Origin of the sequence: Planococcus sp. APC 3900 (assembly GCF_030407735.1) — a bacterium.
Classification (GTDB): Bacteria; Bacillota; Bacilli; order Bacillales_A; family Planococcaceae; genus Planococcus; species Planococcus notacanthi.
In genome coordinates, this window is sequence record NZ_JASDCT010000003.1 from 230,687 (window position 1) to 288,357 (window position 57,671).

The 57,671-nt window shown below is 45.9% G+C and carries 61 protein-coding genes and 2 riboswitches (1 of these 63 cut by a window edge); of the genes, 7 read left to right on the top strand and 54 right to left on the bottom strand.

Features of this window, described 5'->3' with window-relative positions:
• Positions 1-310: 310 nt before the first annotated feature.
• The 7 genes from QMA04_RS07980 to QMA04_RS08010 all read right to left on the bottom strand — a co-directional run bounded on the left by QMA04_RS07980 (position 311) and on the right by QMA04_RS08010 (position 9,346).
• Entirely contained in the window at positions 311-1,294 is a 984-nt protein-coding gene (locus QMA04_RS07980) for an alpha-ketoacid dehydrogenase subunit beta (RefSeq protein WP_191715829.1), read from the bottom strand.
• Entirely contained in the window at positions 1,294-2,298 is a 1,005-nt protein-coding gene (locus QMA04_RS07985) for a thiamine pyrophosphate-dependent dehydrogenase E1 component subunit alpha (RefSeq protein ID WP_191715830.1), read from the bottom strand. The genes QMA04_RS07980 and QMA04_RS07985 overlap by 1 nt, the downstream gene beginning before the upstream one ends.
• Positions 2,299-2,312: 14 nt before the next feature.
• Complete coding sequence (lpdA, locus tag QMA04_RS07990; RefSeq protein ID WP_290184999.1) at positions 2,313-3,740, bottom strand: dihydrolipoyl dehydrogenase; 1,428 nt, start codon at positions 3,738-3,740, stop codon at positions 2,313-2,315.
• A 71-nt stretch (positions 3,741-3,811) separates the two neighbouring features.
• Positions 3,812-4,894, bottom strand: coding sequence for a butyrate kinase (buk, locus tag QMA04_RS07995; protein WP_290185001.1), 1,083 nt, complete (start codon positions 4,892-4,894; stop codon positions 3,812-3,814).
• A gap of 244 nt (positions 4,895-5,138) precedes the next feature.
• Positions 5,139-6,233, bottom strand: coding sequence for a Leu/Phe/Val dehydrogenase (locus QMA04_RS08000; RefSeq protein WP_191715833.1), 1,095 nt, complete (start codon positions 6,231-6,233; stop codon positions 5,139-5,141).
• A gap of 25 nt (positions 6,234-6,258) precedes the next feature.
• A complete protein-coding gene (gene yqiS, locus QMA04_RS08005) occupies positions 6,259-7,167 on the bottom strand; it encodes a phosphate butyryltransferase (RefSeq protein ID WP_290185003.1) in 909 nt (302 codons plus the stop codon).
• Between the two features lie 133 nt (positions 7,168-7,300).
• A complete protein-coding gene (locus QMA04_RS08010; protein WP_290185005.1) occupies positions 7,301-9,346 on the bottom strand; it encodes a sigma-54 interaction domain-containing protein in 2,046 nt (681 codons plus the stop codon).
• A 124-nt stretch (positions 9,347-9,470) separates the two neighbouring features.
• On the opposite strand from QMA04_RS08010, the gene QMA04_RS08015 reads away from it, so the two are divergent.
• A complete protein-coding gene (locus QMA04_RS08015) occupies positions 9,471-9,704 on the top strand; it encodes a DUF2627 domain-containing protein (protein WP_191716060.1) in 234 nt (77 codons plus the stop codon).
• Positions 9,705-9,715: 11 nt separating this feature from the next.
• On the opposite strand, the gene QMA04_RS08020 is transcribed toward QMA04_RS08015, so the two are convergent.
• The 21 genes from QMA04_RS08020 to QMA04_RS08120 all read right to left on the bottom strand — a co-directional run bounded on the left by QMA04_RS08020 (position 9,716) and on the right by QMA04_RS08120 (position 30,088).
• Positions 9,716-10,441 (bottom strand): glycerophosphodiester phosphodiesterase, encoded by a 726-nt coding sequence (locus QMA04_RS08020; protein WP_203339854.1) that lies wholly within the window; start codon positions 10,439-10,441, stop codon positions 9,716-9,718.
• Between the two features lie 238 nt (positions 10,442-10,679).
• A complete protein-coding gene (locus QMA04_RS08025; protein WP_290185008.1) occupies positions 10,680-11,189 on the bottom strand; it encodes a DUF6241 domain-containing protein in 510 nt (169 codons plus the stop codon).
• Positions 11,190-11,388: 199 nt separating this feature from the next.
• Positions 11,389-11,523, bottom strand: a complete 135-nt coding sequence (locus QMA04_RS08030; RefSeq protein ID WP_255548253.1) for a hypothetical protein — start codon at positions 11,521-11,523, stop codon at positions 11,389-11,391.
• Positions 11,524-11,760: 237 nt separating this feature from the next.
• Entirely contained in the window at positions 11,761-12,534 is a 774-nt protein-coding gene (spo0A, locus tag QMA04_RS08035; RefSeq protein WP_290185012.1) for a sporulation transcription factor Spo0A, read from the bottom strand.
• 83 nt (positions 12,535-12,617) lie between these two features.
• A complete protein-coding gene (gene recN / locus QMA04_RS08040) occupies positions 12,618-14,315 on the bottom strand; it encodes a DNA repair protein RecN (RefSeq protein WP_290185013.1) in 1,698 nt (565 codons plus the stop codon).
• Between the two features lie 16 nt (positions 14,316-14,331).
• Positions 14,332-14,781 carry a transcriptional regulator AhrC/ArgR gene (ahrC, locus tag QMA04_RS08045; protein ID WP_142827854.1) on the bottom strand — a complete coding sequence of 150 codons (450 nt, stop codon included), beginning with the start codon at positions 14,779-14,781 and terminating at the stop codon, positions 14,332-14,334.
• A gap of 96 nt (positions 14,782-14,877) precedes the next feature.
• The gene (locus QMA04_RS08050; RefSeq protein ID WP_191715840.1) at positions 14,878-15,699 is read right to left on the bottom strand and encodes a TlyA family RNA methyltransferase; all 822 of its coding nucleotides are present in this window, start codon (positions 15,697-15,699) and stop codon (positions 14,878-14,880) included.
• Positions 15,696-17,600: a 1-deoxy-D-xylulose-5-phosphate synthase gene (gene dxs, locus QMA04_RS08055; RefSeq protein WP_290185252.1), complete on the bottom strand. Its 1,905-nt coding sequence runs from the start codon at positions 17,598-17,600 to the stop codon at positions 15,696-15,698. Before dxs ends, QMA04_RS08050 begins: the two co-directional genes overlap by 4 nt.
• 95 nt (positions 17,601-17,695) lie before the next feature.
• Entirely contained in the window at positions 17,696-18,577 is an 882-nt protein-coding gene (locus QMA04_RS08060; protein WP_191715841.1) for a polyprenyl synthetase family protein, read from the bottom strand.
• Positions 18,574-18,810, bottom strand: a complete 237-nt coding sequence (gene xseB, locus QMA04_RS08065; RefSeq protein ID WP_142827851.1) for an exodeoxyribonuclease VII small subunit — start codon at positions 18,808-18,810, stop codon at positions 18,574-18,576. The genes QMA04_RS08060 and xseB overlap by 4 nt, the downstream gene beginning before the upstream one ends.
• Positions 18,811-18,814: 4 nt before the next feature.
• Positions 18,815-20,164: an exodeoxyribonuclease VII large subunit gene (gene xseA, locus QMA04_RS08070; RefSeq protein ID WP_290185018.1), complete on the bottom strand. Its 1,350-nt coding sequence runs from the start codon at positions 20,162-20,164 to the stop codon at positions 18,815-18,817.
• Positions 20,165-20,242: 78 nt separating this feature from the next.
• The gene (gene folD / locus QMA04_RS08075; RefSeq protein ID WP_290185020.1) at positions 20,243-21,109 is read right to left on the bottom strand and encodes a bifunctional methylenetetrahydrofolate dehydrogenase/methenyltetrahydrofolate cyclohydrolase FolD; all 867 of its coding nucleotides are present in this window, start codon (positions 21,107-21,109) and stop codon (positions 20,243-20,245) included.
• Positions 21,110-21,123: 14 nt separating this feature from the next.
• Complete coding sequence (gene nusB / locus QMA04_RS08080) at positions 21,124-21,513, bottom strand: transcription antitermination factor NusB (RefSeq protein WP_191715844.1); 390 nt, start codon at positions 21,511-21,513, stop codon at positions 21,124-21,126.
• 207 nt (positions 21,514-21,720) lie between these two features.
• Positions 21,721-22,116 carry an Asp23/Gls24 family envelope stress response protein gene (locus tag QMA04_RS08085; protein ID WP_191715845.1) on the bottom strand — a complete coding sequence of 132 codons (396 nt, stop codon included), beginning with the start codon at positions 22,114-22,116 and terminating at the stop codon, positions 21,721-21,723.
• A gap of 15 nt (positions 22,117-22,131) precedes the next feature.
• The gene (gene accC / locus QMA04_RS08090) at positions 22,132-23,481 is read right to left on the bottom strand and encodes an acetyl-CoA carboxylase biotin carboxylase subunit (protein ID WP_191716062.1); all 1,350 of its coding nucleotides are present in this window, start codon (positions 23,479-23,481) and stop codon (positions 22,132-22,134) included.
• Positions 23,482-23,507: 26 nt separating this feature from the next.
• Positions 23,508-24,014, bottom strand: a complete 507-nt coding sequence (gene accB, locus QMA04_RS08095) for an acetyl-CoA carboxylase biotin carboxyl carrier protein (protein ID WP_191715846.1) — start codon at positions 24,012-24,014, stop codon at positions 23,508-23,510.
• A 127-nt stretch (positions 24,015-24,141) separates the two neighbouring features.
• Positions 24,142-24,702, bottom strand: a complete 561-nt coding sequence (efp, locus tag QMA04_RS08100) for an elongation factor P (protein WP_191715847.1) — start codon at positions 24,700-24,702, stop codon at positions 24,142-24,144.
• A 17-nt stretch (positions 24,703-24,719) separates the two neighbouring features.
• A complete protein-coding gene (locus QMA04_RS08105) occupies positions 24,720-25,787 on the bottom strand; it encodes a M24 family metallopeptidase (RefSeq protein WP_284700308.1) in 1,068 nt (355 codons plus the stop codon).
• Positions 25,784-26,224: a type II 3-dehydroquinate dehydratase gene (gene aroQ / locus QMA04_RS08110; protein WP_191715848.1), complete on the bottom strand. Its 441-nt coding sequence runs from the start codon at positions 26,222-26,224 to the stop codon at positions 25,784-25,786. Before aroQ ends, QMA04_RS08105 begins: the two co-directional genes overlap by 4 nt.
• A gap of 281 nt (positions 26,225-26,505) precedes the next feature.
• Positions 26,506-29,064, bottom strand: coding sequence for a vitamin B12-dependent ribonucleotide reductase (locus tag QMA04_RS08115; RefSeq protein ID WP_203339848.1), 2,559 nt, complete (start codon positions 29,062-29,064; stop codon positions 26,506-26,508).
• 187 nt (positions 29,065-29,251) lie between these two features.
• Positions 29,252-30,088 (bottom strand): lipoate--protein ligase family protein, encoded by an 837-nt coding sequence (locus tag QMA04_RS08120; protein WP_290185025.1) that lies wholly within the window; start codon positions 30,086-30,088, stop codon positions 29,252-29,254.
• A gap of 99 nt (positions 30,089-30,187) precedes the next feature.
• Here QMA04_RS08120 and QMA04_RS08125 point away from each other — a divergent pair, with 99 nt between their 5' ends.
• Positions 30,188-30,571: a rhodanese-like domain-containing protein gene (locus QMA04_RS08125; protein ID WP_203339846.1), complete on the top strand. Its 384-nt coding sequence runs from the start codon at positions 30,188-30,190 to the stop codon at positions 30,569-30,571.
• 298 nt (positions 30,572-30,869) lie between these two features.
• Here QMA04_RS08125 and gcvPB read toward each other — a convergent pair whose 3' ends face one another.
• The 10 genes from gcvPB to comGA form a co-directional block, all read right to left on the bottom strand.
• A complete protein-coding gene (gcvPB, locus tag QMA04_RS08130; protein ID WP_191715852.1) occupies positions 30,870-32,333 on the bottom strand; it encodes an aminomethyl-transferring glycine dehydrogenase subunit GcvPB in 1,464 nt (487 codons plus the stop codon).
• A complete protein-coding gene (gene gcvPA / locus QMA04_RS08135; protein ID WP_191715853.1) occupies positions 32,326-33,693 on the bottom strand; it encodes an aminomethyl-transferring glycine dehydrogenase subunit GcvPA in 1,368 nt (455 codons plus the stop codon). Before gcvPA ends, gcvPB begins: the two co-directional genes overlap by 8 nt.
• Before the next feature lie 27 nt (positions 33,694-33,720).
• A complete protein-coding gene (gene gcvT / locus QMA04_RS08140; RefSeq protein ID WP_290185027.1) occupies positions 33,721-34,821 on the bottom strand; it encodes a glycine cleavage system aminomethyltransferase GcvT in 1,101 nt (366 codons plus the stop codon).
• Positions 34,822-34,911: 90 nt separating this feature from the next.
• Positions 34,912-34,988: riboswitch (glycine riboswitch) on the bottom strand.
• Between the two features lies 1 nt (position 34,989).
• A riboswitch (glycine riboswitch) is annotated at positions 34,990-35,081 on the bottom strand.
• Between the two features lie 142 nt (positions 35,082-35,223).
• The gene (locus QMA04_RS08145) at positions 35,224-35,736 is read right to left on the bottom strand and encodes a shikimate kinase (protein ID WP_191715855.1); all 513 of its coding nucleotides are present in this window, start codon (positions 35,734-35,736) and stop codon (positions 35,224-35,226) included.
• Positions 35,737-35,942: 206 nt separating this feature from the next.
• Positions 35,943-36,380 carry a competence type IV pilus minor pilin ComGF gene (gene comGF, locus QMA04_RS08150; protein WP_191715856.1) on the bottom strand — a complete coding sequence of 146 codons (438 nt, stop codon included), beginning with the start codon at positions 36,378-36,380 and terminating at the stop codon, positions 35,943-35,945.
• A complete protein-coding gene (locus QMA04_RS08155) occupies positions 36,368-36,649 on the bottom strand; it encodes a hypothetical protein (protein WP_290185029.1) in 282 nt (93 codons plus the stop codon). The genes comGF and QMA04_RS08155 overlap by 13 nt, the downstream gene beginning before the upstream one ends.
• A gap of 7 nt (positions 36,650-36,656) precedes the next feature.
• A complete protein-coding gene (gene comGD / locus QMA04_RS08160; RefSeq protein ID WP_318247999.1) occupies positions 36,657-37,091 on the bottom strand; it encodes a competence type IV pilus minor pilin ComGD in 435 nt (144 codons plus the stop codon).
• Positions 37,082-37,399 (bottom strand): competence type IV pilus major pilin ComGC, encoded by a 318-nt coding sequence (gene comGC / locus QMA04_RS08165; protein ID WP_191715857.1) that lies wholly within the window; start codon positions 37,397-37,399, stop codon positions 37,082-37,084. Before comGC ends, comGD begins: the two co-directional genes overlap by 10 nt.
• Before the next feature lie 11 nt (positions 37,400-37,410).
• The gene (gene comGB, locus QMA04_RS08170) at positions 37,411-38,454 is read right to left on the bottom strand and encodes a competence type IV pilus assembly protein ComGB (RefSeq protein ID WP_290185030.1); all 1,044 of its coding nucleotides are present in this window, start codon (positions 38,452-38,454) and stop codon (positions 37,411-37,413) included.
• On the bottom strand, positions 38,423-39,451 hold the full coding sequence (gene comGA / locus QMA04_RS08175; RefSeq protein WP_290185032.1) for a competence type IV pilus ATPase ComGA: 1,029 nt from the start codon (positions 39,449-39,451) through the stop codon (positions 38,423-38,425). The genes comGB and comGA overlap by 32 nt, the downstream gene beginning before the upstream one ends.
• Before the next feature lie 316 nt (positions 39,452-39,767).
• Here comGA and QMA04_RS08180 point away from each other — a divergent pair, with 316 nt between their 5' ends.
• Positions 39,768-40,010 (top strand): DUF2626 domain-containing protein, encoded by a 243-nt coding sequence (locus QMA04_RS08180; protein ID WP_006830462.1) that lies wholly within the window; start codon positions 39,768-39,770, stop codon positions 40,008-40,010.
• A gap of 71 nt (positions 40,011-40,081) precedes the next feature.
• Here the strand turns inward: QMA04_RS08180 and QMA04_RS08185 are convergent, their stop codons facing one another.
• Positions 40,082-40,720 carry an MBL fold metallo-hydrolase gene (locus QMA04_RS08185; protein ID WP_290185035.1) on the bottom strand — a complete coding sequence of 213 codons (639 nt, stop codon included), beginning with the start codon at positions 40,718-40,720 and terminating at the stop codon, positions 40,082-40,084.
• A 150-nt stretch (positions 40,721-40,870) separates the two neighbouring features.
• Here QMA04_RS08185 and QMA04_RS08190 point away from each other — a divergent pair, with 150 nt between their 5' ends.
• Positions 40,871-41,053 carry a DUF2759 domain-containing protein gene (locus QMA04_RS08190; RefSeq protein ID WP_191715861.1) on the top strand — a complete coding sequence of 61 codons (183 nt, stop codon included), beginning with the start codon at positions 40,871-40,873 and terminating at the stop codon, positions 41,051-41,053.
• A 77-nt stretch (positions 41,054-41,130) separates the two neighbouring features.
• On the opposite strand, the gene QMA04_RS08195 is transcribed toward QMA04_RS08190, so the two are convergent.
• The 13 genes from QMA04_RS08195 to QMA04_RS08255 form a co-directional block, all read right to left on the bottom strand.
• Positions 41,131-43,035 (bottom strand): LTA synthase family protein, encoded by a 1,905-nt coding sequence (locus QMA04_RS08195; RefSeq protein ID WP_290185037.1) that lies wholly within the window; start codon positions 43,033-43,035, stop codon positions 41,131-41,133.
• A 143-nt stretch (positions 43,036-43,178) separates the two neighbouring features.
• Positions 43,179-43,376, bottom strand: a complete 198-nt coding sequence (locus QMA04_RS08200; RefSeq protein ID WP_191715863.1) for a YqgQ family protein — start codon at positions 43,374-43,376, stop codon at positions 43,179-43,181.
• Positions 43,373-43,948: a 5-formyltetrahydrofolate cyclo-ligase gene (locus QMA04_RS08205; protein WP_290185040.1), complete on the bottom strand. Its 576-nt coding sequence runs from the start codon at positions 43,946-43,948 to the stop codon at positions 43,373-43,375. Before QMA04_RS08205 ends, QMA04_RS08200 begins: the two co-directional genes overlap by 4 nt.
• 65 nt (positions 43,949-44,013) lie before the next feature.
• Positions 44,014-44,163 (bottom strand): 50S ribosomal protein L33, encoded by a 150-nt coding sequence (rpmG, locus tag QMA04_RS08210; protein ID WP_006830468.1) that lies wholly within the window; start codon positions 44,161-44,163, stop codon positions 44,014-44,016.
• 216 nt (positions 44,164-44,379) lie between these two features.
• A complete protein-coding gene (gene phoU / locus QMA04_RS08215) occupies positions 44,380-45,039 on the bottom strand; it encodes a phosphate signaling complex protein PhoU (protein WP_191715865.1) in 660 nt (219 codons plus the stop codon).
• A gap of 18 nt (positions 45,040-45,057) precedes the next feature.
• On the bottom strand, positions 45,058-45,870 hold the full coding sequence (gene pstB / locus QMA04_RS08220; RefSeq protein ID WP_483313715.1) for a phosphate ABC transporter ATP-binding protein PstB: 813 nt from the start codon (positions 45,868-45,870) through the stop codon (positions 45,058-45,060).
• Positions 45,871-45,898: 28 nt separating this feature from the next.
• Positions 45,899-46,777, bottom strand: a complete 879-nt coding sequence (pstA, locus tag QMA04_RS08225; protein ID WP_191715867.1) for a phosphate ABC transporter permease PstA — start codon at positions 46,775-46,777, stop codon at positions 45,899-45,901.
• 1 nt (position 46,778) lies between these two features.
• Positions 46,779-47,705, bottom strand: coding sequence for a phosphate ABC transporter permease subunit PstC (gene pstC / locus QMA04_RS08230; protein WP_191715868.1), 927 nt, complete (start codon positions 47,703-47,705; stop codon positions 46,779-46,781).
• A 75-nt stretch (positions 47,706-47,780) separates the two neighbouring features.
• Positions 47,781-48,752, bottom strand: a complete 972-nt coding sequence (locus QMA04_RS08235) for a PstS family phosphate ABC transporter substrate-binding protein (protein WP_290185044.1) — start codon at positions 48,750-48,752, stop codon at positions 47,781-47,783.
• A gap of 167 nt (positions 48,753-48,919) precedes the next feature.
• Entirely contained in the window at positions 48,920-51,097 is a 2,178-nt protein-coding gene (locus tag QMA04_RS08240; protein ID WP_290185046.1) for a peptidoglycan D,D-transpeptidase FtsI family protein, read from the bottom strand.
• A 112-nt stretch (positions 51,098-51,209) separates the two neighbouring features.
• Positions 51,210-51,818, bottom strand: coding sequence for a superoxide dismutase SodA (gene sodA, locus QMA04_RS08245; protein WP_191715871.1), 609 nt, complete (start codon positions 51,816-51,818; stop codon positions 51,210-51,212).
• 146 nt (positions 51,819-51,964) lie between these two features.
• Complete coding sequence (locus QMA04_RS08250; protein ID WP_191715872.1) at positions 51,965-52,444, bottom strand: DUF456 domain-containing protein; 480 nt, start codon at positions 52,442-52,444, stop codon at positions 51,965-51,967.
• Positions 52,445-52,891: 447 nt separating this feature from the next.
• Complete coding sequence (locus QMA04_RS08255; protein ID WP_191715873.1) at positions 52,892-54,523, bottom strand: Na/Pi cotransporter family protein; 1,632 nt, start codon at positions 54,521-54,523, stop codon at positions 52,892-52,894.
• 167 nt (positions 54,524-54,690) lie between these two features.
• On the opposite strand from QMA04_RS08255, the gene QMA04_RS08260 reads away from it, so the two are divergent.
• From QMA04_RS08260 to QMA04_RS08270, 3 genes are all read left to right on the top strand, one after another.
• Positions 54,691-55,215 carry a DUF1189 family protein gene (locus QMA04_RS08260; RefSeq protein ID WP_191715874.1) on the top strand — a complete coding sequence of 175 codons (525 nt, stop codon included), beginning with the start codon at positions 54,691-54,693 and terminating at the stop codon, positions 55,213-55,215.
• A gap of 177 nt (positions 55,216-55,392) precedes the next feature.
• Positions 55,393-56,520, top strand: a complete 1,128-nt coding sequence (gene ispG / locus QMA04_RS08265; protein ID WP_290185049.1) for a flavodoxin-dependent (E)-4-hydroxy-3-methylbut-2-enyl-diphosphate synthase — start codon at positions 55,393-55,395, stop codon at positions 56,518-56,520.
• A 13-nt stretch (positions 56,521-56,533) separates the two neighbouring features.
• The gene (locus QMA04_RS08270; RefSeq protein ID WP_290185051.1) at positions 56,534-57,124 is read left to right on the top strand and encodes a hypothetical protein; all 591 of its coding nucleotides are present in this window, start codon (positions 56,534-56,536) and stop codon (positions 57,122-57,124) included.
• A 45-nt stretch (positions 57,125-57,169) separates the two neighbouring features.
• On the opposite strand, the gene QMA04_RS08275 is transcribed toward QMA04_RS08270, so the two are convergent.
• Entirely contained in the window at positions 57,170-57,580 is a 411-nt protein-coding gene (locus QMA04_RS08275; RefSeq protein ID WP_191715876.1) for a Fur family transcriptional regulator, read from the bottom strand.
• Positions 57,577-57,671, bottom strand: partial view of a metal ABC transporter permease gene (locus tag QMA04_RS08280; RefSeq protein WP_191715877.1) — the 3' portion only. Its footprint extends 760 nt past the window's final position; 95 of the gene's 855 nt are visible here — the last part of the coding sequence; the start codon falls outside the window, past its right edge — the gene reads right to left on this strand; the stop codon is at positions 57,577-57,579. Before QMA04_RS08280 ends, QMA04_RS08275 begins: the two co-directional genes overlap by 4 nt.

Below are 57,671 nucleotides of genomic sequence, written 5' to 3' on the forward strand. Positions count from 1 at the left end.
TACTGTCCAGCTTCGGCACCCAGCCCCTCGAGTCGCTTCAGCCTTTCCAGACATGGCTGGAAAACGCCATGACCGGCAAGGCTTCCAGCGCTTGTCGCGGCCATACGGCTGCTTACGCTTTTCTTATTGTCCAGCTTCAGTGCCCAGATTCTAGGGTCATAAGCCAACCCAGCTGCGTGGCAAAGAACGCCACACTGCTGGTCTGTCTTATGCCTGTCGAGGGCCTGCAGGATGCAGGTCAGCTAACCGTTGCGACACGATGTCGCGCTTTTAGGTTAGCTTCTGTTGGCGGGCACTTACGCTTTTCGTTTTAAAACTCAGCTAATTCTCTCATTGCTTTTTCTACTTTGTCCGGATTGATCATGAAGAATTTCTCCATGGTTGGCGCATAAGCCATTGCCGGGATATCCGGCCCAGCAAGACGTTTGATTGGAGCGTCTAAGTCGAATAGGCAGTTTTCAGCAATGATTGCCGCTACTTCTCCGATGATGCTTCCTTCTTTATTGTCTTCTGTAACCAATAGCACTTTGCCGGTTTTCTTAGCGGCTTCGATGATGCCTTCTTTGTCCAACGGATAAATCGTGCGTAAGTCAAGGATATGTGCAGAGATGCCGTCTTCTGCCAAACGTTCGGCAGCCTGAAGCGCAAAGTGAACTGCTAAGCCGTAAGTGATGACAGTGATGTCTTCGCCTTCGCGTTTAACGTCCGCTTTGCCGATTTCAATGGTGTAGTCTTCTTCCGGCACTTCGCCTTTGATCAAGCGGTATGCCCGTTTGTGTTCGAAGAACATAACCGGATCTTCGTCGCGGATCGCTGCTTTCAAAAGGCCTTTTGCATCATATGGAGTGGAAGGAATGACAATTTTCAATCCAGGCTGGTTGGCGAAAATCGCTTCCACTGACTGGGAGTGGTAAAGAGCTCCGTGTACCCCTCCGCCAAAAGGTGCACGGAAGACGATTGGACATGACCAGTCGTTGTTCGAACGGTAACGGATGCGGGATGCTTCAGAAATGATTTGGTTGACAGCCGGCATAATGAAATCCGCAAATTGCATTTCTGCAATCGGCCGTAAGCCATACATTGCTGCGCCAATTCCAACACCGGCAATCGCCGATTCCGCAAGCGGTGTATCCAAGACGCGGTCTTCACCGAATTGGTCGTAGAGGCCTTGCGTCGCTTTAAAGACGCCGCCTTTTTTACCGACATCTTCTCCAAGAACAAAGACGTTTTCGTCACGTTCCATTTCTTCTTTCATGGCAAGCGTGATGGCATCAATATAAGACATAATAGCCATTATTCGTCTCCTCCTTCTTCGGCATAGACATATTTCATTGCATGTTCAGGTTCTGCATAAGGTGCATTTTCAGCGTAATCAGTCGCTTCATTGACTGTTACCATGATTCGGTCGTTGATGTCTTTTTCAAGCTCGTCGTCCATGATGCCATGCTCTTTCAAGTACGCTCCAAATGTCAGGATTGGATCCGTCGATTTTTGCGCAGCCAATTCGTCTGCTGAGCGGTATTGGCGATGGTCATCATCTGATGAGTGGGCGGTCATCCGCTCGGAAACGGTTTCGACCAAACTAGGGCCTTCGCCGCGGCGCGCACGGTCGGCAGCCTCTTTGACATGTTTGTATACTTCAATCGGGTCATTGCCGTCAATCGTCACACCTGGCATGCCATAACCGATTGCACGGTCCGAAACATTCTTGCTCGCCAATTGGCGTTCAACCGGCACCGAAATCGCATATTTATTGTTTTCGACCATGATGACGACCGGCAATTTATGGACACCGGCAAAGTTCATCCCTTCGTGGAAATCACCTTGGTTGGAAGAGCCTTCTCCGAGCGTCGTGAACGTAATAAAGTCTTTTTTCTTCATTTTTCCAGCTAAAGCTACGCCTACTGCGTGAGGCAATTGAGTCGTTACAGGCGAAGAACCGGTAATGATGCGGTTGCTCTTCTGCCCAAAATGGCCAGGCATTTGCCGTCCACCTGAATTCGGATCCTCCGCTTTGGCAAAAGCCGACAGCATCAAATCTTTTGGCGTCATGCCAAAATGCAGGACCACACCGATATCACGGTAATAAGGAGCGATATAGTCTTTTGAGTTGTCAAGAGCGAAGGCAGCACCCACTTGAGCCGCTTCCTGCCCCTGGCATGAAATCACAAAAGGAATTTTCCCGGCACGGTTCAAGAGCCACATGCGTTCATCTACACGGCGTGCCATTAACATCGTTTCGTACATTTTCAATAAATCATCATTTGTTAAACCGATTTCTTCATGTTTTGAAGCCATTGTTTTTTCCTCCTTCAACTATGGATTGCTTTTCCGTCAACGGCCAACGCCGCTTCTCCCATGACCTCTGAAAGAGTCGGGTGCGGGTGGATCGTATCCGCAATTTCCCACGGGGTCGCGTCCAGAACCATGGCCAGCCCTGCTTCAGAAATCATGTCTGTGACATGCGGGCCAATCATATGGACTCCCAGGATATCGTTCGTTTCTTTGTCGGCAATGATTTTGACAAATCCATCAGATTCGCCGTAGACCAATGCTTTACCGATCGCTTTGAAAGAAAACTTGCCGACTTTGACGTCATGCCCTTTTTCTTTTGCCTGATCTTCCGTAATTCCGACGCTTGCTGCTTCCGGATTGGAATAAATGCAGCGTGAAACCAAATCGTAATTGATGGCGTGCGGGTTGTTGCCTTTGATGTGTTCAATCGCTGTGATCCCTTCATGCGAAGCAACATGCGCCAATTGCAGCCCACCGATCACGTCACCGATTGCATAGATATGGGATTCTTTTGTTTGGAAAGATTTTTTCACTTGGATAAAGCCGTTTTCAATGATGATATCCGTGTTTTCGATACCGATATTTTCGACATTCGCCTGACGGCCGACAGAAACCAGCATTTTTTCAGCGGAAAAACTTTCGTTCTTGCCATTGATTTCTGCCTGGATCGTTACACCATTCTCACCTGTTTCCAATGTATCCGCCATCACTTTTGCACTTGTCGCAAACTTAATGCCTTTTTTCTTCAATAGCTTCAACATTTCTTTGGAGATATCTTTATCTTCCGTCGGGATGATCCGTTCTGCATATTCGATAACAGTTACATCAACGCCGAAATCATTGAGCATGGACGCCCATTCGATGCCGATGACACCACCGCCGACAATCAGGATTGATTTTGGCAGACTTTCCATTTTCAAAGCTTCGTCGGAACTCATGACGAATTCGCCATCAATTGTCAGCCCAGGCAATGTACGGGGGCGTGATCCGGTTGCAATGATGACATTGCTTGGAATCAGCATTTCATTTTCTTCTCCATTTTTCATTTCAACGGAAATGGTACCCGCGTTTGGAGAAAAAATGGATGGTCCAAGAATTCTGCCGATGCCTTCATAGACATCGATTTTCCCTTTTTTCATCAATCCCTGTACGCCTGCATGCAATTGATCGACAATTCCCTGCTTGCGCTGTTGGACACGTGCGAAATCCAGTGAAACTTCGCCGGTTTCAACACCAAAGTCAGCCGCATGATGTTTTGTTGTTGAATAGACTTCCGCACTGCGGAGCAATGCTTTACTTGGAATGCAGCCTTTATGTAAGCATGTGCCGCCCAGTTCGCCTTTTTCAACAATCGCTGTTTTTAAACCGAGTTGTGCCGACCGAATGGCCGCTACATAACCGCCGGTCCCGCCGCCTAGAATGACGACATCATAATTTTGAGCCATGATTTCTTCCTCCTTTATCCCACTTCGATCCACGGAAAATCAATTCCTGCTGATTGAAGTCTTTACTCTGGTTAAAATGAATAATGCTTGACCCGTTCTTCCCCATTCAATATGCGGACCGCTCCTTCAGCCAAAGCCTGAAGCTCATTTTCACCCGGCTGGATGTCCACATCGGCAATCCAGTTGACCCGTTCTGTGATTGCTTTAACAAAGCTTTCACCATGTGCAAGTTCCCCAGTCAAAATGATCGCATCTATTTGCCCTTTCAATACCGCGCTGGCAGCGCCGATTTCGCGGGCGATCTGATAGGCCATTGCCTGATAAACCAAATCCGCTTGAGAATCACCTTTTTTTATGCGTTGTTCAACTTTCACGACATCATTGGTATCCAGATAGGCCGTCAATCCACCTTGTCTGACCAACTTCAACATCATTTCCTGCCGGTTAAACTGTCCGGAAAAGCACAATTCCACTAAATCGCCTGCCGGTACGGCCCCTGCCCGTTCAGGACTGAATGGACCATCGCCATGCAGACCGTTGTTGACATCAATTACACGGCCTCCTTGATGTACACCTACCGTGATGCCGACACCCATATGAGCGACAATCAGGTTGACCTCTTCATAAGAGCGTCCAACTTTGCTGGCATATCGACGGGCAACGGCCTTTTGGTTGAGTGCATGGAAAATGGACTTGCGTTCAATGGAAGCAAAACCGGATATCCGGGCAATCGGCTCCATTTCATCAACCACTACCGGGTCGACGATATATGCGGGAATGTTTAACCCATCTGCAATTTCCGAAGCCAAAATTCCTCCCAGGTTGGATGCATGCTGACCTGCATAGCCTTGCCGCAAATCCTCAAGCATCTGTTCGTTCACCGTGTAGGTCCCACCTTCGATGGGGCGCAGCAAGCCGCCTCTTCCACAGACCGCGGACAACTTGGAAACATTCATGCCTTCTTCGTCCAACGCCTCCAGAATGGTTTGTTTCCTGAAGGGATATTGGCTGAAAATATCAGCGGACTTTCCTAAATCTTCTGCCGTATGGAGAATGGTTTTCTCCATAATTAAGATATCGTTGTCAAAAACACCTATTTTAGTCGAAGTGGTTTTAGGGTTGATGACCAGGATACGATTTTGCTGTTTTTGCACATCCACCCCTCCATTTCTTTCTAAAATAACGGTTATTGGTTTTCCTTTTTATAAACTGTTCTTTCTTTTCGAGCAATGCTTCCAGCAGTTTGCTGTTTAAGCCAAGCAAGAAGCCAGGCATCAGATGCCTGGCTTCTCACGGGAGCGGTGCCCAAAGCAGCCGAAGCGGTGTTTATGGGAAACTTTTCACAGGAAAGCTGCTCTTTTACAGTGGTCGTAAAAGAAACCTCCTGCTGATTGAAGTTTATCTTCTGCTTAAAATATTGTGTTCGTTTCTCAAGAATTGCGAACGTGATTTGCGGACGCGCTCAATGCGTTCTTCAGCCATGCGGTCTGCCGCAATGTAACTTGGTACGTTGTCGCGTTTAGAAATTTCAAAGATTTTTGTGATGCTGTCATAAATTGTTTCTACACGTTTCATTGCACGTTCGTTATTGTAGCCATACAATTCATCCGCAACGTTGATGACGCCGCCAGAGTTGATAACAAAGTCAGGAGCATAAACGATGCCGCGTGCTTCAAGTTCATCGCCATGGCGTTCTTCTTTCAATTGGTTGTTGGCAGAACCGGCAACCACTTTCACTTTCAATTGGGGAATCGTATCATCATTGATGATAGCGCCCATTGCACATGGTGCAAAAATATCCGCTTCCTGTGAATAGATGTCATTTGGTGCAACTGCTGTTGCGCCAAATGCAGTGACTGCACGTTGCACTGCTTCTTCGTTGATGTCCGTAACGATCAATTTCGCGCCTTCTTTATGAAGGTATTCACAAAGCGGGTAAGCAACATTCCCTACTCCCTGTACTGCAACTGTTTTGCCTTCAAGAGAATCATCGCCGAAAGCTTCAAGTGCAGCAGCTTTCATGCCGATGTAGGCCCCGTATGCAGTAACAGGAGATGGATTGCCTGAAGAACCGAAAGCTGGCGAAATCCCAGTAACGTAATCTGTTTCTTCATGGATCAAGTCCATATCCGCAACTGTAGTTCCAACATCTTCAGCAGTTATGTAACGGCCATTCAAGCCTTGGATAAAGCGTCCGAAAGCGCGGAACATTTCTTCATTCTTGTCTTTTAACGGGTCACCGATGATAACTGTTTTTCCGCCGCCCAAGTTCAGGCCAGCTGCAGCATTCTTATAGGTCATTCCGCGCCCTAGGCGGATTGCGTCTTCAATTGCTTCTTCTTCAGTTGCATAATTCCACATGCGCGTGCCGCCAAGTGCCGGTCCAAGCGTCGTATCGTGGATACAAATAATGGCTTTAAGCCCTGAGTTTTTATCTTGGCAAAAAATTAATTGTTCGTAATCATGTTGTTCCATTCTGCTGAAAATTTCCATTTCAATTCCTCCTAGTAGTTGTTCCTTAAGTTAATGATGAACAAATTGCCAAAGCCAATGAATATAATTTGCTTTCGGCACTGTCGGCCCGGGACGTCAGAACAATTGGCGCTTTCGCACCCGCAACAATACTGCCGACTTTTGCATTTGAAAAGAATACCAGCGACTTATACAGGATATTGCCCGATTCAATAGTAGGAACCAGTAGAATGTCGGCTTTGCCGGCGCTGTCGCCGGCAATCCGTTTATGTTTGGCTGCATCAATGGAAATTGCATTGTCGAGGGCGAAAGGGCCGTCCACGATACAATTCTTTATTTGGCCGCGGCGGTTCATTGCGGTCAATGCGGCTGCATCCAGCGTGGCCTGCATATTCGGATTGATGACTTCCACTCCTGCTAATGGCGCGACAATCGGCATAACTACTCCGACTGAACGTGCAATCTGGACAGCATTTCGGATAATTTGTACTTTTTGAGGTAAGTCCGGATTGATGTTCATGCCCGCATCCGTGACGAAAATCAGCCGGTCGAATCCAGCTACTTCAAAAGCGGCAATTTGGGACATGACTCTTCCGGTTCTTAAGCCGTAATCCGGATGCAACACTGCTTTCAGCAGTATGGCGGTTGCAATCTGGCCTTTCATCAAGATATCGGAGTCATTTCTGTACACCGATTTCACGGCTTCTTCAGCAGCCATTTCCAGGCTGCTAACATGATGAAGCTGAACATCCGGATGATCCAGCAATTGAGGGAAATGCTCCCGCATCATTGCTGTTGTTGCCGATTCATCATCGTATAAGCGAAAACGCACCATGTTTCGGGCAACGGCCATACTCACCGCTTCCAGGACAGCCGAATCAGCAGCTGCAGCAACAGCGACAGTGAGATTTGAATCTGTTGGAACATTTTCGATCAATTGTGTTAATGTGGCCATTGATGCTCACCTCATTCTTCTTAATTAAAACAGAACAAATGAGGATATATAAGAGATGAAAGCGTTTTATTTGCAGTTTTAACCATATTTTATTGCAAATTCTTGCAAAACCCTGCAATAAATTGCAAAGTCGTTACATTAAACCGTATTTTTCTAATTTGTAATACAAGGTCCGCAAAGAGATTTCCAATTGCTTGGCTGTCTTCGATTTATTGCCGTTGTATTGCTGCAATGCACGGTGAAGAATTCCTCGTTCAACTGCATCCAACTGTTCCTGAAGCGGGGCCGAAGACTGGATAACGACTTCATTTTTGGCTTCCGCAACTTTTAGCATATTCAACGGGATATGTTCTTCGGTCAACACTTTATCGTTCATCTGCATAAAAATCATGGCACGGCTGAGGACGTTCTCTAGTTCCCTGACATTCCCCGGCCAATCGTAGACGCGCAAATACTGCAGAGCTTTGTCTGACACAGACTCAACACTTCGGCCATATTCCTGGTTCAGCTTCAGCAATAGCCGTTCAACGATTCTCGGAATGTCCTGCTTGCGGTTTCGCAGAGGCGGAATGAGGATCGGCATCCGGTTAAGGCGATAGTAAAGATCTTCACGAAACTTGCCGTCCAGCAATGCTTTTTCCATATTGGCATTTGTCGAAGCGATAACACGGACATTAACAGGAATCGGTTTGCCGCCGCCAATCCTCAACGTTTCATGTTCTTGCAGCACGCGCAACAGCTTGCTTTGCAGCGAAGAAGACAATTCACCGATCTCATCGAGGAAAATACTGCCGTTATTCGCTTCTTCGAACAACCCGCGTTTTTCTCCAGTCTTGATGCCGGGAATCGCCCCTTCTTCATAACCGAACAGTTCACTTTCTAGCAATTCTTCAGAAAGCGCTGCACAATTGACACGCACGAATTTGTTGAATTTCCGTTCACTCGCGCTATGGATGGCATGCGCAAAAAGCTCTTTGCCTGTACCGGATTCCCCGCGCAGCAAAACCGTCACCAAAGTTTGCGCCGCCAGTTTCGCCTGCTGAAGAGACAATTGCATTTCCGAAGACAAACCGATGATGTCATCAAAGGTATATTTCGATTCCAATGTCCGGATGATGCTGCGGGCGCGGTCCAACTCTTTCATCAATGAGCGGATCTCGGTGGTATCATGAATGACCCCGACGCTGCCCTTTAATTTATTGTCGACGATTATTGGAGCGACATTGACGATGACTTCCCGGTTTGATGGGCCCACCTTCAAATTGACGCCCCGAACCGGTTTACGGGTCTGCAGCGCTTTCAAGTGCATACTTTCCCCTTCCGAAATATCCGCAGAGGCCGGTTGGCCGATGACGTCTTCCATCTGCAATCCGGTAATTCGCGTATAGGCAGGATTGACCAGCAAGCCATTGCCTTTCTCATCAACGACTGAAATGGCATCGTCACTAGATTGGATGATGGCTTCCAGCATGGTCTGTATTTCCTTCAAATCTGTAATTTCCTCTGCCAGCGACACCACTTCCGTAATGTCCTTGAATACCGCAAATGCACCGATTGTCGCTCCATTTTCATCGATCATCGGAAAGCGCGAGGTGACAATCGTTGCTCCATTCATCAGTTCCAGCTCTTTATTCAGTTCAATCCGGCCGGTTTCGTAGATTCTTGGCAATTCGCTGAGTGAAATGAATTCATGAATGTGCCGTCCGATAGTTTCTTCCACCTGCACCCCCAGCATTCTTGCTGCGCTTTTGTTGATAAAAGTGATGCGGCTTGTTTTATCGATGCCAATCATGCCTTCTTCTATGGAATTGAAAATGATTTTTTCCCTGTGGCTATCTTTGCTGAGTTGCGTGATGAAATGCTCTTTCTCTTCCAGCAGCCGGACAAAGACATTTGCCAAGCTCCCCGGAATGACAACCGTTTTCTCCAAATAATAGTCCTTCAATTCCCGATAAAGCTGATCACTTCCTGTTACATTAAAAACAATATCCACCTGTTGCTTGTCGAATTTCACGTAGTCTTCAGCGGTTGGAATGCCGCGGGATGCTGCTATTTTAATGGCTGAAGCATTCGGATTTAAATCCACAACTCCATAGACATGCAGGTAATCCGTTTCCAATAGCGTGTTGAGGATAGCTGATCCCCCAACGCCTCCTCCAATGATCAATACGTTTTGCAAGATAGTTCAACCTCATTTCCGATGTTTTGCAAGTAATTGCAATGTAATTTAAGGGTAACGCAGGAAGGATTTCTTGACAACTTTAACCGAATTGGAAACAATAGATGAAGAAGGATGTGGAATTATGGGACGTTTAGTAGCATTTATTATTTTGCTGATCCCTGGAATCATGGCGGCATACGGCATCAAATTGATGCGCGATACCTTGTTCAATAAATTGCTCGAGCCTTATCCGGCTCTTTGGATTCAATTTACTTTAGGAACTATTTTTGTGGTTCTCGGAATCGGCTTTTTTGCTGGTTTCCTGCTGAACCGTGATCGAAAAAAAGGAACCGTGTCGAAAAGATTCCAGAAATAAAAAAATTGCGTCTACCCGATAAGGGAAGACGCAATTTTTCGTTTAACACGATCCGGATAATTGGTAATGATTCCTACCAATTGCGGATCCAATCGTTTCATAAGGGGTTCCGACCCCAGAATTCCATATAAACGGACATTCTTATCAAGTTTCAACACATCTGCTTTAACGGATTTTGCAAGAAGCCGTTTATGAAGATGAATGCTATCCACCCATTCCATTTCTTTAATGCGGGACAACTGGACATTTTTCTTGATGATCCACGCCATTTCCGTGGAAGGCATCAACTTTTTCATTTCCCTCAATAACTCTGCATTAAAGGAGGACAGATGGATCTCTTTCATCCCTTCCAGCATAGCAGCGAGTATCTGTGGCCCCTTGGCATTTTTCGCAAACGAGCTTTTCAGTTCAATATTCAACGGGATGTTCTTTTTCTTTGCCCATTGAAAAACTTCATAAGCCAGCGGCATCTGATGGTGCTGAAATTTGCGCAGCCACCTCCGGCCGACAGGCAGATCCTTTATTTCTTCGTAATCGAGCGTTTCAATTCCAGCATCGACGCCAGTCAAGCGCCGCAGATTATCGTCATGGTAAACGACAACAACGCCGTCTTTGGTGATCTGGACATCCAATTCGATGCCAACACCAAATTCACAGGCTTTGTAAAAAGCTGACCATGTATTTTCCAGTGCATATCCTGAAGCGCCTCGGTGTGCATACACTTTGACTTCAGACATTAAATCATCCTCTTCCATTTTTGAAATCCGCTTAACTCAACAAGATCATATTCTGCCAATCCAGCTGACTTCTAAATAGTTTCCCAACCATTTTAACATTTATTGCAACAGACTAAAAGCCTTGCCGGTTGTTGTTTTCTTGTTACGGGTTTGGGTTTTATTCATTTAACCTTATGTAAGATATTACATTTAAAGCTAGGGACAAGAAAAATCCGGCTTCAGGCCGGATTCCGAAATTTTAATTGCTGAAATTATTTTCAATGAATTGCTGTTCTTGTTGTTCTGTCAAAATGCCTGTCGCTCGGCCAATGCTGCCGCCTTGGAGTTCCCAAATGAAGTTATGGTCATCATCCACTTGATCGAATTTGCCTTTTTCCCACCGGCTGATGATTTCCAGCAACTCTTCTTTGGAATTGAAATCAGATGCCTGCAAAAGCTGTTTTGCTTTGGAAATGGATTCTTGGTCCATTTGGATGATTCCCCATTTTTCAGAAGCGATAACTTTTTGATGAGTCATCTTGTGCATCATGGCCATCACAGTTTCTTCTGAAGCATCTTCTGGAACAGATTGGGCAAATTCCAGCCCTTCCATCTTTTTGACGCTTGTCTCAAGCGCCTCTTCCGAAGAAGTTTCAGCAGATATCGAACTGCCGGACAGTTTGTCCTTATCCCAAAACTTCAATGCTCCAAATGCGATAACAGCCATTAAAATAATAGCGGAAACCAAATAGACACTCCGTTTAATCATGCAAAAACTCCTTCAGCAAATTTCATTTTTTTATTCAGCGCAATAAGTACCACTATACCAAATAGCTCATCGATTTTCCATGTATTTGCCAAGTTTTTTCCATTATGTAAATAACACGCTGTTCTGCTTTTTCCCATAAAAAATAACCAATGAGCATATTCTCACTGGCTTGCTTTTCCTATGGGTCCTGCCTGGACATCTATACTAACGACAGCATGGTAAAAAATGCGATGCCTAAAGTTGCACAATATACCCCGTAAAAATACAGCCGGTCGACAACTGTCCCTTCTCCATTGCCCAAAAAGTAGTCATCAATTTGCCTGATCATTTGCACGTGCATTCGCCTCTTTCCATTTTGCTGTAATCGTTTCATTGAAGTCTTTCACTGCTTGCAATAAAACAGCGTCTTAACCTTTTCCTCTAATTCACAGAAGCTAAACCTGTATTTCCTGTCAAAAAAGTAAGCGTATTTCCATCGAATTCAAGTGCAGCATGGGACCTTCGGCGTTATCCTCCAGATAAATAAAAAACTTTCTTGCCGCTGTTTAAGCGATAAGAAAGTTAAAAAATTCTATTGGTCTGATTCATTTCGCATTTCAAGCCGCAAACTATCTACGACCATTGCGATAAATTCAGAATTAGTCGGCTTCGATTCTAAATGCGCTACACTGTATCCGAAAATTTTGGCGATGTGGTCAATGGTTTCGTGGCGATTCCACACTTGTTCGATGGCATGGCGAATTGATCTTTCGACCCGCGCTGATGTTGTATCGAATTTAGAGGCGATTCCAGGATACAGTACTTTCGTGACTTTATTGAGTACCTCTGGCTGCTCTAATACTAAAGTGATGGCTTCCTTCAAATAATTATATCCTTTTAAATGAGGAGGGATGCCAATTTCTTTGACCATATTGGTAATTCGGTCTTCTTGCGTCAAACGGCCTTCAGGCGGTCCTCCCGCGTTGCTCCGCGCATTCATGATATGGTTGATTTGTACAGCCAGGCGGTTGGCTTCAAAAGGCTTCATAATGAAATAGGAAGCCCCGTAATCGGCTGCCTGGCTCATGATGGATTCCTGTCCGAAAGCAGACAGCATAATAACGTCAATCTCTTTCAAATCCCCATTTTCCTTGAGTGCATCCAAAACAGCGATACCGTCCAGATAGGGCATGATGATGTCCAGCAATAAGATATCGACCGTTTGCTTTTGCAGCATCTCGATGCAGGTCTTGCCGTTATAGGCAACATCCACCACTTCCATGTTGGGTTGTGCATTTAAATAATCTTCCATCAGTCCGACCAATTCGCGATTATCATCTGCAATTGCGATTTTAATTTTATCCATTTGGCTCTCTCCTTGGTGACTGACTCTTCTGATTTCACATTTACAATCCAACAGCGGGCCCTACTACCCGGCTGCCGGACCGGCTATTTCATCATGAGCTTACGATCGGCTGCAAGCGACAGCAATTCCTCTGCATGCTGCAGTGTCAGGTCCGTTATCTCAGCGCCTGACAGCATCCGGCTCATCTCTTCTGTTCGTTCGCGTCCATCCAACTCGGTGACCGCGGTGGTCGTCCGCTGTTTGTCGACTTTCTTTTCGATAAACAAATGCTGGTCTGCCATTGCAGCAACTTGCGGCAAATGGGAAATGCACAAAACCTGGGAATGCACAGAGATCGCTGCAATCTTCTCAGCAATCGCCTGGGCGACCCGGCCACTGACGCCTGTATCCACTTCATCAAAGATAATGGATGTAATTCCTTGGTGCTTGGAGAAAATAGTTTTCAAAGCCAGCATCATACGGGACAATTCGCCGCCTGAAGCTACTTTCGTCAACGGCTTGAGCGGTTCACCCAAATTGGTGGAAATATAGAAGGAAATTGAGTCATGGCCATTCCGGTCGAATCGGCCATTCGGTAAATTCCCGAAATTCACTTCGAACGAGGCTTTTGCCATATGCAATTCCTTCAATTGTTCCATGATGGCTTTGCCGAGGCTTTTCGCAGCTTTTTTGCGCAGAATCGTCAGCTCTTCGGCTTCGACTCGCAAATCATCGGTCAATTCCTTCAGCTTTTCCTGATCCAATTGATAGCGCTGATCTCGATTGACCAATTTATCCAATTCATCTGTCTGCTTTTCATGATACAGCAAAATGTCTTCTACGGATGCACCATATTTTCTTTTTAACGATTGAATGACAGCGAGACGCTGTTCAATGTCATTTAAACGGGCAGGATCGAATTCCATATCATCCAAAATGCGCTTGATTTCCGTTCCTGTGTCCTGAATCAGATAAAATGCTCCAGAGAGAGTCTCGGAAGATCCGGTAAACGTTTCATCCACCGATGCAGCATGCTCCAGTTCTGACATGGCAGAACCTATCCAGTCCAGCCCTTTGTTCTCACCTTGGATCGCTTCATGGGCAGCTGAGATCGACTCGTAGATTTTATTGAAATTCTGCAGTTTTTTGCGTTCTGCCACCAATTCCTCTTCTTCACCGATGACCAACTCCGCTGCTTCGATTTCCTGCAGCTGAAAAGTCAGCAAGTCGATGCGCTGGGCAATCTGCTGTTCATTTTCCGTATAGGAAGAAAACTCACGCTTCAATTTGGTGTATTTATCGAAAGTATGGTGATAGCTTTCTTTGGACTTAGCCAGGCTTTTGCCGGCAAATTGGTCCAGCAGGTACAAATGCTGTTTTTCGTCCATCAATTCCTGGGTTTCGTGCTGTCCGTGGATATCAATGAGCGCAGCTCCGACTTCACGCAAAATGGAAATAGTTACCAGTTTGCCGTTGATGCGGCAAACATTCTTTCCTTTATCGTTCAATTCCCGGCGCAGCAAAATGTCGCCATCACTCCATGTGATTCCGAATTCCTCTAATCTGCGGAAGACCGGATGCTGATCGTCGTCCAAAGAAAATAAACCTTCTATTTCTGCTTTTTTGGCACCATGACGAATAAATTCCTGGCTTCCCCGTCCACCGGCCAAAAGATGCACGGCATCAATGATAATGGATTTACCGGCACCGGTTTCCCCTGTCAAAACAGTCAGCCCTTCAGAAAAACTGACGGTCAGGGCGTCGATAATGGCAAAATTGCGTATATCTAATTCCCGAAGCATATCCGTTCACCTCTTCTTAAAGCATTTCGATTAAACGCTGTTTTAGAATTTCACGATGTTCAGTATCTCTGCAGATAATTAGGCAGGTATCGTCGCCGCAAATGGTCCCGAGAATCTCTTCCCAGTCCAAATGGTCGATCAGTGAACCGATTGCATGGGCATTACCGGGCAATGTTTTCATAACCAGGAAATGGCTGGCTCCATCGATGCTGACAAAAGCGTCCGTCAAAGCACGGTGCAGTTTCTGCATAGGATTAAAGCGCTGGTCTGCTGGCAGGCTGTATTTGTAGCGTCCATCCTGCAATGGGACTTTCACCAGATGCAATTCTTTGATATCACGCGATACAGTCGCTTGCGTTACTTCATAACCCGCTGACTTCAATAAATCCACCAGCTCGTCCTGTGTTTCAATTTCACGATTCGAAATAAGATCACGTATTTTAATGTGGCGCTGTCCTTTATTCATGGTGTTCCCCCTTGAATGAATAATTATTCCATATACTTAATATTCTACAGTTATAACATACATTAGACAAGAAAACACATTCCTTTTGGAATGTGTTTACAACAATTCATGTGCTGCTTTGACTGTTTCATCAATCAACGTTTCGGAAACTCCGGCTATTTCCTGGCCTTCAGCACTGGATTGAAGATGGAATAAAAATTCGATATTGCCTTCTCCTCCGGTAATCGGTGAAAACGACATGTTTTTCACATGAAATCCTGATTCGACTGCAAACTTGCCCACTTTGACCAATACATCCTGATGGATTTTCGGGTCGCGAATAATGCCTTTTTTCCCAACATTCTCCCTGCCGGCTTCAAACTGGGGCTTCACAAGCGCAATCACGTCTCCGCCTGGCACCAAAACTTGTTTCAAGACTGGAAAAATGATGCGCAAAGAAATGAAGGACACATCAATCGTGGCGAATTCCGGCAGACCCTGAACGAAATCTTCAGGTTTGGAATGGCGGAAATTAACCCGTTCCATTACTGTGACCCGCTCATCCTGCCGAATTTTCCACGCTAATTGATTATAGCCGACATCCAGCGCGTAGCAATGTTTGGCGCCATTTTGAAGGGCACAATCCGTAAAGCCGCCTGTCGATGAGCCGATATCCAGCATCAATTTGCCGTCAACCGACAAATCAAACTGCTGCAATGCTTTCTCAAGCTTCAAGCCTCCTCGGCTGACGTATTTCAAATCATTGCCTTTCATCTGAAGCGGTGCGTCCTCCGGAATTTTTTCCCCCGGTTTGTTCATCCGCTCAGATCCTGAATAGATGATTCCTGCCATAATGGCACGTTTTGCTTTTTCGCGTGTTTCACAAATACCCCGCTCAACCAACAGGATATCTACTCGCTCTTTTTTTGGTTTGTTCATAGAATAGTTGAACCTGCCTGCGTTTTGGATTGTGTCCATTTTTTTACGACACGTACAACTTCATCACTGTTCAGATGGATTTCGTCCATCAATTCAGAGACGTCGCCATGTTCGATAAAGTGGTCCGGTATTCCCAAACGATCGATGACAGTCTCGCGGTAGCCATTTTCTTGCGCAAATTCCAGAACGGCACTGCCGAATCCACCTTGAAGAACTGCTTCTTCAATCGTAACAACCGGAATATTCCGTTCGAAAATAGTATGCAGCATCGCTTCATCCATTGGTTTGATGAACCGGGCATTGACCACTTGTGCCGAAATGCCTTGTTCAAGCAATTGTTCGGCCGCATGCAAGGCCATCGGAATGGTGGTACCGAATGTCAGGATTACGGCATCGGTTCCTTCTTGCAGGACTTCCCATGAGCCGATCGGCAATGCTTTCAGCTCTTCGTCCATTGGCACACCTAAACCGTTGCCTCTCGGATAGCGGAGGGCAATAGGACCGCCATTGTAATCGATGGCAGTTTTGACCATATGTTGGCCTTCGTTCTCATCTTTCGGCATCATAATGACCATATTCGGCAAATGGCGCAGGAAGGCGATGTCGAATACACCTTGGTGTGTTTCGCCATCAGCTCCGACCAACCCCGAACGGTCAATTCCAATAAAGACGTTCAAATTCTGGCGGCAGATATCATGGACCACCTGATCGTAGGCACGTTGAAGGAATGTCGAGTAAATCGCTAAAAATGGTTTCATGTCCTGTGTTGCAAGTCCTGCAGCCATCGTTGTCGCATGTTGCTCCGCGATGCCGACATCAAACATGCGGTCTGGGAATTCGGAAGCAAAACCTTCCAATTTCGAACCGACCGGCATTGCCGGTGTAATAGCCACAATCCGTTCATCAGTGCGTGCCAGTTTGCGGACAGTTTCTGCCACCAAGCCGCTCCATGAAGGAGCTTTTGAAGATGATTTCACCAAATCGCCAGTCTCCATCTTGTAAGGGCCTGTTCCATGCCAAGTGCCGATTGTATCCTGTTCAGCCGGCAAGAAACCTTTGCCTTTCTTCGTAACGACATGAAGCAGGACAGGGCCTTTCGTCTTCTTGGCATAACGCAGGTTGTCTTCCAATTCTTCCAAATCGTGTCCATCAATCGGCCCCAAATATGTAAAGCCCATTTCCTCGAAAAACATACCGGAAACCACTAAATATTTCAACGAGTCTTTTACACGTTCAGCCGTTGACGCCAATCGCCCGCCGACTGCCGGCACTTTCTTCAACAGGTATTCAAGATCGTCTTTGACTTTGTTGTATTTGCCTGCTGTCCGCATACGGCCAAGCATGCTATGCATCGCTCCAACATTCGGAGCGATGGACATTTCGTTGTCATTTAAGATAACGATCATGTCCGTTTTCGTATGGCCGATATGATTTAATGCTTCAAAAGCCATACCGCCCGTAAGCGCTCCGTCACCGATGATCGGAATGACATGATTGCTGTCTTTTTTGATGTCACGGGCTGCTGCCATTCCCATAGCTGCCGACAATGAAGTTGAACTGTGTCCGGTCTCCCAAACATCATGGTCGCTTTCATTGCGTTTCGGGAAGCCGCAAAGGCCTTTAAATTGGCGCAAAGTATCAAATTGGCCAGCTCTTCCTGTCAGGATTTTATGGACATACGATTGATGTCCCACATCCCATATAAATTTGTCAGACGGGCTGTCGAATACTTTATGCAGCGCAACTGTCAGTTCCACCACGCCAAGATTCGGACCGATATGTCCGCCTGTTCTTGATAAGTTCTCTATTAGAAACCGTCGAATATCTTCACTTAATACTTCAAGCTGCTTAGTTGTCAGCTCTTTTAAGAAAGATGGACCAGTAATCGAATGAAGATCCATTGCCATCACGCACCTTTTTATTGAAATTTTTCCTTCTGACTGTCTGTTCATATTATATCAGTCTGCAGCGAATGTACAAATCAGAGCCTCACAATTCAGCTTTTTCTTTGGACAATCAATTGAGTCAATTGCAGAAGCAATGATTTTTCGCCTTCCAGCGATTCAAGTGCCTTAATGGCTTCTGATGCGTGAAAATCAAGTTTTTCTTTTGCTTTCGGCAATGTCAGCAGACTTGGATACGTACTTTTTTCACTCGTTTCATCTTTTCCGGCAGTTTTACCCAGTTCCTGGGAGGTACCGGTAACATCCAGTATGTCGTCTTGAATCTGGAACGCAAGGCCAAGGTGTTCGCCAAATCGGCTGAGTGCCATAATTTCTTCGTTGGATGCCTGCGCTAAAATGCCGCCAGCCAAAATGCTGTAGGTCAGCAAAGCCCCAGTTTTCAATCGATGGACTTGTTCCAGTTCTTCCAACGTCAATTTCTTTTCTTCGCCTTCAATATCCAATATCTGGCCGCCGACCATTCCTTCAGCTCCAGAAGAAACACTCATCAAGTCAATCAAACGTATTTTATCATCACTGGAAACGTGTTGAAGGCGTGCGACAATGCCAAAACTGTAAGTCAAGAGCGCATCTCCTGCCAAAATCGCTACAGCTTCCCCAAATACTTTGTGGTTGGTCGGCATGCCGCGGCGCAAATCGTCGTCATCCATGCTTGGCAAATCATCGTGGATGAGCGAATATGTATGGATCATTTCAATGGCAGCCGCCACTTTCAATGCATCCGGATGTTCTTCACCACTCAGTTCGTGAAGTACAGCCAACAGCAGAATCGGGCGGATGCGTTTTCCGCCCGCTTGCAATGAATAATGCATGGAATCCTTTAAGGAATCCGGAATTGATAAAGACAATATTAAATGTGCCATTTCCTGTTGGATAAGCGGTTCATAATGAGCTCGGAATTCAGTCAGGTTCATTTCGCATTCCCATCCATTTCTATGTCAGCCGGCACTTCTTTGCCGTCCTTCATCATGGTCACCAATTGGCTTTCTGCATTCTGAAGTTTATCGTGGCAGACTTTCGAAAGCTCCATGCCTTTTTGATAGAGAGTCAGTGCCTGTTCCAGCGGCACATCTCCTTGTTCGAGCTGGCGGACGATTTCTTCAAGTTGCTCCATTGCATCATTGAACATGATTTTCTTTTCAGCCATCGTTTTAGTCTCCTTCATTTGCTGGATTTATTTCATTGACAGTCGCCTGGACAGTTCCGTCCTGCATCGCGATGACGAGACGGTCACCTGTCTTCACCTGCGATACGCTTTTGACGACGGTTCCTTCTATATAAGGGATCGAATAGCCCCTGTCCATGATTTTCAGCGGACTCAGCGCATCAAGCGTGCGGATTGCAGAAGACAGTTGCTGCGATCGGTTTTTCAGCAATTGGTTCATTTGATAATCGAGCCTTCTTGCAAGTTCCGCCACGTCGGTTTCGGATTGGCGGATCCGCTGCAGAGGCACCCGTGATTTCAATTGTTGGTCGAGCGTCCGGTAACGCTCTTTTGAGCGGTTCAAGTGCTGCAGGGACTCACGCTGCAACGACTCGGTAGCGCGTTCGACACGTTCAATGAACGGACGGTACAGGCGCTCAGGATAAGCCAACGGAAATGATGTCGCTAACCGGTTCAAGGCTATTTTTTGCTGATTGACGCTTCCTGAAACCATCCGGTACATGCGGCTGCGGTAACTTGCTATGCGTTCCAGCAGTTCCGCCTGGCTTGGCACGGCCAGTTCCGCAGCGGCCGTCGGCGTTGGTGCCCGTAAGTCCGAGACAAAGTCTGCAATGGTCGTGTCGGTTTCATGGCCAATGGCAGAAATGACCGGAATTCGGGAATCAAAAATCACCCGCGCGACCGCTTCTTCATTGAATGCCCATAAATCTTCAATCGATCCGCCGCCCCGTCCGACAATCATGACATCGAAATCACCTTTATTGGCCGCCTGTATCGACTGTACAATGGATTGCGTCGCACCGCTTCCCTGCACCAGTGTCGGATACAGCACGACATCTGCCAACGGGTAGCGACGGTGAAGCGTGATGATGATGTCTCGAACGGCAGCACCGGTCTGGGCCGTCACTACTACAATCCGTTTAGGGAAACGCGGCAGCGGCTTTTTATAGGAGGCATTAAACAAGCCTTCTTTGGCAAGTTTTTCTTTTAACTGTTCAAAAGCCAAGTAATAATCGCCAATGCCGTCCGCTTGCATCGACTGCGCATACAATTGGTATTGGCCGGATGCTTCGTAAACCGTGACATCTCCGCGGATCAGCACAGTCATGCCGCTTTCAGGTTTAAACTTGACCGATTTGGCATTTGCCGAAAACATGACGCCTGGCAAACGGGCCGCATTATCCTTCAGCGTAAAATAAATATGCCCGCTGGTATGGATTTTGACGTTCGAAAGCTCACCCTTAACGTAAACATCACGCAGGTGAGGATCGGCATCAAATTTCTTTTTTATGTATTTGGTTAACGCTTTGACACTTAAATACGGGTCGGTTGACACACTTTCAACCCCTGTCTGTGAATTTAAAAAGCTGTCTTTCTTTCGAAAAACAGCCCTATTGCTATTTATTTTACATGCTTATGCCTGTTTTGTCTTTGCTAACCCTTTTTCAGCTGATTCAAGCGTATTTTCCATCAGCATAGCAATCGTCATCGGCCCAACTCCGCCTGGTACCGGTGTTACAAAAGAAGCCGTTTCCTGAACATCCTCAAAGTCGACGTCACCGCACAACTTGCCTTTTTCATCGCGGTTCATGCCGACATCGATGATGACTGCGCCCGGTTTGATGAACGTTCGGTCAATGAATTTAGCTCTGCCGATCGCGGCAATTAGGATATCCGCCTGCGCTGTGAAATTCGCCAAATCTTTCGTTTTCGAATGGCAATACGTCACGGTTGCATCTTTTTGAAGCAATAACTGTCCAATCGGCTTGCCGACGATATTGCTGCGGCCGATGACCACCGCATGCTTGCCGGCGGGATCGATGCCGTAATGGGCCAATAACTCCATGATGCCGTGCGGTGTACAAGGAAGGAAGGCATCCTTGCCGATCATCATATTGCCGACAGAAATCGGATGGAACCCATCCACATCTTTCTCTGGGCTGATGGCCGTGATGACTTTGAATTCATCAATTTGCTGCGGCAACGGCAATTGGACCAGAATGCCGTGAATTCCCGGATCGCTGTTCAATTCATCGATTTTCGCTAAAAGCTCTTGTTCAGTTAATGTATCCGGAAATTGATGAAGGTCCGATCGCATTCCCAGTGCTTCACACGTTTTTTTCTTGTTTTTCACATATGTAAGGGACGCAGAATCTTCCCCGACCAGCACTACGGCCAGCCCTGGGACAATTCCCTGTTGCGCTAATTTTTCTACGCGTGTTTTCACTTGCATTTTAATTTTCTGGCTTACCGCTTTTCCATCTATCAATTTTGCAGCCACGTAAATTCCTCCAATTAATTTGCTGTTTCGTCTGTGAATTTAGAAAGGACACCATTGACAAACCGGCTGGATTTATCGTCTCCAAATGTTTTGCATAGTTCAATCGCTTCGTTCATGACCACACGTGATGGGGCATCTTCCATATAGCCCAACTCAAAAATAGCCATACGCAGAATGGTCCGTTCAATTTTCGGCAAACGTTCGAGTGACCAATTTTCAAGATGGCCAACCAATTTTTCATCGATTTCCGCCATATTGGCGTGGGTGCCCTGTACCAACAAGCTATAGAAATTATCATTTTCTCCAGCCATTACATGATCCATGGCCTCATCAATCGTCAGTTCAGTACCTTCTAATTGAAATAAGGTCTGAAGCGCTTTTTCGCGTGCTTCGTGTCGTTTCATAATATATCCGATCTCCTTTTCACAGCTAATTATCACCCATTATACAGGTATTCGGGCTGAACTTCCATGTTTGAAATGTTCGGTCAATAGCCCAGCACCGACTACTGGAGGGGTATTGCGCTGCCGGATTCAGTCTGGAGCGGCCAGCTAAAACAAAGAGAAGGCTGTCCTTGAAGCCATAACAGGACTCCAGGACAGCCTTACTGATCATTCCGCTGCTTGTGCTTCGAAATTGACGCCGGTAATATGGACATTCACTTCTTGTGTTTGAAGAGACGTCATATTTTCAAGCGTCTGCCGAACCTGCTCCTGAATTTTTAGAGCGGTTTTCGGTATGGAAACACCATAGTTGATGACACAATAAACATCAATGGCAAGACCTTCCTCTGATAGGTCTGTCTTGATGCCTTTGCCATGCACTTTTTTCCCCAAGCGTTCAACAACTCCGGAAGCGAAGTTGCCGCGCATACTGGCGACTCCTTCAATATCCGTTGCTGCAATGCTGGCGATGATTTCCAAAACTTCCGGAGCCACTTCGATGTTGCCGAGGTCTTGTGCTCCGTGTGATTTCATTCGTACATAAGGTGCTGTTTTTTCAGCCATTTGAAAACTTCCTCCTTAAGATCCCAGCACGTCATATTTCTCCAGGAATTTCGTATTGAAATCTCCTGATTTGAATACTTCGTGATCCATTAATTTCAAATGGAATGGAATCGTCGTAAACACGCCTTCAATTACAAATTCGTCCAATGCGCGCTTCATCTTCGCTACCGCTTCTTCACGTGTATCAGCGAAAGTAATCAGCTTGGCAACCATCGAATCATAATAAGGCGGAATCGTATAGCCTGAATACATAGCTGAATCAATTCTGACACCTAAACCGCCCGGAGGCAAGTACATATCGATTTTGCCCGCTGAAGGCATAAAGTTTTTAGCTGGATTTTCCGCATTGATGCGGCATTCGATCGACCAGCCTTTAAACGTAACATCTTCTTGTTTATAAGCGAGTGTTTCGCCTGATGCCACACGCAATTGCTGCTGGATCAAGTCGATTCCAGTAATCATTTCCGTTACCGGATGCTCTACTTGAATGCGCGTGTTCATTTCCATGAAATAGAACTTCTGGTTGACCGCATCAAAAATGAACTCCACTGTGCCCGCTCCGCGGTAATTGACAGCCAAAGCCGCTTTTACAGCTGCATCGCCCATCTCTTCACGCAATTCAGGAGACAAAGCCGGTGATGGCGCTTCTTCAACCAATTTTTGCATGCGGCGCTGGATTGAACAATCGCGCTCGCCTAAATGAATCGCATTGCCATGGGAATCAGCAAGCACTTGAATTTCAATATGGCGGAAATCTTCGATGAATTTCTCGATGTAAACTCCCGGATTGCCAAAAGCCGCTGCCGCTTCTTTCTGCGTCATATTCAAGCCGGTGATGAAATCCTCGCGTGTGCGTGCCACACGGATTCCTTTACCGCCGCCGCCTGCTGTCGCTTTGATGATGACCGGAAAACCGATTTCATCAGCGATGCGCAATCCGTCTTCTTCGCTGGCTACAATGCCAGTCGAACCTGGAACAACTGGAACTCCCGCTTTGCGCATCGTTTCACGTGCCACGTCTTTAGTACCCATACGGGAAATTGCATCCGCTGTCGGGCCGATGAACATGATGTCACAAGCTTCACAAAGTTCTGCAAAGCTCGCATTCTCTGCTAAAAAGCCATAACCCGGGTGAATCCCATCGCAATTAGTCAGTTTCGCAACCGACATGATATTGGAAAAGTCCAGATAGCTATCTTTCGATAATTTTGGACCGATGCAATACGCTTCGTCTGCCAGTTCAACATGAAGCGCCTCTTTATCGGCTTCAGAATATACAGCAACCGTTTTGATATCCATTTCCTTGCAGGCACGGATGATCCGTACCGCGATTTCTCCACGGTTTGCAATCAATACTTTTTTCATCGTCTTCATCGCCATCTCCCCTTTCCTCAGTTTGCTTTCACGAGGAATAAAGGCTGGCCGTATTCTACAAGCTGGCCGTCTTTTACAAGAATTTCAGCAATTTCCCCATCTACTTCAGCTTCGATTTCATTGAATAACTTCATTGCTTCGACGATGCAGACTACTTGGTCTGCAGTAACTTTAGTTCCCACTTGAACATAAGCATCTTCGTCCGGTGATGGAGATTCGTAGAACGTACCGACCATTGGAGAAAGGATTTTGTGGTACTCCGACTCGTTGTCCGCTGGAATTTCCGGTGCTTCTTCTGATACCAGTTCTTCAGCTTTCGGCTCTTTTGCCGGTGCTGGAGCACTTGGTGCTTCTACTGCTTTTGATGCTGGGGATGTTTGGATGGATGAGCTGGCGCTTGGCTGAACTTTGCCTGAACCACTCTTTTTCATCTTGACTTTAACGCCCTCAAATTCATAAGAGAACTCTTCAATAGATGATCCATCCACCAATTTGATAATTTCGCGAATTTCTTGAATTTTCATATTCGTCCGACTCCCCTAATTATGTATTTATTCAACTACTCTTCTATTTTAGACTTTTTCAGTCTATTTTGAAACACTTAATCTGACTTTTTAAAAAAAGACCTCTTTGTTAGAGGTCTTTTCATCATTATTGAGCTCTTGAAACGTATGAAGAATCTGTTGTATTGATGATCAAATGGTCGCCTTCATTAATGAAGAATGGCACTTGAACAGTCAATCCCGTTGTAAGTTTTGCTGGTTTTGATCCGCCGCTGGCTGTGTCGCCTTTGATGCCCGGATCAGTTTCAGCCACTTCCAGAACTACCGTGTTCGGCAACTCAACGCCAAGCACTTCTCCTTGGAATTGGATCACTTGGACTTCCATGTTCTCTTGAAGAAACTTCAATTCGTATTCAATGTTCTTTTCAGGCAACTCAATCTGTTCGTAGGTTTCTGTATCCATAAAGGCATGCATATCGCCATTGGCATACAAATACTGCATTTTGTTGTTGTCAATCTGTGCTTTTGCGACTTTTTCACCGGCACGGAAAGTTTTTTCAGTGACACTTCCTGTACGCAAGTTGCGAAGTTTCGACCGCACGAATGCAGCGCCTTTGCCTGGTTTTACGTGTTGGAATTCCATAACGCGCCAAATTCCGCCATCCACTTCAATTGTGACACCTGTTTTAAAATCGTTTACTGAAATCATAATAGTTCCTCCGTTTGTTATAAAATGCGAAGCTCTTTTGTGGAGTTAGTCAATCGTTCATTTCCTGACTCGGTTACCAGTATATCATCTTCAATGCGAACTCCGCCAACTCCTGGCAGATAAATCCCCGGTTCCACCGTCACAGCCATGCCCGGTTCGAGCACCGTTTCCGATCTGAATGACAACCCTGGGCCTTCATGGACTTCCAAACCGATGCCATGGCCAGTAGAATGGCCGAATGCTTCACCGTAGCCTTTGGACTTGATGTAATCACGTGCAATGGCATCCGCTTCGATGCCGCTCATGCCTGGTCCAATTTTCTCTACGCCCAGTTCCTGCGCCTTCAATACAATATCATAAATTTCCTTCATCTGTGCAGAAGGTTCTCCGACTGCGACCGTACGGGTAATATCTGAGATATAGCCGTTGTAGAGTGCACCATAATCAAGCGTGATCATGTCTCCTTTTTCAATGACTTTATCCGTTGCCACACCGTGCGGAAGCGCTGAGCGCAGCCCTGAAGCCACAATGGTGTCAAAGCTCGACGAAGTCGCACCCTGTTTGCGCATGAAGAATTCCAGCTCATTGGATACTTCAAGTTCCGTCAATCCCGGACGGATAAATCCACAAATGTGTTCGAATGCATCATCTGCAATTTTGGCCGCTGCTTTCAGAATAGCTACTTCATCCGGTGTCTTGATCATTCGGATCTTTTCAATCAAGTTGCTGACAGGTTCCAGGTCGGCGTCGATTTTTGACTTGTATTGCACAACTGTCGAATAAGTCATATAGTCCTGTTCAAAAGCAAGCGTACGGATGCCCAGAGATTTTACTGACTTTACCGTTTCATCCATCAGGTTTTTTTCAGCCTGGATTACATCAAATTCTTTGACTTGTTCTCCAGCCTGTTCTGTATAACGGAAATCCGTGATGAAAACCGCTTGTTCCGCAGTTACAATCGCCAGCCCTGCAGTACCCGTAAATTCGGTGATGTAACGCAAGTTGAAAGGACTGGTGACGAGCAGCGCCTCCACATCCCGTTGTTTCATTTCAGCACGTAATTTTTGAAGTTTCAATGTGTTCATCCTCTCTCCTGTTTTAAGATCAATGCATGCAATGCTAATTTGTAGACATCTTGGCCGAATCCCACAATTTGCCCGATCGTGACCGGCGCAATGTAGGAATGATGGCGAAATTCCTCGCGTTTGTGGACATTCGATATATGTACTTCGATTACTGGCACTTGAATCGCAGCAATGGCGTCACGAATAGCGATGCTTGTATGGGTATATGCTCCAGCATTCAAGACAATGCCGGATAGGCCATCATCGCCCGCTCCGTGAATCCAGTCGATCAATTCCCCTTCATGATTCGACTGGCGGCAAATCAATTCAATATGATGGTGATAAGAAAACTCCACCAGTTCCTGTTCCAATTCCTCCAGCGTAAACGTTCCATACGCTTCTTTCTCCCGCTTGCCCAAGCGATTTAAATTAGGGCCGTTCAAGATCAGCACACGCATTCAGCTTTCCCCTTCCCCTGACACATTCTTCATTATTTTAACATATCGGAACAATCGAGCAACTTTTTAACAGAAAAGCGGAAGCGACCGTGTAGATTCGACGGGCATAAGACAGATCGGCGAAGCGGCGCTCTTTGCCGCACAGCCGGAATGGCTTATGACCCTAGAATCTGGGCGCTGCAGCTGGACATCGAAAAGCGGAAGCAGTCAAAAATTCAAGCACCATTCAGAAACAAACCATAAAAAAGCGCGATGGCTATTCGGCCATCGCGCTGGTCATTTTACAATCCGCATTTCAGCTGAGCGTTGCAGTTGGTGCATGTGTTGCAGCCGCCCATTTCTTCGACTGTCCCTTTTCGGCAAACCGGGCATGTATCGCCTACTTCTGAACCGATGGTGACATTGGTTGAACGGAGATCCTGAATTGTGTCGATCAAGACGATCGGACGTTTGCCAGTCTCTTCCGGCTGTTGCTCTTCTTCAAATGTGTTTTCTTCGGCCTTCAGCGTCAAGACTTGTGAATCACGGCTGCCATCGACATAAACCGTTCCGCCTTTAGCGCCACCTTTGTAGAGACGCTCATAGACGCCTTCCACCTGTTTGACTGTATAACCTTTTGGAGCGTTGACGGTTTTCGAAATGGATGAGTCGATCCAGCGCTGGATGATGCACTGAACATCCGCATGTGCTTCAGGCGCCAAGTCCATCGATGTCACAAATGCCTTCGGCAGGTTTTCTTCATCAGCCTCAGGGTTGTTTTTCAGGTATTCACTGACGATGTCTGCTTTCACCTCGATAAATTTGCCAAGGCGTCCACTGCGGTAGTATGTGAATGAATAATAAGGTTCAAGTCCGGTTGATACGCCAACCATCGTCCCAGTGGATCCTGTTGGAGCTACCGTCAACAGATGCGAGTTGCGGATACCTTTTTCAAGTACTGCTTCGCGAACATGTTCCGGCATTCCCTGCATAAATCCTGTTTCTGTGAAAGCTTTGCGGAGTGCTGCCGTCTCTTCATCAGTTTTGCCGATGAGGAACGGGAAGCTGCCGCGTTCTGCTGCTAAGTCTGTCGAAATTTCATAAGCAGCCGTAGCAATCGTCTTGAAGATTTCATCTACAAGCTCGTTGCCTTCCGGAGAACCGTATTCTTTATCGCAATAGATCAATAAATCTGCAAGCCCCATGACTCCCAAGCCAACACGGCGTTCACCAAGTGCCTGAACCTGGTTTTCTTCCAGGAAGTAAGGAGTTGCATCGATGACGTTGTCCTGCATGCGGACACCGACACGAACCGTTTCTTTCAACGCTTCGAAATCGACCGTCTTCGTTTTCGGATCTGCAAACTGCGCCAAGTTGACGGCAGCCAGGTTACAAACAGAATAAGGCGCCAATGGCTGCTCGCCGCAAGGGTTGGTCGCTACGACTTTTTGCCCGTAAGCTGCTGCATTGGTTTTTTCATTGGCATTGTCAATGAAGAAAATACCCGGTTCTGCTGAATAGGTAGCACAAATATTAATCAGGTTCCACAGTTCGCGTGCTTTCATCGTGCGGTAAACACGGACGCCATGGCCCATGCGTTCCCATTCACGGACATCGCCGACTTCCTGCCATTTTTCATTGTAGACAGCCATCTCTTCTTTTGAATACGACTCTACTGCAGGGAAGCGCAGATCGAAGTCTGCATCATTTTCCACTGCTGTCATGAAATCGCTGGTCAATGTGACGGAAATATTGGCGCCTGTCAGGAATTCTTCGTTGTGGACTGAATAAGTTCCGCCATCACGCAGCTTGGTTTCAGCATCGCGCATGATTTTCTCATTGAATCCGCCCATTCCAGGAATCGCACGGTAATTCAGGATCCCTTGGTACATTGCATCTTCCTGCTCTGTCAAAGGTTTGAATTTCAATTTGTCGTGAGCCAATTTTTTGATGGTCTCATCTTCTGTGTTCTCAATCAAATAACGAAGGATGCGCGGGTTCTGCATTTTCGAAATGATGAATTCCGCAATATCCGGATGCCAGTCAGCCAGCATGATCATCTGTGCGCCTCGGCGTGAACCGCCCTGCTCAACAAGATGCGTCAATTTAGCGATATCATCCAGCCACGAAACAGAACCTGATGATTTGCCGTTGACACCGCGTGCCAAGGTGTTGCGCGGGCGAAGTGTCGAACCATTTGTTCCGACACCGCCGCCGCGGCTCATGATTTCCATCACTTGTTTGCGGTGATCGGAAATGCCTTCACGTGAATCTGCCACGAATGGCATTACGTAACAGTTGAAGTACGTTACGTCCGTATCAGCACCCGCTCCGTATAGGACACGTCCAGCCGGAATGAATTTCAATCCAACCAATTGCTGATAGAATTTTTCAAACCATTCCTGGCGCTTTTCAGCTGTTTCTTCTACAGAGGCAAGGCCCGTTGCATTGCGTTTGGCGATCTGCTCGTAAAACACTTCAAGCGGTTTTTCAATCACGTCGATCGGGCGATTGACGATGCCTGCCTGCTGCTCTTCCGGTTTGTCGATTGCACTTCTGTAATCTTCTTCGATCCAAACCTGTGCTTTATTGGCCTGGTGATCGATGGAAACGATGTAGCCAAGGCCGCGCGCCGGGAATTTCGGATCTTCTTTGACAGTCAATACAACAAAATCGCCTGCCTTGAGTGTTTTCTTCTCCGTGTCCTTAAAGGAATAACGGTCGATCATCACGAGGCGCGATACACCTTTATGCGTCAGTTTCATGTCAGGAGTAATTGCATGTACCTGGGGAAACGATTCGATATCTTTGTTTAAAGCTCTTGCATTCAACGAATATTGGGATTGTGTGGCGGAAACCATTTGACAATTCCTCCTTTGTGTTATATGGAGTTAGATACTATATATAGTATTAATTCAATTCCCATCATACTATATGTTGAAACTTCTTTTCAATAACAATTTTATGATGGAAATGATTGAAGCAATGAAAAGCTTTATTTACCAACGTTTCCAGCTTTGGAAATCTACAAAATGAGCCTAAAGACTCTCACGCGCGAAAATTCCATTCCGAATTTCCATATTTTATTTTTTCCAAAGCCTTGACATCCGCCAATTGTTGTACGGTCAAATTATAGGATTCCAGACTGATCGACAAGGCCTGTTCGAAACCGGCTTTAAACGCACGGATACACTCATCCGGCGTCACTGGTTTTTCACGGAGCGAATTGATCGATACTGCTTTTTCCGGAATTTTGCTGCGCATGCGCTCTTTGGCAGCTTCACTGGAAAACTTGAAAACCGACAATAGCTTCTCAGCATCCAGATCTATCAGTATAGCACCATGTTGCAGGATGACGCCTTTTTGGCGCGTCTGGGCACTGCCCGCTACTTTCTTTCCTTCTACGACCATTTCATACCAGCTCGGTGCATCGAAACAAACCGCTGATTTCGGTTTTTTCAAATCGGCCCGTTTTTCTTCTGTATCCGGCACCGAGAAATAGGCGTCCAACCCCAAATTTTTAAACCCTTCCAACAACCCTTCGCTCAATACGCGATAAGCTTCTGTTACGGTTTCGGGCATCTCCGGGTAATCTTCACTGACGATGATGCTATATGTAAGTTCATGCTCATGGAGAACACCTCTGCCTCCTGTAGGCCGACGGACAAATCCAAGGCCAAGCCGGTCGACGGCTTCCATATCAATCTCTTTTTCTACGTTCTGAAAATAACCGATCGATAAGGCAGCAGGCTGCCAGCTGTAAAAACGGATGACGGGCGGAATAAGCCCTTCACTATGCCATGCCAGCAAGGCTTCATCAAGCGCCATGTTGAACGCTGGACTGCCGGCACCGGAATTTATAAAAATCCATTTTGGATATTTCACAAGATCGCCTCCTATTTCCGATAATTAGTGTAACATTGGCATTGAATATCCGTCATCTCTTCTCTTATAATAAAGGAAGATGAGAAAGGGGCAAGAACATTGGAATTTCTGTACATCACGATCGCCATCGTATTGGCAATCATCATTTACGCGGTCATTTCTTATTTCCGCATCAAAAAAGCTGTCACTAACCTGACACAGGAGCAATTTATCGAAGGCTACCGCAGAGCACAATTAATTGATGTGCGCGAACCGAAAGATTTTGCAGCTGGCCATATTCTGGGAGCGCGCAATATTCCGCAAACGCAATTGCGCCAACGCTATAAGGAAATCCGTGCAGACAAGCCGGTTTACCTGTATGACCAAAACGGAGCACGCAGTGGACGGGTAGCTATTTTCCTTAAGAAAAAAGGCTACAATCAATTGTTCCAGCTTCAAGGCGGTTTCAAACAATGGACCGGAAAAATCAAATCCAAATCCTAGGCTTCAAAAACCCTTTCTTAACCGGAAGGGTTTTCTCTATTTGCTAGGCTAATAAATAGTAGACAAGACGCTCTCCATCTTACCCCTCACTTAAATAATGCGGTTAGCGGCTTCTTGAAGCGCACACAAAGCGATTTACAGGCTTCGGGGTAGTTATCTCGTCGACAAACATAACTTCCCCAATAAAGCGACGATGTTGAGAGTGTTCCATTAGAAAAGCGTGGAAGCCAAGTGGCTTCCACGCTTTTTATTCATTTCCCTGCAGCAACCGAACGATACAGCTGGAAATTATCGTACTTTATTCAGCTTTATAATAACGGAGCACAGGCTGGCGCGCCGCTTTTGTTTCATCCAAACGGTTGATGACAGTGGTATGCGGTGCATTTTGGACGATTTCAGGGTTTTCTTCGACTTCTTTCGCAATCTGAATCATCGCATCGACAAATGCATCCAAAGTTTCTTTGGATTCTGTTTCAGTAGGCTCGATCATCATGCCTTCTTCCACATTCAACGGGAAGTAGATTGTCGGTGGATGGTAGCCAAAATCAAGCAGGCGTTTCGCCATATCCAATGTACGGACACCCAGTTTCTTCTGGCGGCGGCCGCTTAAGACGAATTCATGCTTGCAGTGACGGTCATACGGCAAATCGAAATGAGGCTGCAGCCTGCGCATCATGTAATTGGCATTTAGTACAGCATATTCGGTAACTGCCTTTAGGCCATCTGGTCCCATAGAGCGGATATACGTGTAGGCACGTACGTTGATGCCGAAGTTGCCATAGAACGGTTTGACTCGGCCAATGGAATCCGGGCGGTCGTAATCGAACGTATAAGCATCATCTTTTTTCACCAGTACCGGTTTCGGCAAGTACGGCAACAGATCATTTTTAACGCCGACAGGGCCTGAACCAGGTCCACCACCGCCATGAGGTCCGGTGAAGGTCTTGTGCAAGTTCAGGTGAACCACATCAAAGCCCATATCTCCCGGGCGTGCTTTAGACATAACTGCGTTCAAGTTGGCGCCATCGTAATACAGCTTGCCGCCGACTTCATGAATGATCGCAGCCATTTCCAGAATCTGCTCTTCAAACAAGCCGAGCGTATTCGGGTTTGTCAGCATTAATGCTGCTGTGTCTTCTCCAACCACGCGTTTCAAATCTTCCAGGTCTACTAGTCCTTGGTCACTTGATTTGACGGTCACGGTCTCAAAACCGGCAACGGTTGCTGAAGCCGGGTTTGTGCCGTGCGCTGAATCGGGAACAATGACTTTCGTCCGTTTAAAGTCACCGCGCGCTTCGTGGTAGGCACGGATCATCATCAATCCGGTCCATTCACCATGTGCACCTGCAGCTGGCTGCAACGTCACTTCATCCATACCGGTAATTTCTTTCAAATGCTCCTGCAAGTCAAACATCAAAGCAAGAGCCCCTTGAACCGTTTTTTCATCCTGAAGCGGATGGATGTTCGCGAACCCTGGGAAACGTGCTACTGTTTCGTTGATTTTCGGATTGTATTTCATTGTGCACGAGCCGAGCGGATAGAAGCCTGAATCCACACCGTGGTTCCGGTTAGACAGCGCCGTGTAATGGCGCATGATATCCAGTTCGGAAACTTCCGGCAGTTCTGCCGCTTCTGTACGGATCAAGTCAGCCGGCAATAGTTCGCTCAAATCCACTTCTGGTACATCAAGTGTCGGAAGGCTATAGCCGACGCGGCCTTCTTTGGTCAATTCAAAAATTAGCGCTTGGTTGTCCTTATGCATGAGTAGCCCCCACTTCCTGCACTTTGGCAGCGATTTCCTGCACGAATGCATCGATTTCTTCTTTTGTCCGTTGTTCAGTAACAGCAACCAGCATATGGCCACTCAATTCGTTATAGCTCAATCCAAGGTCATAACCGCCGATCATGCCGTTTTCAAACAGACGATCATTCAACTGTTTAACGGATTCTTTCGTTTTCACAACGATTTCATTAAAATGAGCGCCTTCAAATGCAATTTCAAGGCCTGCTTTTTTCAATTGCTGCTTCATATAATGGGTCTTCACGATATTTTGCTTCGCAATTTCTTGTGTACCGACTTTGCCGAGTGCTGTCATCGCTACAGATGCAGCCAATGCGTTCAATGCTTGGTTGGAACAGATATTCGATGTCGCTTTGTCGCGGCGGATATGCTGTTCGCGTGCCTGCAACGTCAAAACGAATCCACGACGGCCTTCTTCATCCGTCGTTTCACCGACTAAACGGCCAGGTACTTTCCGCATCAATTTCTTCGTCACAGCGAAATAACCGCAATGAGGTCCACCGAAAGCTTCCGGAATGCCGAAAGGCTGTGCATCGCCCACTGTAATATCAGCGCCAAGCTGTCCTGGAGAAGTCAAAGCACCGAGTGCCAATGGGTTGGAAGAAACCGATAGCAATGCACCGGCCCCGTGGACAATCGGTTCGATCGCTTTAAGGTTTTCAACTTGTCCAAAGAAGTTCGGGTACTGAATCATCACCGTTGCTACGTTTTCATCGATCATTTCCGTCAAAGCGTCCATATCCGTGTGTCCGTCTTTCAATGGAATTTCAACAACCTCGATCGACTGGCCAAGTGCATAGCTTCGGACAACAGCACGCGATTCCGGGTGGACTGCACGCGAAACCAGGATTTTTTTGCGTCTCGTGTGTCCAGCAGCAAGCATTCCAGCTTCAGCAAGCGCAGTTCCGCCGTCATACATGGATGAGTTGGCAATGTCCATACCTGTCAATTCACTGATCATGGTCTGGAATTCAAAAATCGCCTGCAATTCGCCTTGAGAAATTTCAGGCTGATAAGGAGTATAAGCCGTATAAAATTCAGAACGGGAAATTACATGATCCACAATAATCGGTTTGTAATGGTCGTATACACCAGCTCCTAAAAACGATGCATAGCGGTTGGTGTCGGCATTTTGAGCAGCAAGCTGTGCCAATTCCTTTGTCAATGAAGACTCGGATTTAGCAGGCTTAATGTTGTATTCGCCTTTGAAACGAACTTTTTCCGGGATATCGGAAAACAATTCATCGATTGATCCGATGCCGATTGTTTCCAGCATTTCTTTTTCGTCTTGAGATGTCATTGGTAAATAACGATGTTTCATAAGGTGCTGTCCCCTTTTCAAGTTAGATTAGTTGGATCGTTTATAAAATGGCGTTTCTACTGTTTTCGCTTTTAACCGTTTGTTGCGAATTTCAACTTCCAATTCAATTCCGAGTTCAGCAAACTCACTTGAAACCAAGGCAAGGCCGATATTTTTTTTCAAAGTCGGCGATTGTGTGCCGGTCGTCACTTCTCCGATTTTACGGTCTTCTGCATATACCGCATAGCCATGACGCGGAATGCCTTTATCGATCATTTCAATGCCGACTGATTTGCGTGGAACACCTGCTTCTTTCTGTGCGGCTAATGCCTGTTTGCCGATAAAGTCCTGCTCTTTTTTCAATTTCACGACAAAATTGATGCCAGCTTCAAGTGGCGTTATGTCTTTCGACAATTCCTGGCCATATAAAGCAAGGCCAGCCTCAAAGCGCAATGTATCACGCGCACCAAGACCTACTGGCACAACGCCATCCGATTTTCCTTCTGAAAGGATCTTGTCCCATAGAACAGTCAACGCTTCAGGAGCAGCATAAATCTCAAAACCATTTTCACCGGTATAACCAGTACGCGATAAAATCACCGTCTGACCAGCAACATCAACATCCTGTTTGAAACGGAAGGGCTTGATCGATGACAGGTCTTCATCTGTCAGCCGCTGAAGCAACACTTCTGCAAGAGGCCCCTGCAATGCCAAAAGACCGTACCGATCAGATGCGTTGTCTAATGTAACGTCGCCTTTTTTCGCCTGTTCCATCCATTCGAAATCTTTTTCGATATTAGATGCGTTGACGACCAAAAGATATTGTTGATCCGCCAATTTATAAACCAATAGATCGTCTACTGTACCGCCATCTTCATAGCACATCGCTGTATATTGTGCCTGGCCATCCTGGATTTTGGACACATCATTGGTTACCAGATGCTGGAGGTACGTTAAGCTATCAGGCCCGGTAACGAAGATTTCCCCCATATGGGATACATCAAAAAGTCCTGCTTTGGTTCTGACAGCTTCATGTTCTTCCTTGATGCTTGAAAATTGCACAGGCAGTTCCCAACCGCCAAAATCAATCGTTTTTCCACCATATTCCGAATACGTTTCAAATAAGGGTGTACGTTTTAACTGTGCCAATGATTTTCCTCCTCATTCTTCAACTTCCTTCGGCCGGCCAAACCTGAATGCAGACACGAAAAAAGGACAGAGATTTCCCTTTAAAGGGAAATCTCTGTCCTGGAACCTGAAAGTTTACCGTAATGGCTTTCCTCGTTGGTAGCTGACATGCAGCATTCTCCAGAGATGCGTCCTGTATGAGTCTTTTTGCCTGAGAGATTCATAACTTCTGTTATTTGCTCCTTCGGCGACGCCTTGGCGTTCTCTCCCCATACATTCATCCGCCCAAATCAATATTGATTGGTCCAATCCGTTATACAGAATAGTATAACTTTGAGTTAATCCTAACATTGATCCAAGGAAAGCGCAATCTTTTTTCCTTAAAAGGACTAAAGGCGAATGATTTGATTAATTAAAATCAAATCATTCGCCTTTTAGTCGATTTACTTGAAATGCAGCGTATTGTGTAATTTGCCGCAACGTCCGGAATTCGGTCCGGATAGTGATATGCGCAGTTTGTTTATACGCTTTGTAGCGAGATTTATGCAACGCTTCAATTTCCTCTCGCGTCGACTGGCGGACAATCGGCCTGTTTGGATCTCTGTGGATCCGCCGCCAGATTTCCCGGAACGGCGCATCCAAAAACAGCACGAGTCCGGTATTTCTCATGATTTTCTGGTTTTCTTTTCGCATGGTCACGCCGCCGCCGGTGGAGATGATGCAATGATCCTGTTTAAAATTTCGCAAAAACTGCGTTTCCAATTGCCGGAAATATTCTTCGCCATGCTGCTCGAAAATCTCCGGAATCGTTTTCCCTACCTGCCGGACAATCTCTTTGTCCATGTCGTAGAAGGGCAGTTTCAGCAAAAAGCTTAGCCTTCTGCCGACCGCGCTTTTCCCGCAGCCCATGAATCCAATCAAATAAATTCTGTTCATCCTACCCACCCGATACTTACCTCTACTCAGGTATTTTATTTTGCTCTATTTCTATTAGTAGTTGTATCGTAGCATGTCTATGCATATTTTCCAAACCATCGTATGTTTTATATTGGACGGAATAAAGGACGAGCGTGTGGGATAACAGAACCAGAGCGGACATGAAAAAGACGATGGCAATCGGATAGATAGCACCTTTTTCATTTTTAAGGACGCGTAAAAACATACTCTGCCTCTTCCAAGGTGCCTGTGGAAAACTCTGCTTTGACCTTCAACTTGTCACCATTTAAAGAAAAGCTGCAATGGCGGATGCGCGTCAACATAACTTCATGGCCTTTTCTGTCTTTCTGTTTACGGATCATGTCCGTGTACATTTCAATATCATACTCCTCTCCCATCTGGATGATACGGACCCCGTTTCCTTCGTTGATGATTTCAAGCGAGTCGCTGCTGTTCAAATAACCCTGCAAATCGCTTGTGAACAATTGCCATTCGAGCCGGTGCGGATCCAAATCTCCTGTAAAACTGACAGCAAATCCATAAAACAGGACAATCAGCGGCAGCATCGTCATCAACACTAATAAGTCGAAAAGTGATGTCAGAAATGAAAACCCTCTTTCATCCAGCAGCTTTACTCGCTGCATAGCCGCTCCTGCTGACCTCTAAAATCCGCGTAATCGACACACAGGCTGTCTGCCATCTCCCAGCTGTAGACGATGCCGTTTACGCTGCGGCGGCCACGCAATGCCCCAGTCGAATGTATTTCCCTCGCTGCTTCATGGAGGGTTTCAAAAGCACTGACGCGTTCTTTTTTCACCTGCAGGCTTTGTTGGACATTGAGCATGGCCGGCAGCAGGCTGCCAAAAATGATAAACACCATGAACAGGCTTACCATGGTTTCAGCCCAGGACATTCCTCGTTCATTCAGAAAACACCACTCTCCCTCCTCCAAGATGGACAACCATTGTCTTTTCTCCGCTGCTTGTGCCAAAACGGAACGTTCCCGACTGGACCACTGACCCACTGGCATTGAATTTGATTTCCGTGAGATTGCTGGTCTTTTTCAAAGTGACGGAATCCGGAAGTTTCCTGGTCTGGCCCGGTATGTGGGTGTCCATATAGATGTCATAAGATCTTTTGGTTTCCCGGAACGCGATTTTCACCACCTGCTTCAAGTCCAAACTCTGGCTTTGCGCATAATAAACATCCTGCTGCAGGATTTCAAAAAAACGCTGTTCTTCTTTCTTGACCGACATCGCCTGATAGCCAGGAATAGTTATGGCAATGATCGCCATCAACACCATCAAGACAAGCAACATTTCCAACAAGGTAAAGCCCTTCTCCTTTATGACGATTTAGTAGAGGTCACCACTCCGTCAACCGAAATATTCACGGCATCGCCATTCGGACACTCCGTCTCCCCAGTTTTCAAATAACCTTCCGTTACAAGATTCGCCAGTGTCGGAACCGCCTTCATGTCCATACGATAGGATTCCACTTGCCCTTGGACCATCTGGACATAAGCTTTACAGCCTTTTTCATCTACAGCAGAAGATTGTTTTGTGACATTTGGAATGGCTATAGCAATCAAGACTGTAATAATCAGCATAACAATGAGCATTTCAATTAACGTAAACCCTCTTTGATTTTTCAATAAGCGCATATTTTTCCTCCTTAAATGGTATGGACCAGGTTATACATCGGCATTAGGATGGCCAAGTAAGCACCCACAATGCAGATGGCGATCATGATAAAAAAACTCGGTTGGATAATGCGCAATATTCGCTGCGTCTGCTGTTCGATCTGTTCCATCAGCACTTCGCTATAGAGAAGCAATTCTTTCCCCAAATAGCCGGTCAATTCACCATGCTGCACAAATGCCGGCATGTCTTTGGAAACAAATGAAAAATGTTCCAGCGATGTTGAAAACGTCTGCCCCAGCATCAGCTCTTCATGGGACAGCCGTGTCATGAACTGGATGATTTTATGGTAATTCTGGCGTTGCAGAAGTTCGAGTGATTCCTGCATGGAGATTCCGCTATGCAACAATGTACCAAGTTCACGAGCCAAAAGATGCGACCAATACAGTTTCATGAAGCTGCCGATCACGGGCACCGCCAGCAACCATTCGATTTGCCGCTCAATGGGCTGTCTTTTCAGCAATTGCCTGAAAACATAAACCGACAGAGCCGCCAGCGCAAAGATGGCAATAAAAAAATCTGGGAGGCTAAGCAAATAGCCCGGTACTCCGGATCCTTCTTCTCCTGATTGAAGCGAATCCATCATTTCTGTCAGATTCGGCACATAACTGGTGCGGAAAAACAAAAACAATACTGAAGTGAAAATCAACAGGGATACCGGGTAAATCAAAATATTCTTCAGCTTTTTCTGCACTTGTTCCGTCCTTGCAAAACTTTTGGCGATGCTGTCGATCGACTCAGCCAAGCGGCCGTGGTATTCCGCGATTTCAATCGGAAACAGCACATGGTCTTTAAAGCCTAGAAATTTTAGGATTTCAGCGGCATTTCCGCCTCCTTTTAAAATGCCGGTTATGCCTGCCAGTGTTTCCTCCAGCTTCGGCGTATGCATCGGCAGCAATAAGCTCAAAGCTGTCGGCAGCAGGTATCCTTCTTTCATGAGAACAGCCAAACGCGTCAAAAACTGTTCCCGATCACGTAGGCGGATTTTATCTGAGCGCAAAGGAAGCTTGAATTGCACCGATTTTCACCCCTTCCCTGATCTGGCCGTCAAATGTCAGTGAGTCTGGTAACGTGTAGTGTTTTTTCTGGCCGGCTGATGCTAATGCCTCCTCCAGCCTGCCGCCTTCTAAAATCTCATAGAGAGCACGATGGCACGATTCCGACTGGCCGGTATCCGAATACACCGGAATGATTTTTTGTGCCGAAACGGCGATCAGAGTTTGTGACATGTCTTCGAATGACACCCCTAAATCATGCAAACGGTGCAGGCAGCCAACCGAATGCCTGGCGTGAATGGTCGAAAAGACCAGATGGCCCGTCAAAGCCGCGCGCACGGCTATCTGCGCTGTCTCTGCATCACGTATCTCTCCGATCATAATGATGTCAGGATCGTGCCGCAAAATGGCCTTCAGCCCTGCAGCGTAGCTTAGGCCGGCTTTTTCATTGACTTGAATCTGCAGAATTGCTTGGTTTTTCCGTTCGACGGGATCTTCCAGCGTGATGATGTTTCGGTTCAATTTATCGGCGCAATGTTTCAGCAATGAATACAGCGTGGTCGATTTGCCGCAGCCCGTTGGCCCTGTCAGCAAAATCAGGCCTTGTGAAGCTTCAGAAAGTTTTTCAAGCAGACGTGCAGAGTCACGGAAAGCTGCCAGTTGATTGAGGGATTGAGCAGCATCGTCCGGCATGATCCGAATGACAATGCTCTCTTTCGTCAAAACGGAAGGCAAAGTTGAAATGCGAAAGTAATAGGAAAGTTCGTCGATGGGAAGTTGGAATGAACCGGTTTGGGGTTTTCTTCTTTCACTCATATCTAAAAGGGATAGGTATTTGAAATAAGCGATCATGCGATCACCCAGATCAAAGGGGAGTTGTGTCACTTGCCGCAGGCTTTGGAACGAACGGTAAGTGACGGAATAGCAGGTTGGTTCGGGTTTGATGTGGATGTCCGTGGTCTTGTTTTTTGCCGCATCGTGCAGAAGATCAACGCAGCGGCGTTCAATAATCGATTGCATATCCACCTCCTGTTTCGGTTTAAACAAAGGCTGCCTCTCTGTTCCCACATAGTATAACCAGCTGGTTTTCAGAAAGGAATAGTTTTGGCCAAAATAAAATTTTGACCCCGGGATTCACGCCAAATCCGAGATTTGAAGCAGTCAGCCATGGCTTCTGAAATCGGATCCACAAATTTTTGTGAGAATCCTGACAATGATGAAAACAGCCGTACACGTGTTTGTCACAAAGAAAGACCAACTCGCTGTTTACACATTCACTGCCTATCCTATATAATGAATGAGAGATTATTGTGTTGTGGCAAAGGAGGGATTACCCATGAATAATATGTTCAAGTTAATGGGATGGTGGACTGGTATATTTGCAGTTCTCTTTTATGTAGGCGATATGGTTGAAGTATCTTTATTAATGGTCGCTAACACCGGATTTTTTGTTCTTCTTGGATTCTTAAATATTTCTGAACGCATGTATTTGTATATTTTTGGCGCCTATTTGACAGTATTTTTCGTAGGCTTCACTTATTACTCTACGTTCATCCACGTTCCTGGTGCTGGGCACTAATCAATACGAATTCAATGATAAAAGGTGCATCGGAGAAATCCGATGCACCTTTTATTTTTTAATTACATGCCTTACAATCCACGAAGAAACGGATTGCTCTTCATTTCCTGTTCGGGCGTCGTTTCCGGGCCGTGACCTGGATATAGAATCATATGCTCGGGAAGTGTCAGCAACGAGTCCTGGATGGACTGCAGCAGTTTTTTCTCAGAGCCGTCGATAAGATCTGTCCGTCCGATGCTTCCGCGGAAAAGTGTATCTCCAACTATGGCAAAGCCTTCTTTTCCAAAAGAGAAACTGACGCTTCCCGGGGAATGTCCAGGCGTATGGAAGATGTCCATCTGGAATGAGCCGATTTGCAGGTGTTTTTCATCAGTCAATAATACATCCGCGTCTTTGATACGGTAATCCGGCAACGCTCCGTATTTTCCAGATCCGTTCAAATTCGGCCGGCTTAGCCATTCCTTTTCCAGATGGTGGAGGTAGACCGGAATCGAATAATGTTCCCGTATATCATCCACTGCCCCGATATGGTCAAAATGGGCATGCGTAAGCAAAATGGCGATCGGTTTTAAGTTTTTCTTTTTAACCAGCGCCTGAATCTTTGCGCTTTCTTCTCCCGGATCGAAAATCAGGCATTCTTTCTGATCATCCGAGATGATGTAACAGTTGGTCTGGACAGGTCCCAGCTCCATTTGGTCGATTTTCAGCATTTTCTTCACCTCTGCCCGATTATACCATGATGCACCGGAAGGACTGTCAACATACTGACACTTTTTGTCCTCGACAAAACAGCGGAATATCTTTACAATATAAAGAGAACAAAGCGGCACTGGCTGTTTAAGTTGAAGGGAGTGTCATCGATGAGTTGGATGTTACTAGTTATTTTTGGCCTTATTGCAATTCTTGCAGCTGTCGGCACATTACAAACGCTTAAAAACAAAGAAATCCTCGGTTTTCTTTTTAACTTTGGGACGTTAGTAATTTTTGGCGGCTTCACTATTGCAACACTTATCACGCAAGGTTATCCACCAGCACTTCATTAATCAAGAAAAAGCCGATGCCGTCAAACGCTCGGCTTTTTTCATTCAAAAAAAAAGAGGGCGCAAAGCGCTCTCTCTTTTTATTGTTCCAGTTCGACGTCTGGAATCGTGGTCAACTGCCCGTCTTCTTCATCGTAGAAACGCAGCAAGTCGCCATTGATGATCGACTCGGAATACTCGATTTCGGTAAACGCCCGCTCAATATACGGTGCACACAGTTCCTGTTCAGCCGGTTCACCGGTTTCTTTGTCATAGCAGACATTTCCTGCGTAAACGACTTCATCTGTCACAAAGCGTCCATCGCGGAAGATGACAAATTCTTCATGCTCCTCAGAGAACAAGTCGCCGCCAAACTGAATATCTTTCGACGTGTCCATGCCCATCAAATTCATGATTGTCGGCCGCATGTCGATCTGGCCGCCGACTTCATCGTCAACATAGCCTTCCCCATATCCGGGAATGTGGACAAAGAAAGGTACTTTCTGCAATTCAGCAGATGTGAAATCCGTCACTTCTTCTCCCAAGTATTGGGTCATGGCTTCGTTATGGTTCTCGGAAATTCCGTAATGATCCCCATACATGACGATAATCGAATTTTCGTATAGGCCTTTTTCCTTCAACTCTTCAAACAGGACTTTGATTGACTCATCCAAATAACGCGATGTTTGGAAATAACGGTTCAAGGTTCCTGAATTGGAATCGTATTCATCGATCAATTTATCTTCTTCATCCAATGTAAACGGATGGTGGTTCGTCAATGTCAGCAAACGGCTGTAGAAAGGCTGTTGCATTTCAGTCATGTGTTCGACCGATTGTTCATGGAACGGAATATCTTTCATTCCCCAGTTGACCGCTTCACCTTCGCCAATTTCAAAGCTTTCGATATCATAAAATTTATCGATATTCATCGATTCGTACATAATATCACGATTCCAGAAGCTCTTCGTATTGGCATGCTGTACATTTGTTGAATAACCATTTTCACCGAGGCTTTCAGCCATGGAATTGAAGGTATTCCCGCTGTGCGTAAAGAAAACCGCACCGCCACTCAATGGATAAAGGGAGTTTTCAAGCAAGAACTCCGAATCCGAAGTTTTCCCCAATCCCGTCTGGTGGTAGAAATTCTCGAAATAAATCGTATCTTCATCTTCTGTCAGCGAATTCAAAAATGGCGTGATGGTCTGTCCATTCATTTCACTGTTGATGGTGAAGCTCTGCAGTGATTCCAATGTCACAACAATCAAGTTGCGCCCTTCGGCAATGCCTTTCATATCTTCTGAAGGATCGATTTGGTTGGCACGAACATAGTTATTGGCTTCCACCAATTCAGAGCCGTCCGCTAAAGCACGTTGGGCCTGAGATTTGGATTGGATGTAAATATCGTATAGATGATAATTGTACATCCCCAGGTTTTTCACCAGCATCTCCCGGTCGAAGCTGCGCGTCAGCAATTGAGGACGTTCAGCTTCAGCCAGCCCCAAGTTAAAGAACAGGACCGCTAGCGCCAAGACATAATAGGCTTTGCGCTGGACCGATGTAGAAGCAGCTATACCCGTTTTAGTTGAAATGAATTTGATCGCCAGCAAAATGATGGCCAAGTCTGCAAAATACAAGAGGTCCGTCCAAAAAATACTGGCAGCCGCACTTGATCCCAAATCGCCGAAGTTTTCAGTCTGAAACAATACCGGCAAGGTGATGAAATCATTGAAAAACCGGTAAAAGGCGACATTTCCATAAAGGACGATCGATGTAATAGCTGCTACAGCAATCAAATAACTATTTTTGGCTTTTTCACTTTTAAAGAACAGTGATATCCCATAGATAAACAACAGCATGCTCAAAGGATTGATAAATAAGATGAATTCCTGTAAAACATTGTCAATGGTGATCGAAAAACTGGTCTTATAAACAATATATGTTTTTAGCCATGTTGCGACAATGGCTATTGCCAGTATTGAATGCTTAGGCCATTCTTTTTTCAACATTCCCGCACAGCCTCCTTATTCGGTTGACTAAAAGTAGTTGAGATTACATCATAATAATACAGTATAAGAGATTTTTAATAGCATATGAAGTAATCACCCTTATTCTAGACGAATGAACTACGAATAAGTTTCGTTAATCGAACTTATTTCTTATCATATTCTGATCTCTTCTGGCGAAGAATAAGCATGGCCGATGCGAATTCTTTAGCCGAAATAAACTGCATGCGATACAGTTCCTTGACTTCATCTTCCATCAGTTCAAGATCCGCTTTATAGTCAGCTGTATAGATGATCGTGCCGTAGCGCTTCAGTAACTGCATAACATCATATAAGTTTTTCATTTGTCCATCGCCCCCGTATCAATCAAACCGCTTTCGGTGTATATTCCCTGTACAGGCATATCGTGAACTTCCACTGGTATCGCATCCGCTATCTGGCAGTCGAAGGCTAAAGAGCGAGTCTCCCCTTTGTAAAAGGCCAAAAAACGGTCATAATAGCCTCCCCCAAAGCCAATTCGATAACCTTCCTTCGAAAAGACGACACCCGGTACGATCAACAGATCAATTTCTTCCGGTTTTATGTACACAGTTGCTGAAACAATCGGCTCCTGCAGCTTCATGTAAACAACTTCGAGCTGATCTAAACTGTCGATGATCCGGAAATCCATCCCCCTCGTAGCCGGATGGCATTTTGGGGCCGCCACTTTTTTGCCTGCTGCCCAGCATTTTTCCATTAGATCGAGTGTGTCCACTTCTGGATATGCAGAAATGGTCATGCCGATGGTTTCCGCTGCTAAAAATGCAGGATCCTCCAATAACTGGCTGATTATCGCCTCAGACTTTCTTCTATATTCTTTTTCTGTCATTTGATTGAGCAAAGCGAGTACTTTTTTTCGCTGAGAAATTTTTTCCATATCAGCACCATCTCCTCTACAAAGAAAAAAGCCAAAACCTCTGCAGGTTTTGGCAATCAATGTTATTACTTTGTTTCACGGTGTACTGTCATTTTCTTTTCACGTGAGCAATATTTTTTCATTTCAAGACGCTCAGGGTTGTTGCGCTTATTTTTAACAGTGCTGTAGTTACGTTCGCTACATTCTGTACAAGCTAAAGTGATGTTAACACGCATCGGTATCCCTCCTAATTCTTTCAAAGATCATTTATAAATAAGCGTGATCTATACGACTTAATTATTATAGCATATTTCAAAGCAAAGTCTACTGTAAAATCCCACTAAATTGAAGCTTTTAAATAAAAAAACTGCCAGGAGCTTTTTACTCCCGGCAAATGTTCTTACTGCAGAGGCCATTTAAAAGAACGCTAAGCCTGCAGATAATGCTTTCTCTTATTTATTCAAATCGTAATGCTGTCCGCGGACCAGGTAAAACAGTTGTTCCGCAATATTGGTGGCATGGTCAGCCGACCGTTCCATATAGCGGCTGATAAACGCCAATTGGGTGATTTGGCTGAGCTTCTCGGGGTTTTCTCCGCCTTCACGCATCAGCCTGCGAATCACATCACCGTATAATTCATCTACTTGATCGTCGAGTTCGGCAATTTCTTTTGCTTTGACGATGTCTTCTTCGACAAATGCATCAATGACCTGGCGCAGCATGGCCACAGCCAATTTTTGCATCTGCTGGATATGCCCGATTTGAGGCAGCAACTCCTGCTTGCCGATGCGAATGGTCTCTTTCGCAATATTGACTGCATAATCCCCAACACGCTCCATATCCGAAGCCACTTTAATCGTCACAATCAAGCGCCTTAAATCGGTGGCAACTGGAGATTGCTTGGCAATCAATAAAATAACCCGGTCGTTGATGAACTCTTCCATCTGATTGATGTCTTTATCGTCTTCGATCACTTCAAGCGCTGCATCGACGTCTTGCGTCACCAATGCTTCCATGGATTTGCTTAAGGCATTGACCGCCATCGTACTCAAAACAATCAATTCTTCCTGTGCGGTCTTTAATTCAACATCGAATTTTTCACGTACCGACAAAATTTCCGCCTCCTGTCATTAACCGAATCTTCCTGAAATGTAATCTTCCGTCCGTTTGTCCGAAGGATTCGAAAAGATCGTGTCTGTATGGTCATACTCGACCACTTCCCCATTGAGGAAAAATGCGGTTTTGTCTGAAATCCGCGCGGCCTGCTGCATATTATGCGTCACAATAATGATGCTATAGTCTTTTTTCAGCTCCTGAACCAATTCCTCCACTTTCAAGGTTGAAATTGGGTCGAGCGCAGAAGTTGGTTCGTCCATCAAGATAACGTCAGGTTCGATTGCCAAGGCGCGCGCGATGCAAATCCGCTGTTGCTGGCCGCCGGAGATGCTATAAGCATTTTCATTCAGACGATCTTTCACTTCGTCCCATATGGCAGCCCCGCGCAAGCTTTTCTCGACAATTTCATCAAGAATCTTCTTATTCTTGATGCCATGGATGCGCGGCCCATAAGCAATATTGTCATAAATTGACTTCGGAAATGGGTTTGGTTTTTGGAAAACCATTCCCACCCGCGTGCGAAGTTCTTCCACTCCATAGTCGTGGTTGAAGATATTTCGTCCGCGGTAGAGAATTTCGCCGGATGTCTTCACTGAAGGCACCAACTCTACCATGCGGTTCAAGGTTTTGATATAGGTCGACTTGCCACAGCCCGAAGGCCCGATAATAGCAGTCACTTCATTTTCCATAATTTCCAAATCGATATTTTTAAGGGCATGGTTGCTGCCATACCAAAGATTGAGTTGCTTTGTTTCATAGACAGCCTTTTTTGCAGACTCGGTCATTGTGTTCTCCATTGGTGGTTTCTTAGTAACGATGGTGGTCATTTGCAGAACCCCTTCCACATAATTTGCCTTAATAACGTTTATCGAATTTGTTGCGGATGATGACAGCAATGGAATTCATGAACAGCAAGACGGCCATCAATACGATGATCCCAGCTGCTGCCACTGTCTGGAATTCCTGCTGCGGACGGCTGGACCAATCATAAATCTGCATTGGCAGCGCGGTAAATGTATCCATAACACCTGCTGGCAAAAACTGAATGATAACTGGAATGCCGATGACAATCAAAGGAGCTGTCTCACCGATTGCCCGCGACAGCGCCAAAATGCTGCCAGTCAAAATGCCCGGGATTGCGGCAGGCAATATGATTTTGACGATGGTCTGCCATTTTGTTGCACCCATGCCGTAAGAGGCATCGCGCAATTCACCCGGCACAGAACGGATTGCTTCCTGCGACGCCACGACGATCACCGGCAAGATCAATAGACTCATGGTAAAACCGGCGGCTAATACACTGTTTCCGAGTGCCAGTGCACGGACGAAAATGGTCAGTCCCAGCAAACCGAAAACCACGGACGGAACTCCCGCCAGATTGGAGATGTTCATCCGGATAAACGTAGTGATGCGGTTTTGTTTTGCGTATTCCTCCAAATAGATGGCTGAACCGACACCAAGAATGATGGAAGTCGGCGCCACCACTAACATCAGCCATAAGGATCCGACGAGAGCCGCTTTAATGCCGGCTTTTTCGGGGAAGCGGGAAGCGAAGTTGGTCAAAAATTCGATCGATAAGTGCCCCGCCCCTTGCGTCACAATCCGGTAAAGCAGAATCACCAATGCCAATAAGGCGATCAGCGTCGCTGCCAGAAAGATGTATTTGAAGATGCTGTTGGCAATCAATCGGCCATTCATCCGTTTGACGACGGTCTGTTGTTCAATGTATCTCATATCAGTATTCCTCCCTGAAACGTTTCGAGACGTAGCCGGCAAGGATGTTCATCACCATCGTAAAGACAAATAGCGTGAATCCTACAGCGTAAATGGAATAGTAAATGGTCGTTCCGTATCCAGCGTCTCCTTTGGAAACCTGAACGATATAGGCGGTCATCGTTTGGATCGACCCGGTAAAATCCCCATCAAGCCTTGGGGTGGAACCTGCCGCAAGTGAAACGATCATGGTCTCACCGATTGCCCGGGATACCGCAAGAACCACCGATGCAATAATTCCTGAAAGCGCAGCTGGCACTGTGATTTTCCAGGCTACTTCAAATTTAGTCGAGCCCATCGCCAATGCCCCTTCACGGATGCTTTTCGGTACAGAAGACATGGCGTCTTCCGACAAGGACGCAATCATTGGGATGATCATGATGCCGACAACGATCCCCGGTGAAATGGCGTTGAAAATTTTGATTTCCGGGAATACTGCCTGCAGCACCGGCGTCACGAATGTCAATGCAAAGAATCCATAGACAATCGTCGGAACGCCAGCCAATACTTCAAGAACCGGTTTCAGGATACGCCGGACATTTTCACTGGCGTATTCACTCAAATAGATGGCAGCTGAAATGCCGATCGGCACTGCGACGATGACAGCAATCAACGTTACTTTCAAGGTACCGACGATTAATGGCAAAATGCCGAATTGGGCTTCTTTATTGGAAAATGGCAGCCAAGTGGTGCCAAAGATAAAATCAAAAAATGGAACACGGGTGAAAAATGTAACGGTCTCCACAATCAATGTCAAAACAATGCCGATGGATGTCAAAACCGAGACTGAAGCGATGAGAAATAAAATAATTGGAATGATCTTTTCGATCACTTTCTTGTTTTTCTTGCCGTTCGACTGCGCGATCATTTCCTGCACAGATGGTCGCATATAGAATCCCCTTTCAACCCCAAAAGGCGAGCAGTGGCTGCTCACCCTCAGACTAAACTACACTGGATCTTGTTCTTATTTCAATGCTTCTAAATCTGCTAAGCCTTTGTCGTAATCTTCCTGCGGCAAAGCTACATAACCGACTGCTTCTGCCATAGCTCCTGCATTTTCAAGTGTGTATTTCATGAAATCATAGGCTGCTTCGTTTTCGGTCAATGCTGCATTGTTCGCATAGGTGAACAATGGACGTGATAATGGGGAATATTCGCCTGATTCAATGGTGTCATTGTTCGGCTCCACTCCATCAATCGAAACAACTTTCAGTGTATCCTGATTCGCTACGTAATAGGCATAGCCGAAGAATCCGATAGCGTTTGGATCTGCCTGAATCCCTTGCACTAATGTGTTGTCGTCTTCAGAAAGTGTAGCTGAGCTGACAAGGTCTTCATCTTCAAGAATCACTTCGTTGAAGTAATCAAATGTTCCAGAGTCTGTTCCCGGTGCATAAAAGACCACTTCTTCATCCGGCCATTCCGGATTGATGTCCGACCATTTTTTTGAAGTGCCGTCTTCTATCCATAGTTTTTTCAAATTTTCCACGGTCAGATCTTCCACCCAGTCATTTTCCTGGCTGACCACCACTGATAATCCGTCGAATGCCAATTGGAATTCTGTGTATTCAACGCCAGCTTCTTCAAGGCTGGCAGCCTCTTCTTCTTTAATTGGACGCGAAGCGTTGGAGAAATCTGTTTCGCCTTGGATGAACTTCTCAAATCCGCCGCCAGTCCCTGATGTACCGACTGTCACTTGAACATCCGGCTGTGCTCCAGCGTATTCTTCCACAATACCTTCCATGATCGGTGCCACGGTAGAAGAGCCGTCACCTGACACAGTTCCTTCAACTACTGCTTCTTCTCCAGCTGTATCCGATGTCGTTTGCTCTGTTTCTGTGCCAGAACCGGTATTTTCTTCCGTACTGCCGCACGCACCAAGAATTAAAGCCGAACCAAGAATAGTTGATGCCATAGCGAATTTCCAGTTTCTCATTTTTCTGTTTCCCCCTACAGGTTAGTGTTTGTTTACATTCTCTACTATAAAGACTGATTGTTGAGAACATATAAAGGCTGTGTTAAGAAATTGTAAATTGAAATTCCGCCAAATTAATAAAGCCCCCAGGAAAGTTCTCATACTGAGACGTTCCTGGGGGCTTGCGGTTATTCGCCTTCCACTTCAACTGAAGCGCTGTACGGCGGTTTTATTGAATTGGATGCTGCCTGCGCTTCTTTATTTTTCAATTTAAAGTACTTATCCGCTGCAGCCCGGGCAATTTCATTATTCGCCTTCGGGACGTTTTTCGGATCGGTTGTCACATATGGAATCACGACGGCATAAGCGATTTCCGGATTGTCGAAAGGAGCGTAACCGACATGTGCAATATTGATTGCATATTGGCCGTTCATTTCGTGGTCTTTTTCGTAGAAATAAACTTCTGCGGTTCCGGTTTTCCCGGCGGCAGTATAAGGTGCATCACTGAATTGCGCACGCGCTGATCCTGAGCTGCCAACGTACACATTGCGCATCCCTTTTTGCACCTGTTCAATTTCTTCCTGCGAATTGTTGATGCGGTTAAGGATTTTAGGTTCAATAATGGTTTCGATCGGGCCGAGTGATTCTCCGTCCCGGGTTGCTTCACGAATTTCCTTGACGACATGAGGCTCCATGCGGTATCCATCATTGGCAATTGTCGAAATGTATTGAGCCAATTGAAGAGGGGTGTAGGTATCAAACTGCCCGATTGCCAAATCGAGCAGTTTGGCGCCTGGAGAGGTTCCTCCCATATAACCGGTGGCTTCGTTCGGCAAGTCGATGCCGGTTTTGACGCCCAGACCAAATTGCGCGAATGAATTCCGCATGGTCGCAAAACTCTCTGGCGGCACGTAAAGGCCACGGTTATACTGGTATTCCGCTCCTGCAATCTTCATGGCAATTTTAAACATGTAAACGTTGGAAGAACGTTCGATGGCCATCAAATCCGTCATTGGAATACGGTTGAATAATCGTGTATTGAAAACGGAATTCTTTTGAGCTGTACCGGCGAATTTCAATGGCTCATCAATTTGAACTTCATTCAATTCGACAGCATCCTGCGAATACCCGGTCAACAGCGTAGCTCCTTTAACAGTCGAGCCCATTTCATGGGAAGCTGTAAAACTGCCGAACGCATAATCATTGATGATTTGTTTGCCATTTTCATCTTTGCCCAGGCGTTTGCCTACCATGGAAAGCACTTCACCCGTCTGTGGATTCATCATGACGAGGTATGCGTCTTTGACCAGTTTAGAACTTGGGCCGGCCTTCAACTGCAACAACTTGTCCTCCACAATTTTTTCCAGTTCACTTTGCAATTCGCTGTCAATGGACAGAACCAGGTCTTTCCCTGCTTTGCCTTCATCTACAGGTATGGTTTCGATGACGCTGCCTCTGCCATCCGTAACATTTTTGACAACCGACTTTTGGCCTTGCAGCACGTCTTCATACTGCTGCTCCAGAAAACTGGTCCCGACGCGGTCATTGCGTGAATAATCGCGTGCCAGGTAATATTCAAGTTTATTGGCGGGGATTCCAGTTTCAGGAGTGGTCGTGCTGCCAAGTATGGTTAAATCACTCGATTTGACACGTTTCCAATCGGTTACCGTGTTGACGCCTTTGAGTTTCGGATCCGTCAACCGTTCAGAAACTCGGGCGAACTCTTCATCCGAGACGTCTTCATTTTTGATCATCTGCGGGGCCAGTGCGTAGCCTGAAGTCATCTCCCGGTATATGGCGAGAACTTCCAAGTCTTCAGCGCTTAGAGTAGCCAATTCTTCGTCCGTGATCTTTTCTCTGACTAATGCATCAAGCTTGCGTTGCTTTTCCTTTTCCGGAATGTCTTCAGCGGCGATGGCCGCTTTTTCTTCATCCGTGACTTTTTTGTTGGCACTTTCTGTGTTCATTTGTATATAAAAATCCTGTTTATCACGGAGTGTCACTTTGTCATCGTCTTTTTCGATCAATTTAGCCAATTCTTTAGCCACTGTCAGCATTTCTTCTCTTTTGGTCGTTTGCATCGCCGTATAGGTAATGGCATTGACCGGTGTATTGTTGACTTGGATCCGGCCTTCGCTATCAAAGATGCGCCCTCTCGGCACGCTGGTATTGACAGGAACTTCTTCAGTCCTGGCGATGGCGCGCGCGTAGTCTTCTCCTTTAACGATCTGGAGAAAACCCAAGCGAAGGATCAATACGGAAAACAAGAGGAAGATAGTGAAAAAGAGGATATTCATCCGAAAGACGGTATTGGACTGCAATTTCACTCTTGCAAGCGAAATGCGTCTTTTTTGAGGCGGTTTCATGAGGCGGTTTCTCCTTTCGCAAAAATATCCACTTATCAGTATAGCACCACATAAAAAAAAGCACACACTTTTTCAGACGAAAAAGTGTGTGCAAAGTTTCAATTCGTGACAATTATTTCGAAGTTTCGTAACGGTTTGAAACTTCTTCCCAGTTTACAACGTTCCAGAAAGCGTTGATGTAATCCGGACGTTTGTTTTGGTATTTCAAGTAGTAAGCGTGCTCCCAAACATCAAGGCCAAGTAATGGAGTTTTGCCTTCCATCAATGGTGAATCTTGGTTAGGAGTTGAAGTGATTTCTAATTCGCCGTTAGAAAGAACTAGCCAAGCCCATCCAGAACCAAAACGGGTTTTGCCGGCTGCAGCGAATTTTTCTTTGAATTCGTCAAAGCTTCCGAACTTGCTGTTGATTGCTTCTCCAAGAGCGCCTGTTGGGTTGCCGCCGCCATTTGGAGACAATAGTTTCCAGAATAATGAGTGGTTGGCATGCCCTCCGCCGTTGTTGCGGACTGCAGTGCGGATTTCTTCAGGTACTGCGTTCAAATCAGAAATCAATTCTTCCACAGATTTTGAAGCAAGATCTTCGTGGCCTTCTAAAGCCGCATTTACGTTAGTTACGTATGTGTTGTGGTGTTTTGTGTGGTGAATGTTCATTGTTTCTTTGTCGATGTGCGGTTCAAGTGCGTCGTACGCGTAAGGTAATTCCGGTAATTCATATGCCATGATAAAATTCCTCCTTGAGTCTATTGGTCTACTCTCTTAGCCTATCAAAATTATCTGGCCTATACAAACATAATGCACGCCAAATCCTTTTATTCAGACCTTTGACTGAATTCACCTGATTTAGCAGGCTGTGGAACCAGTCCGTCTCAAATAGTGAAAAGGAAGATAGCGACCATGACAATCTGAATGATTCCTTTTGTGAAAACCGACGTGATAAATCCGACAACCGAACCGATTCCGGAATAGAAGGACTTCTTCAACGAAGATTTATTGAACAAAAGCTCGGCGATAATGGCACCAACGAATGGGCCAATCAAAATACCAATAATCGGAATGATAAAAGGACCGATGATCAAGCCGATTGTACTTCCCCACAAACCGGCTCTCGAGCCGCCGAACTTTTTGACACCGAACGCATTGGCGATGGCATCCGCTCCGAACAGCAGAATGACGAACAGGCTTTGAATCGCCCAGAACCACCATGGCAAATCACCAAAGCTGAAAAACAGCCCGTACATGACAAAACCTCCAAAAATAAACAGAACCGCCGGTATAATCGGATAAACCAGACCGATGAAACCAATCACGAAACAAAGCAGAATGACAATCCAGCCGATGATCTCCATCTGTATTCCTCCCTATATAAAAAGCTCTCTTCCATCGTGCCCTACATTTTTTAAAATGTAAAGCAGGATGAAAAAGAGCTTTTCCGTGGTTAAAACCAGTTATTCTGTTCAAAACTTAGTACGGGCGCTTCCGCATTTCTTTTGTCCAGCAACAGCGCCTAGAACCTCGGGGTCTTAAGTCCGCTTGCCTGTGCGGCACAAAACGCCGCTTCGGCAAACTGCCTTAAGCCTGTCGGAGGTCCGCAGGATGCGGATCATGCAAGCGTTGCGACAGGAAGGCGCGTTTTTAGCTTGCGTTCCTTTAGTCAGGCGCTTCCGCTTTTCTTTTGTCCAGCTACAACGCCTAGAACCTCGGGGTCTTAAGTCCGCTTGCCTGTGCGGCACAAAACGCCGCTTCGGCAAACTGCCTTAAGCCTGTCGGTTCTGAACAGGCGCTTCCGCTTTTCTTTATGCACGGTTGCCTAAAATCGCTTCTGCAAGGTTTACAGCGTGGTCACCGATACGTTCCAGGTTGCTGACGATATCGACAAACACGATTCCGGCTTGCGCTGTACATTTTCCTTCATTCAGACGCAAAATATGTTTTTTACGGAATTTGCGTTCCATTTTATCAATCAGGTCTTCCTGTTCTGCTACTTCACGAGCCAATTCATGGCTTGTTGTGTTTAAAGCAGAAAGTGCTTTTTGAACCGTTGCGATCGTCAAAGTGAACATTTCATCCAGATCTTCTACCGCATCCGCTGTGATGTTGACACGGTTATTGATTTGGTAGTCGACCAATTCGATAATGTTTTCAAAATGATCACCGATACGTTCGATGTCGCGTACTGTCTCCATCAACATTGTGTGGCGTGTGGAATCAGCCGCAGAAAGAGATTCCGCTGAAATCATGACCAAGTAATCGGTGATTTTCGAATCCAGGTTATTGATGGCATCTTCCAATTGATAACCGGTTTCAGCGTGTTTCTTACTTTGCGTTTTTAAGTATTGATACGTTTCCTGAAGCCCTTGAACGGAGAATTCACCCATTCGAAGCACTTCTTCTTTCGCCTGTCCAAGCGCGATCGATGGAGATTGTTCAATAAAGTGGATATCCAAATGTTTCGGTTTAAACTCAATTGTTACATCTTCACCCGGGATTGCTCTAGTTACCAGATAAGCCCATGCTCCGATTAACGGGAATTGGATGATCGTATTGGCAACGTTGAACGTTCCGTGGGCAAAAGCAATTTGCATTTTCGGTTCTAAATTCAAGATTCCAGAGATCCATTCAACATATGCGGTAAACGGCATCAGCAGAATCAAGAAGATAACACTTCCCAGCACGTTGAACAAGACATGGACAGCTGCTGCACGGCGGGCTGCAATAGAAGCACCTAGTGCTGCAAGGACTGCGGTTATGGTTGTTCCGATGTTGTCACCGAACAACACTGGCAATGAAGCTGCAAGACTCAGCACGTCTTCGGAATAAAGACCCTGCAATATAGCAACCGTAGCACTCGAGCTTTGGACAATTAAAGTGAAGACTGTCCCGACCACTACGCCAAGAATCGGCATTTCGCTTAGACTGATGGTCATATCGATGAAAGCTTGCGATTCACGCAAAGGTTTCATGCCATCGCTCATCAATTCAAGACCATAGAAGAGACCACCAAAACCGAATACAACTTCACCTATATTTTGAATTTTATTCTTTTTAAAGAAGAAAATCAAAACTGCGCCTAATGCCAAAATTGGCAATGAATAAGCGCCTACATCCAGACCGATAATGAAGGCGGTGACGGTTGTCCCGATATTGGCTCCCATAATTACGCCAATCGCCTGTTTCAAAGTCATAAATCCGGCACTGACCAATCCTACAACGATTACGGTGGTACCAGAACTAGATTGGATCAATATCGTAACCGCAATCCCTACCAGAACACCCATGAACGGGTTAGTGGTAAAGCGATCCAATATTCCCCGTAATCTATCTCCTGCCGCTTTTTGCAGGGCGTCACCCATAAATTTAATGGAGAATAGAAATAATCCAAGTCCTCCAAAAAATGTAAAGAGCATTTCTTGCCAGTTCGTCTCCACGATTTCCGATCAACTCCTAAATTTAACTTGAACACCTAACCTATTATGAATAGTCCACTAAGGAATTGTAAACACCTTTATTGAAAATTTACATTCCCGTAACAAAGCGCCGTTTTTTTCTTCTTCTATCGTGTTACGATTGTTCTATAGATGAAAGGAAGATGTACGTGAATCTTTATCAATTATTTAAGGCAAGCCTGATGGAACCTAAAAAGCAGGCAGCCGTCCGTATTATGACCATCGGCAAAATCATGCAGTTTATTTTCGTCTTTATCGCGATCTTAACTATTGTCTCATTTGCCGAATGGGTCTTCGGTTTGGGCGATGCCACAGGCAATATCGATGGGTTGGTTGAGTTCGTGGAAGAAATTGAATGGCTCCTGTATCCGTTCGCTTTGGTTTTTCTGTTTGTCTCCACTACACTTTACCATTTTATAAAAATCAGTTTGTTCGCATTGGTGGCAGTGGCAATCCTCAACCTTAGAAAGCGCCGCGGTGAATACAGGCACTTGTGGAGAACCACCGCTCTCAGCGTCACAATTCCGACATTATTGGCATTCATTCTCAGCTTTTGGGATCTCGGTTTTGCCGTCTCGCTGATTACCAGCCTGCTGACTATCCTCTATTTGTATTTGGCGATCGGGTATTACCCGAAAAAGCCCCCTATGCAACAGAAACGCCAACCACGTTAATTTTATGTAAAGAAATGCAGGAAACAGCCGTCTTTCTTGTCTTTTGGCAAGCGACACTGCTAAAATGGCTATAGGTACAGGAAAAGAGCCGGCACTTTCTGGAGTATTCACTAGTATGCCGGACGAAGATATATGAGCCGATAGAACAGGCCATCATCAAAAAGGAGAGATTTTTTCATGAGCGAAATGACACACCGTTCAAAGACACGCCCCGTAAAAGTCGGAGATTTGACGATCGGCGGCAGTAATGAATTATTTATACAGAGTATGGCTACAACGAAAACACACGATGTGGAAGCCACTGTAGCTGAAATCCTGCGTTTGGAAGAAGCGGGATGCCAGATTGTCCGCGTCGCCTGCCCGGATGAACGTGCTGCCTATTCAATCGGCGCCATTAAAGAACGGATTAATATTCCTTTAGTAGTAGATATTCATTTTGATTATAAATTGGCATTGATCGCCATTGAACAAGGCGCAGACAAAATCCGCATCAACCCGGGCAACATTGGGCGACGCGAAAAAGTGGAAGCTGTCGTCAACGCGGCAAAAGCAAAAGGCATCCCAATCCGCATCGGTGTCAACGCCGGTTCATTGGAACGTAAAATCCTTGAGAAATATGGCTATCCAACAGCTGAAGGCATGGTTGAAAGTGCCCTTCACCACATTAAGATCCTGGAAGACCTGGATTTCCATGACATCATCGTTTCATTGAAAGCTTCGGATGTCAGCTTAGCTGTCGAAGCCTATGAATTAGCTTCAAAAGCTTTCGATTACCCATTGCACCTAGGCATCACCGAGTCGGGAACGCTGTTTTCCGGCACAGTAAAAAGCGCTGCCGGCCTCGGTGCCCTATTCGCAAAAGGCATCGGCAACACGCTGCGCGTATCCTTGAGTGCAGATCCGGTCGAGGAAGTTAAAGTAGCACGTGAAATGCTGAAGATTTTCGGTCTTTCTTCAAACGCAGCGACACTGATTTCATGCCCGACCTGCGGACGCATCGAAATCGACTTGATCGCCATCGCCAACGAAGTGGAAGAATACATCTCCCACATCAAAGCGCCATTGAAAGTGGCTGTTCTCGGCTGTGCAGTAAACGGACCGGGTGAAGCACGTGAAGCGGATATCGGCATCGCTGGTGCTCGTGGAGAAGGCTTGCTGTTCATGCACGGCAAAACCGTCCGAAAAGTGCCTGAAGAAACAATGGTTGATGAATTGAAGATCGAAATCGACAAATTGGCGGAAGAATATTTCGCGAAGCAAGCTGCAGAAAAGAAAGAAAAAGAAATGGAACAACAACAAGCATAAGGTTGTGAGCAGATTGAGATACCGTTTTGGAATTGATATAGATGGGACAGTGACTTCTCCAACGTCGCTGATCCCTCACATAAATGAAAAGTTCAAAAGCAAATTGACTTTGGATGATATCAAGGAATACGATTTGACGGCAGCTCTTCCCCATTTGTCGCAAGGTGAATTCTATTCTTGGTTCCGGGATTCCGAGCCGCGGATTTACGCGGCTTCCCCCGTTTCCGAAAACGCCAAGAATACCCTGAACGACTGGAAAGACCAATACGAGCTGTATTACATTTCCGCCCGCGGCGACAATGTCCGGGACGTTACGTTTGAATGGTTTGCCGAGCATGCCATTGCCTATGACCATATCGAATTGATTGGTTCCCATAAGAAAATCGAAACAGCCCGACGCCATAATGTCCATCTGTTCTTTGAGGACAAGCATGACAATGCTGTCGAAATTGCTGAAGAACTGGACATTCCCGTTTTGTTATTCGATACACCTTATAACCGCCAACCAATTCCTGATAAGGTCATTCGCGTTTATGATTGGGTCGAAGCCAATGAATGGGTAAAGAATGAATTCAGCGTCCAGAAAACATTGAGCGGCAACTAATATATAAAATTAAAGCGAGAGTGGGTTTTCCCCACTCTCGCTTTTTTATTTGCATTCCGGGCATTTCCCGTAAATTTCAAACTTGTGATTGGCAATTTCATAGGCAGGCAATGCCGCGCCCAGCATATCCATCGGACAAACCGGTATTTCTTTTATTTTTCCGCAGTCCATACAAATAAAATGATGGTGATGATGGTCGCTCTCACATTGCATACGGAAATGCCGTTCACCTGACAATTCCGTTTCTTCCAAAATGCCGAGTGACACAAACGTCGCCAAGTTCCGGTAAACCGTATCATAACTCATGCTCGGATAATCCTTCTGCATAACATCCAGCAAGTCCCGTGCCGTCAAATACCGTTCGTCATTGGCGAACAGTTCCAGAATCTGATTGCGTTTGGACGTTTCCTTAAATCCGTTCTCTTTCAAGATCGTCCATGCATTGGATAAATTCATGCGATCGCTCCTTTATTAAGTGAAACCGTGATTTTCTTATAGCCGATTACTAATAGCAACAGAAAAATGGATGTAACAACAATCGTGCCTC

Coding starts and splice junctions, on each gene's coding strand:
- QMA04_RS07980 (WP_191715829.1), bottom strand. CDS start 1,294: ATGGCTATTATGTCTTATATTGATGCCATCACGCTTGCCATGAAAGAA.
- QMA04_RS07985 (WP_191715830.1), bottom strand. CDS start 2,298: ATGGCTTCAAAACATGAAGAAATCGGTTTAACAAATGATGATTTATTG.
- lpdA (WP_290184999.1), bottom strand. CDS start 3,740: ATGGCTCAAAATTATGATGTCGTCATTCTAGGCGGCGGGACCGGCGGT.
- QMA04_RS08000 (WP_191715833.1), bottom strand. CDS start 6,233: ATGGAAATTTTCAGCAGAATGGAACAACATGATTACGAACAATTAATT.
- yqiS (WP_290185003.1), bottom strand. CDS start 7,167: ATGGCCACATTAACACAATTGATCGAAAATGTTCCAACAGATTCAAAT.
- QMA04_RS08015 (WP_191716060.1), top strand. CDS start 9,471: ATGGGACGTTTAGTAGCATTTATTATTTTGCTGATCCCTGGAATCATG.
- QMA04_RS08020 (WP_203339854.1), bottom strand. CDS start 10,441: ATGTCTGAAGTCAAAGTGTATGCACACCGAGGCGCTTCAGGATATGCA.
- QMA04_RS08025 (WP_290185008.1), bottom strand. CDS start 11,189: ATGATTAAACGGAGTGTCTATTTGGTTTCCGCTATTATTTTAATGGCT.
- spo0A (WP_290185012.1), bottom strand. CDS start 12,534: ATGGATAAAATTAAAATCGCAATTGCAGATGATAATCGCGAATTGGTC.
- recN (WP_290185013.1), bottom strand. CDS start 14,315: ATGCTTCGGGAATTAGATATACGCAATTTTGCCATTATCGACGCCCTG.
- ahrC (WP_142827854.1), bottom strand. CDS start 14,781: ATGAATAAAGGACAGCGCCACATTAAAATACGTGATCTTATTTCGAAT.
- QMA04_RS08050 (WP_191715840.1), bottom strand. CDS start 15,699: ATGAACAAACCAAAAAAAGAGCGAGTAGATATCCTGTTGGTTGAGCGG.
- dxs (WP_290185252.1), bottom strand. CDS start 17,600: ATGGATCTTCATTCGATTACTGGTCCATCTTTCTTAAAAGAGCTGACA.
- QMA04_RS08060 (WP_191715841.1), bottom strand. CDS start 18,577: ATGAACCTGACTGAATTCCGAGCTCATTATGAACCGCTTATCCAACAG.
- xseB (WP_142827851.1), bottom strand. CDS start 18,810: ATGGCTGAAAAGAAAATCATGTTCAATGATGCAATGGAGCAACTTGAA.
- nusB (WP_191715844.1), bottom strand. CDS start 21,513: ATGAAACGACACGAAGCACGCGAAAAAGCGCTTCAGACCTTATTTCAA.
- QMA04_RS08085 (WP_191715845.1), bottom strand. CDS start 22,116: ATGGCTGAAAAAACAGCACCTTATGTACGAATGAAATCACACGGAGCA.
- accC (WP_191716062.1), bottom strand. CDS start 23,481: ATGAAAAAAGTATTGATTGCAAACCGTGGAGAAATCGCGGTACGGATC.
- accB (WP_191715846.1), bottom strand. CDS start 24,014: ATGAAAATTCAAGAAATTCGCGAAATTATCAAATTGGTGGATGGATCA.
- efp (WP_191715847.1), bottom strand. CDS start 24,702: ATGATTTCAGTAAACGATTTTAAAACAGGTGTCACAATTGAAGTGGAT.
- QMA04_RS08105 (WP_284700308.1), bottom strand. CDS start 25,787: ATGAACACATTGAAACTTCAAAAATTACGTGCTGAAATGAAACAACGG.
- aroQ (WP_191715848.1), bottom strand. CDS start 26,224: ATGCGTGTGCTGATCTTGAACGGCCCTAATTTAAATCGCTTGGGCAAG.
- QMA04_RS08115 (WP_203339848.1), bottom strand. CDS start 29,064: ATGGTTTCCGCCACACAATCCCAATATTCGTTGAATGCAAGAGCTTTA.
- gcvPB (WP_191715852.1), bottom strand. CDS start 32,333: ATGCATAAGGACAACCAAGCGCTAATTTTTGAATTGACCAAAGAAGGC.
- gcvPA (WP_191715853.1), bottom strand. CDS start 33,693: ATGAAACATCGTTATTTACCAATGACATCTCAAGACGAAAAAGAAATG.
- QMA04_RS08145 (WP_191715855.1), bottom strand. CDS start 35,736: ATGAACAGAATTTATTTGATTGGATTCATGGGCTGCGGGAAAAGCGCG.
- comGF (WP_191715856.1), bottom strand. CDS start 36,380: ATGCAGCGAGTAAAGCTGCTGGATGAAAGAGGGTTTTCATTTCTGACA.
- QMA04_RS08155 (WP_290185029.1), bottom strand. CDS start 36,649: ATGTCCTGGGCTGAAACCATGGTAAGCCTGTTCATGGTGTTTATCATT.
- comGC (WP_191715857.1), bottom strand. CDS start 37,399: ATGCGCTTATTGAAAAATCAAAGAGGGTTTACGTTAATTGAAATGCTC.
- comGA (WP_290185032.1), bottom strand. CDS start 39,451: ATGCAATCGATTATTGAACGCCGCTGCGTTGATCTTCTGCACGATGCG.
- QMA04_RS08180 (WP_006830462.1), top strand. CDS start 39,768: ATGAATAATATGTTCAAGTTAATGGGATGGTGGACTGGTATATTTGCA.
- QMA04_RS08185 (WP_290185035.1), bottom strand. CDS start 40,720: ATGCTGAAAATCGACCAAATGGAGCTGGGACCTGTCCAGACCAACTGT.
- QMA04_RS08190 (WP_191715861.1), top strand. CDS start 40,871: ATGAGTTGGATGTTACTAGTTATTTTTGGCCTTATTGCAATTCTTGCA.
- QMA04_RS08195 (WP_290185037.1), bottom strand. CDS start 43,035: ATGTTGAAAAAAGAATGGCCTAAGCATTCAATACTGGCAATAGCCATT.
- QMA04_RS08200 (WP_191715863.1), bottom strand. CDS start 43,376: ATGAAAAACTTATATGATGTTATGCAGTTACTGAAGCGCTACGGCACG.
- QMA04_RS08205 (WP_290185040.1), bottom strand. CDS start 43,948: ATGGAAAAAATTTCTCAGCGAAAAAAAGTACTCGCTTTGCTCAATCAA.
- rpmG (WP_006830468.1), bottom strand. CDS start 44,163: ATGCGTGTTAACATCACTTTAGCTTGTACAGAATGTAGCGAACGTAAC.
- pstB (WP_483313715.1), bottom strand. CDS start 45,870: ATGACCACCATCGTTACTAAGAAACCACCAATGGAGAACACAATGACC.
- pstA (WP_191715867.1), bottom strand. CDS start 46,777: ATGAGATACATTGAACAACAGACCGTCGTCAAACGGATGAATGGCCGA.
- pstC (WP_191715868.1), bottom strand. CDS start 47,705: ATGCGACCATCTGTGCAGGAAATGATCGCGCAGTCGAACGGCAAGAAA.
- QMA04_RS08235 (WP_290185044.1), bottom strand. CDS start 48,752: ATGAGAAACTGGAAATTCGCTATGGCATCAACTATTCTTGGTTCGGCT.
- QMA04_RS08240 (WP_290185046.1), bottom strand. CDS start 51,097: ATGAAACCGCCTCAAAAAAGACGCATTTCGCTTGCAAGAGTGAAATTG.
- sodA (WP_191715871.1), bottom strand. CDS start 51,818: ATGGCATATGAATTACCGGAATTACCTTACGCGTACGACGCACTTGAA.
- QMA04_RS08250 (WP_191715872.1), bottom strand. CDS start 52,444: ATGGAGATCATCGGCTGGATTGTCATTCTGCTTTGTTTCGTGATTGGT.
- ispG (WP_290185049.1), top strand. CDS start 55,393: ATGAGCGAAATGACACACCGTTCAAAGACACGCCCCGTAAAAGTCGGA.
- QMA04_RS08275 (WP_191715876.1), bottom strand. CDS start 57,580: ATGAATTTATCCAATGCATGGACGATCTTGAAAGAGAACGGATTTAAG.